The 53,835-nt window shown below is 69.8% G+C and carries 59 protein-coding genes and 1 tRNA gene (2 of these 60 only partly in view); 31 read left to right on the forward strand and 29 right to left on the reverse strand.

Annotated elements, in window-relative coordinates; translation table 11 throughout:
• Window positions 1-286: the 3' end of a class I SAM-dependent methyltransferase gene (locus E5F05_RS06410; RefSeq protein WP_129117801.1), read on the forward strand. 512 nt of this gene lie to the left of the window's left edge; only the last 286 of its 798 coding nucleotides appear in the window; the start codon falls outside the window, past its left edge; its stop codon occupies window positions 284-286.
• Here the strand turns inward: E5F05_RS06410 and truA are convergent.
• Entirely contained in the window at window positions 252-1,082 is an 831-nt protein-coding gene (truA, locus tag E5F05_RS06415; protein WP_129117802.1) for a tRNA pseudouridine(38-40) synthase TruA, read from the reverse strand. The genes E5F05_RS06410 and truA overlap by 35 nt on opposite strands.
• A gap of 68 nt (window positions 1,083-1,150) precedes the next feature.
• On the opposite strand from truA, the gene E5F05_RS06420 reads away from it, so the two are divergent.
• The 4 genes from E5F05_RS06420 (at window position 1,151) to E5F05_RS06435 (ending at window position 3,981) form a co-directional block, all read left to right on the forward strand.
• Window positions 1,151-2,074, forward strand: coding sequence for a peptidoglycan DD-metalloendopeptidase family protein (locus E5F05_RS06420; protein ID WP_241687067.1), 924 nt, complete (start codon window positions 1,151-1,153; stop codon window positions 2,072-2,074).
• Window positions 2,075-2,117: 43 nt separating this feature from the next.
• Window positions 2,118-2,351 (forward strand): hypothetical protein, encoded by a 234-nt coding sequence (locus E5F05_RS06425; protein ID WP_129117804.1) that lies wholly within the window; start codon window positions 2,118-2,120, stop codon window positions 2,349-2,351.
• A 107-nt stretch (window positions 2,352-2,458) separates the two neighbouring features.
• A complete protein-coding gene (locus E5F05_RS06430) occupies window positions 2,459-2,788 on the forward strand; it encodes a PadR family transcriptional regulator (protein WP_129117805.1) in 330 nt (109 codons plus the stop codon).
• Entirely contained in the window at window positions 2,785-3,981 is a 1,197-nt protein-coding gene (locus E5F05_RS06435; RefSeq protein WP_129117806.1) for a permease prefix domain 1-containing protein, read from the forward strand. Before E5F05_RS06430 ends, E5F05_RS06435 begins: the two co-directional genes overlap by 4 nt.
• Here the strand turns inward: E5F05_RS06435 and surE are convergent, their stop codons facing one another.
• Complete coding sequence (surE, locus tag E5F05_RS06440; protein WP_129117807.1) at window positions 3,982-4,767, reverse strand: 5'/3'-nucleotidase SurE; 786 nt, start codon at window positions 4,765-4,767, stop codon at window positions 3,982-3,984.
• A gap of 143 nt (window positions 4,768-4,910) precedes the next feature.
• Between surE and E5F05_RS21270 the strand changes: the two genes are divergently transcribed.
• Entirely contained in the window at window positions 4,911-5,066 is a 156-nt protein-coding gene (locus E5F05_RS21270; RefSeq protein WP_164973372.1) for a hypothetical protein, read from the forward strand.
• Window positions 5,067-5,219: 153 nt separating this feature from the next.
• On the opposite strand, the gene E5F05_RS06445 is transcribed toward E5F05_RS21270, so the two are convergent.
• A complete protein-coding gene (locus E5F05_RS06445; protein WP_129117808.1) occupies window positions 5,220-6,599 on the reverse strand; it encodes a sensor histidine kinase in 1,380 nt (459 codons plus the stop codon).
• 221 nt (window positions 6,600-6,820) lie between these two features.
• Between E5F05_RS06445 and E5F05_RS06450 the strand changes: the two genes are divergently transcribed.
• Entirely contained in the window at window positions 6,821-9,847 is a 3,027-nt protein-coding gene (locus E5F05_RS06450; protein WP_129117809.1) for a CheR family methyltransferase, read from the forward strand.
• A gap of 58 nt (window positions 9,848-9,905) precedes the next feature.
• Here E5F05_RS06450 and E5F05_RS06455 read toward each other — a convergent pair whose 3' ends face one another.
• The 5 genes from E5F05_RS06455 to E5F05_RS06475 form a co-directional block, all read right to left on the reverse strand.
• Complete coding sequence (locus E5F05_RS06455; RefSeq protein WP_129117810.1) at window positions 9,906-10,940, reverse strand: chemotaxis protein CheB; 1,035 nt, start codon at window positions 10,938-10,940, stop codon at window positions 9,906-9,908.
• A 72-nt stretch (window positions 10,941-11,012) separates the two neighbouring features.
• Window positions 11,013-12,098: a chemotaxis protein CheB gene (locus tag E5F05_RS06460; RefSeq protein WP_129117811.1), complete on the reverse strand. Its 1,086-nt coding sequence runs from the start codon at window positions 12,096-12,098 to the stop codon at window positions 11,013-11,015.
• 172 nt (window positions 12,099-12,270) lie between these two features.
• A tRNA-Lys gene (locus E5F05_RS06465) sits at window positions 12,271-12,346 on the reverse strand.
• A 37-nt stretch (window positions 12,347-12,383) separates the two neighbouring features.
• Window positions 12,384-13,544 carry a glutamate ligase domain-containing protein gene (locus E5F05_RS06470; RefSeq protein WP_129117812.1) on the reverse strand — a complete coding sequence of 387 codons (1,161 nt, stop codon included), beginning with the start codon at window positions 13,542-13,544 and terminating at the stop codon, window positions 12,384-12,386.
• Window positions 13,545-13,577: 33 nt separating this feature from the next.
• Window positions 13,578-14,111 carry a creatininase family protein gene (locus E5F05_RS06475; RefSeq protein ID WP_241687068.1) on the reverse strand — a complete coding sequence of 178 codons (534 nt, stop codon included), beginning with the start codon at window positions 14,109-14,111 and terminating at the stop codon, window positions 13,578-13,580.
• A gap of 152 nt (window positions 14,112-14,263) precedes the next feature.
• Between E5F05_RS06475 and purE the strand changes: the two genes are divergently transcribed.
• The 3 genes from purE to E5F05_RS06490 all read left to right on the forward strand — a co-directional run bounded on the left by purE (window position 14,264) and on the right by E5F05_RS06490 (window position 16,559).
• Window positions 14,264-14,797 carry a 5-(carboxyamino)imidazole ribonucleotide mutase gene (gene purE, locus E5F05_RS06480; protein WP_129117813.1) on the forward strand — a complete coding sequence of 178 codons (534 nt, stop codon included), beginning with the start codon at window positions 14,264-14,266 and terminating at the stop codon, window positions 14,795-14,797.
• Entirely contained in the window at window positions 14,794-15,912 is a 1,119-nt protein-coding gene (gene purK / locus E5F05_RS06485; protein WP_129117814.1) for a 5-(carboxyamino)imidazole ribonucleotide synthase, read from the forward strand. The genes purE and purK overlap by 4 nt, the downstream gene beginning before the upstream one ends.
• 65 nt (window positions 15,913-15,977) lie before the next feature.
• Complete coding sequence (locus E5F05_RS06490; RefSeq protein ID WP_129117815.1) at window positions 15,978-16,559, forward strand: GNAT family N-acetyltransferase; 582 nt, start codon at window positions 15,978-15,980, stop codon at window positions 16,557-16,559.
• Between the two features lie 18 nt (window positions 16,560-16,577).
• On the opposite strand, the gene argB is transcribed toward E5F05_RS06490, so the two are convergent.
• Both argB and E5F05_RS06500 read right to left on the reverse strand, forming a co-directional pair.
• Window positions 16,578-17,327: an acetylglutamate kinase gene (argB, locus tag E5F05_RS06495; protein ID WP_129117816.1), complete on the reverse strand. Its 750-nt coding sequence runs from the start codon at window positions 17,325-17,327 to the stop codon at window positions 16,578-16,580.
• Between the two features lie 108 nt (window positions 17,328-17,435).
• Window positions 17,436-17,942 carry a GNAT family N-acetyltransferase gene (locus E5F05_RS06500; RefSeq protein ID WP_129117817.1) on the reverse strand — a complete coding sequence of 169 codons (507 nt, stop codon included), beginning with the start codon at window positions 17,940-17,942 and terminating at the stop codon, window positions 17,436-17,438.
• Window positions 17,943-18,090: 148 nt separating this feature from the next.
• Between E5F05_RS06500 and E5F05_RS06505 the strand changes: the two genes are divergently transcribed.
• Window positions 18,091-19,095, forward strand: coding sequence for a tRNA dihydrouridine synthase (locus E5F05_RS06505; protein ID WP_129117818.1), 1,005 nt, complete (start codon window positions 18,091-18,093; stop codon window positions 19,093-19,095).
• A gap of 45 nt (window positions 19,096-19,140) precedes the next feature.
• Window positions 19,141-19,695 carry a DinB family protein gene (locus E5F05_RS06510; RefSeq protein ID WP_129117819.1) on the forward strand — a complete coding sequence of 185 codons (555 nt, stop codon included), beginning with the start codon at window positions 19,141-19,143 and terminating at the stop codon, window positions 19,693-19,695.
• A 268-nt stretch (window positions 19,696-19,963) separates the two neighbouring features.
• On the opposite strand, the gene E5F05_RS06515 is transcribed toward E5F05_RS06510, so the two are convergent.
• Window positions 19,964-21,259 (reverse strand): hemolysin family protein, encoded by a 1,296-nt coding sequence (locus E5F05_RS06515; RefSeq protein ID WP_129117820.1) that lies wholly within the window; start codon window positions 21,257-21,259, stop codon window positions 19,964-19,966.
• Window positions 21,260-21,363: 104 nt separating this feature from the next.
• Between E5F05_RS06515 and hemC the strand changes: the two genes are divergently transcribed.
• Genes hemC through E5F05_RS06530 form a run of 3 tightly spaced genes read left to right on the forward strand, consistent with a single transcriptional unit; the run spans window position 21,364 to window position 23,448 of the window.
• The gene (gene hemC / locus E5F05_RS06520; protein WP_129117821.1) at window positions 21,364-22,293 is read left to right on the forward strand and encodes a hydroxymethylbilane synthase; all 930 of its coding nucleotides are present in this window, start codon (window positions 21,364-21,366) and stop codon (window positions 22,291-22,293) included.
• A complete protein-coding gene (locus tag E5F05_RS06525; protein WP_129117822.1) occupies window positions 22,290-22,475 on the forward strand; it encodes a hypothetical protein in 186 nt (61 codons plus the stop codon). The genes hemC and E5F05_RS06525 overlap by 4 nt, the downstream gene beginning before the upstream one ends.
• Window positions 22,476-22,482: 7 nt before the next feature.
• The gene (locus E5F05_RS06530; RefSeq protein WP_129117823.1) at window positions 22,483-23,448 is read left to right on the forward strand and encodes an asparaginase; all 966 of its coding nucleotides are present in this window, start codon (window positions 22,483-22,485) and stop codon (window positions 23,446-23,448) included.
• A gap of 70 nt (window positions 23,449-23,518) precedes the next feature.
• On the opposite strand, the gene E5F05_RS06535 is transcribed toward E5F05_RS06530, so the two are convergent.
• Entirely contained in the window at window positions 23,519-24,130 is a 612-nt protein-coding gene (locus E5F05_RS06535) for a DedA family protein (RefSeq protein ID WP_129117824.1), read from the reverse strand.
• Between the two features lie 77 nt (window positions 24,131-24,207).
• Between E5F05_RS06535 and E5F05_RS06540 the strand changes: the two genes are divergently transcribed.
• Window positions 24,208-24,876 carry an HAD family hydrolase gene (locus tag E5F05_RS06540; RefSeq protein WP_129117825.1) on the forward strand — a complete coding sequence of 223 codons (669 nt, stop codon included), beginning with the start codon at window positions 24,208-24,210 and terminating at the stop codon, window positions 24,874-24,876.
• 52 nt (window positions 24,877-24,928) lie between these two features.
• Here E5F05_RS06540 and E5F05_RS06545 read toward each other — a convergent pair whose 3' ends face one another.
• Window positions 24,929-25,876 (reverse strand): ferritin-like domain-containing protein, encoded by a 948-nt coding sequence (locus tag E5F05_RS06545; protein WP_129117826.1) that lies wholly within the window; start codon window positions 25,874-25,876, stop codon window positions 24,929-24,931.
• A 235-nt stretch (window positions 25,877-26,111) separates the two neighbouring features.
• Window positions 26,112-26,789 carry an SDR family oxidoreductase gene (locus E5F05_RS06550; RefSeq protein ID WP_129117827.1) on the reverse strand — a complete coding sequence of 226 codons (678 nt, stop codon included), beginning with the start codon at window positions 26,787-26,789 and terminating at the stop codon, window positions 26,112-26,114.
• Between the two features lie 516 nt (window positions 26,790-27,305).
• Here E5F05_RS06550 and E5F05_RS21885 point away from each other — a divergent pair.
• Both E5F05_RS21885 and E5F05_RS06555 read left to right on the forward strand, forming a co-directional pair.
• A complete protein-coding gene (locus E5F05_RS21885) occupies window positions 27,306-27,434 on the forward strand; it encodes a hypothetical protein (protein ID WP_260177132.1) in 129 nt (42 codons plus the stop codon).
• A 93-nt stretch (window positions 27,435-27,527) separates the two neighbouring features.
• A complete protein-coding gene (locus E5F05_RS06555) occupies window positions 27,528-27,794 on the forward strand; it encodes a hypothetical protein (protein WP_129117828.1) in 267 nt (88 codons plus the stop codon).
• Between the two features lie 18 nt (window positions 27,795-27,812).
• On the opposite strand, the gene E5F05_RS06560 is transcribed toward E5F05_RS06555, so the two are convergent.
• A complete protein-coding gene (locus E5F05_RS06560) occupies window positions 27,813-29,057 on the reverse strand; it encodes a M24 family metallopeptidase (protein WP_164973384.1) in 1,245 nt (414 codons plus the stop codon).
• Between the two features lie 107 nt (window positions 29,058-29,164).
• Between E5F05_RS06560 and E5F05_RS06565 the strand changes: the two genes are divergently transcribed.
• The 4 genes from E5F05_RS06565 (at window position 29,165) to E5F05_RS06580 (ending at window position 33,877) form a co-directional block, all read left to right on the forward strand.
• Entirely contained in the window at window positions 29,165-29,623 is a 459-nt protein-coding gene (locus E5F05_RS06565) for a peroxiredoxin (protein ID WP_129117829.1), read from the forward strand.
• Complete coding sequence (locus E5F05_RS06570; protein ID WP_129117830.1) at window positions 29,620-30,048, forward strand: HIT family protein; 429 nt, start codon at window positions 29,620-29,622, stop codon at window positions 30,046-30,048. Before E5F05_RS06565 ends, E5F05_RS06570 begins: the two co-directional genes overlap by 4 nt.
• A gap of 120 nt (window positions 30,049-30,168) precedes the next feature.
• Complete coding sequence (locus E5F05_RS06575) at window positions 30,169-31,953, forward strand: ABC transporter ATP-binding protein (RefSeq protein WP_129117831.1); 1,785 nt, start codon at window positions 30,169-30,171, stop codon at window positions 31,951-31,953.
• Between the two features lie 109 nt (window positions 31,954-32,062).
• Window positions 32,063-33,877, forward strand: a complete 1,815-nt coding sequence (locus E5F05_RS06580) for an ABC transporter ATP-binding protein (protein WP_129117832.1) — start codon at window positions 32,063-32,065, stop codon at window positions 33,875-33,877.
• 144 nt (window positions 33,878-34,021) lie between these two features.
• Here the strand turns inward: E5F05_RS06580 and E5F05_RS06585 are convergent, their stop codons facing one another.
• The gene (locus tag E5F05_RS06585) at window positions 34,022-34,453 is read right to left on the reverse strand and encodes a hypothetical protein (protein WP_129117833.1); all 432 of its coding nucleotides are present in this window, start codon (window positions 34,451-34,453) and stop codon (window positions 34,022-34,024) included.
• Window positions 34,454-34,616: 163 nt separating this feature from the next.
• Here E5F05_RS06585 and E5F05_RS06590 point away from each other — a divergent pair, with 163 nt between their 5' ends.
• From E5F05_RS06590 to E5F05_RS06600, 3 genes are read left to right on the forward strand one after another with little or no spacing between them, the layout of a single operon-like run.
• Window positions 34,617-35,507, forward strand: coding sequence for a heme/hemin ABC transporter substrate-binding protein (locus tag E5F05_RS06590; protein ID WP_129117834.1), 891 nt, complete (start codon window positions 34,617-34,619; stop codon window positions 35,505-35,507).
• Entirely contained in the window at window positions 35,504-36,574 is a 1,071-nt protein-coding gene (locus tag E5F05_RS06595; RefSeq protein ID WP_129117835.1) for a FecCD family ABC transporter permease, read from the forward strand. The genes E5F05_RS06590 and E5F05_RS06595 overlap by 4 nt, the downstream gene beginning before the upstream one ends.
• Window positions 36,571-37,401, forward strand: a complete 831-nt coding sequence (locus tag E5F05_RS06600; RefSeq protein ID WP_241687069.1) for a heme ABC transporter ATP-binding protein — start codon at window positions 36,571-36,573, stop codon at window positions 37,399-37,401. The genes E5F05_RS06595 and E5F05_RS06600 overlap by 4 nt, the downstream gene beginning before the upstream one ends.
• Window positions 37,402-37,477: 76 nt before the next feature.
• Here E5F05_RS06600 and E5F05_RS06605 read toward each other — a convergent pair whose 3' ends face one another.
• Together E5F05_RS06605 and phoU are read right to left on the reverse strand one after the other, a co-directional pair.
• Complete coding sequence (locus E5F05_RS06605; protein ID WP_129117836.1) at window positions 37,478-37,798, reverse strand: MafI2 family immunity protein; 321 nt, start codon at window positions 37,796-37,798, stop codon at window positions 37,478-37,480.
• Between the two features lie 11 nt (window positions 37,799-37,809).
• Window positions 37,810-38,454 carry a phosphate signaling complex protein PhoU gene (gene phoU, locus E5F05_RS06610; protein WP_129117837.1) on the reverse strand — a complete coding sequence of 215 codons (645 nt, stop codon included), beginning with the start codon at window positions 38,452-38,454 and terminating at the stop codon, window positions 37,810-37,812.
• Between the two features lie 378 nt (window positions 38,455-38,832).
• Between phoU and E5F05_RS06615 the strand changes: the two genes are divergently transcribed.
• Window positions 38,833-39,747 (forward strand): PRC and DUF2382 domain-containing protein, encoded by a 915-nt coding sequence (locus E5F05_RS06615; RefSeq protein ID WP_129117838.1) that lies wholly within the window; start codon window positions 38,833-38,835, stop codon window positions 39,745-39,747.
• A gap of 49 nt (window positions 39,748-39,796) precedes the next feature.
• Window positions 39,797-40,126: a WGxxGxxG-CTERM domain-containing protein gene (locus E5F05_RS06620; protein WP_129117839.1), complete on the forward strand. Its 330-nt coding sequence runs from the start codon at window positions 39,797-39,799 to the stop codon at window positions 40,124-40,126.
• Between the two features lie 95 nt (window positions 40,127-40,221).
• On the opposite strand, the gene E5F05_RS06625 is transcribed toward E5F05_RS06620, so the two are convergent.
• From E5F05_RS06625 to cdaA, 7 genes are all read right to left on the reverse strand, one after another.
• A complete protein-coding gene (locus tag E5F05_RS06625; RefSeq protein ID WP_129117840.1) occupies window positions 40,222-41,202 on the reverse strand; it encodes a sensor histidine kinase in 981 nt (326 codons plus the stop codon).
• Complete coding sequence (locus tag E5F05_RS06630) at window positions 41,199-41,891, reverse strand: winged helix-turn-helix domain-containing protein (protein WP_129117841.1); 693 nt, start codon at window positions 41,889-41,891, stop codon at window positions 41,199-41,201. Before E5F05_RS06630 ends, E5F05_RS06625 begins: the two co-directional genes overlap by 4 nt.
• Before the next feature lie 105 nt (window positions 41,892-41,996).
• Window positions 41,997-42,413 carry a ribosome silencing factor gene (rsfS, locus tag E5F05_RS06635; protein ID WP_241687070.1) on the reverse strand — a complete coding sequence of 139 codons (417 nt, stop codon included), beginning with the start codon at window positions 42,411-42,413 and terminating at the stop codon, window positions 41,997-41,999.
• Entirely contained in the window at window positions 42,410-43,738 is a 1,329-nt protein-coding gene (locus E5F05_RS06640; protein ID WP_129117842.1) for an LCP family protein, read from the reverse strand. Before E5F05_RS06640 ends, rsfS begins: the two co-directional genes overlap by 4 nt.
• Window positions 43,735-44,385: a bis(5'-nucleosyl)-tetraphosphatase (symmetrical) YqeK gene (gene yqeK, locus E5F05_RS06645; RefSeq protein ID WP_129117843.1), complete on the reverse strand. Its 651-nt coding sequence runs from the start codon at window positions 44,383-44,385 to the stop codon at window positions 43,735-43,737. Before yqeK ends, E5F05_RS06640 begins: the two co-directional genes overlap by 4 nt.
• Before the next feature lie 116 nt (window positions 44,386-44,501).
• Window positions 44,502-45,488: a CdaR family protein gene (locus tag E5F05_RS06650; RefSeq protein WP_129117844.1), complete on the reverse strand. Its 987-nt coding sequence runs from the start codon at window positions 45,486-45,488 to the stop codon at window positions 44,502-44,504.
• Window positions 45,485-46,321 (reverse strand): diadenylate cyclase CdaA, encoded by an 837-nt coding sequence (gene cdaA / locus E5F05_RS06655; RefSeq protein WP_129117845.1) that lies wholly within the window; start codon window positions 46,319-46,321, stop codon window positions 45,485-45,487. Before cdaA ends, E5F05_RS06650 begins: the two co-directional genes overlap by 4 nt.
• Window positions 46,322-46,856: 535 nt before the next feature.
• Between cdaA and E5F05_RS06660 the strand changes: the two genes are divergently transcribed.
• Genes E5F05_RS06660 through E5F05_RS06670 form a run of 3 tightly spaced genes read left to right on the forward strand, consistent with a single transcriptional unit; the run spans window position 46,857 to window position 48,895 of the window.
• Window positions 46,857-47,537 carry a metal-dependent hydrolase gene (locus E5F05_RS06660; RefSeq protein ID WP_129117846.1) on the forward strand — a complete coding sequence of 227 codons (681 nt, stop codon included), beginning with the start codon at window positions 46,857-46,859 and terminating at the stop codon, window positions 47,535-47,537.
• A gap of 49 nt (window positions 47,538-47,586) precedes the next feature.
• Window positions 47,587-48,504: a helix-turn-helix transcriptional regulator gene (locus E5F05_RS06665; protein WP_129117847.1), complete on the forward strand. Its 918-nt coding sequence runs from the start codon at window positions 47,587-47,589 to the stop codon at window positions 48,502-48,504.
• Window positions 48,505-48,547: 43 nt separating this feature from the next.
• Window positions 48,548-48,895: a VOC family protein gene (locus E5F05_RS06670; RefSeq protein WP_129117848.1), complete on the forward strand. Its 348-nt coding sequence runs from the start codon at window positions 48,548-48,550 to the stop codon at window positions 48,893-48,895.
• Window positions 48,896-48,922: 27 nt separating this feature from the next.
• Here the strand turns inward: E5F05_RS06670 and E5F05_RS06675 are convergent, their stop codons facing one another.
• Window positions 48,923-49,663: a ribonuclease HI gene (locus tag E5F05_RS06675; protein ID WP_129117849.1), complete on the reverse strand. Its 741-nt coding sequence runs from the start codon at window positions 49,661-49,663 to the stop codon at window positions 48,923-48,925.
• A gap of 110 nt (window positions 49,664-49,773) precedes the next feature.
• Here E5F05_RS06675 and pyrE point away from each other — a divergent pair, with 110 nt between their 5' ends.
• Window positions 49,774-50,334: an orotate phosphoribosyltransferase gene (pyrE, locus tag E5F05_RS06680; RefSeq protein WP_129117850.1), complete on the forward strand. Its 561-nt coding sequence runs from the start codon at window positions 49,774-49,776 to the stop codon at window positions 50,332-50,334.
• A 41-nt stretch (window positions 50,335-50,375) separates the two neighbouring features.
• On the opposite strand, the gene E5F05_RS06685 is transcribed toward pyrE, so the two are convergent.
• The 3 genes from E5F05_RS06685 to E5F05_RS06695 form a co-directional block, all read right to left on the reverse strand.
• A complete protein-coding gene (locus E5F05_RS06685) occupies window positions 50,376-51,023 on the reverse strand; it encodes a DUF2268 domain-containing putative Zn-dependent protease (protein WP_129117851.1) in 648 nt (215 codons plus the stop codon).
• Window positions 51,024-51,204: 181 nt separating this feature from the next.
• Window positions 51,205-52,518: a 2-oxoglutarate dehydrogenase complex dihydrolipoyllysine-residue succinyltransferase gene (gene odhB, locus E5F05_RS06690; protein WP_129117852.1), complete on the reverse strand. Its 1,314-nt coding sequence runs from the start codon at window positions 52,516-52,518 to the stop codon at window positions 51,205-51,207.
• A gap of 121 nt (window positions 52,519-52,639) precedes the next feature.
• Window positions 52,640-53,835: the final stretch of a 2-oxoglutarate dehydrogenase E1 component gene (locus tag E5F05_RS06695; protein ID WP_129117853.1), read on the reverse strand. 1,648 nt of this gene lie beyond the right edge of the window; 1,196 of the gene's 2,844 nt are visible here — the last part of the coding sequence; its start codon lies beyond the right edge, outside the window; the stop codon is at window positions 52,640-52,642.

Below are 53,835 nucleotides of genomic sequence, written 5' to 3' on the forward strand. Positions count from 1 at the left end.
GGCGTACACCTGTGGCGAGTACCTGAACCCGGACCACCGCGCCGGATACTTCACCACCGCGTACTTTCATCACCCGGACGAACTGGAGGCCGAGCTGGCAGCGGTGGGTTTCGGGGACGTGACGCTCTACGCCCTGGAAGGCCCGGCGGGCCTGCTCCGTGACCCCGAGGAAGTCATGCGCGACCCGGAACGCCGGGAGGGGCTGTTCGCCGCCCTGCGCCTGCTGGAATGTGACCGGGCCCTGCTGGGCATCAGCGCGCACCTGCTGGCGGTGGGGCAGGGCTGAACCTCTCGCCATAGCTCGCCCCCGTAAACGTCAGCCCGTACCCCGGGACATTCGCGCCCGCCCGCGCCCGCTCCCGCCCGGCGAGGACCTCAGCCACCTCCTCCGGGCCGAGTTTGCCCTGGCCGACCAGCAGCAGCGTTCCCACCAGCCCGCGCACCATATGGCGCAGGAAGCTCTCGCCCGCCACCCGCACCTCCCAGACGCTTCCGCCGGGGACGGTGGGGCCGGGGTGAACGGCGATCTCCCGCACCTCCCGCACCGTCTGCCGGTCCTCGCGGGTAGCGAAGGCGGCGAAGTCGTGCGTGCCGACAAGTAAGGTGGCGGCGGCGTTCATCGCGGGCACGTCCAGCGGGCCGGGCACATGCAGCGCGCGTCCGGCCCAGAGCGGATGACGCTGCGGCGTGTTCAGCAGGCGGTAGGTATACCTCCGTCCGGTGCAGGAGAAGCGGGCGTGGAATCCGGCGGGGGCAGGCCGGGCCTCCAGCACCGCCACGCTGGGCGGGAGGTGCGCGTTCAGCGCGCGGGCCAGTTGGTCAGGGGGCACGCGGAAGCCCTCCGGCACGTCCACATGCGCGGGCATCGCCTCGGCGTGGACGCCCGTGTCGGTGCGGCCAGCGGCGACGGGACGGGCCACCTGTGCCCCGCCCAGGCGCACCAGCGCGGCGTGCAGCGTTTCCTGGACGCTCGGCGCATTTCGCTGCGCTTGCCACCCGGCAAAGTCCGCCCCGTCCCAGGCCAGCAGCAGGCGTAGGCGCTCGAAGCCGGGCGGTGGGGCGAAGGTCGGCGTGCCAGTCATAGGGGGAGGGTAACGCGAGGACGGCTTCCTCACATACCGGCCACGCTTCTGCCCTTATGCTAAGGAATGTGAACCCCGTTCTCATCCGGCGCTCCGCCGGGCCGCAGGTGCGAGTGGCGGCGGCCCGGCGAGTCCTCGTCACGGCGACGCTGGTGCTGGCCGGTCTGGCGGGCGCGGCGACCCCTTACCGCGTGCGCCCCGGTGACAACCTGACGGTGATCGCGCAGCGTGCCGGGATCAGCGTGGCGGCGCTCAAGGCCGCGAATCCCGGCCTGCGGGACGCCGATCAGGTGCAGGCGGGCAAGACCCTCAGCATCCCCAACCGGCAGCTTCCCGGCCAGTCGCACCGCGTCCGGGACGGCGAAAACCTGACGGTGATCGCGCACGAGCACGGCCTGAGCCTCGCGCAACTGCTGCGCGCCAATCCGCAACTGGACGCGGACCGGCCCCTGCGTGCGGGGATAACGGTACAGATTCCGGGGCGGAAGGCGGCGGCCCGGCTGCCCAGTCCTGGGGGGAGCGCGGTCAGGAGCGCGGCCAGCCGCCGCACGCCCGCCGCGACCGTCCGCACGGCGTCCATCCGCGTCTCGTCGGCGCCCTCGGCCTCGGGGTGGCTGTGGCCGGTGGCGGGGTACCGCTTTATCAGCAGCGGCTTTGGCGAGCGGGAGCTGGACGGCGAACACGAGCAGCATTACGGCGTGGACATCGTGGCGCCGCCGGGAACTGTCGTGCATGCGGCGCGGTCGGGCCGGGTGCTGGAATCGCGGGCCGACTTCGAGCGGGGCTGGGGCTGGACGGTCGTGCTGGAACACCCGGACGGCTGGATCACCCGCTACGCGCACCTCAGCGCCAATCTGGTCAAGGCGGGGGAACAGGTGACGCGCGGCCAGCCGGTGGGCCGGGTCGGCAGCACCGGCCGCAGCACCGGACCGCACCTGCACTTCGGCACCTATCTGCGCTGGGACCCCAAGGACCCGCTGGCGCTGTATTGAGGGGAAGGGTTAGCCTTCAGTCCCCTGGCGCTACCCTGTTCCCATGACAGCGTGGGTGCATTATGCGGAGGCGCGCGGTGAGAGCGCCGAGTGCGACCTGCGGGCCTTCCTGAATACCCTCCCCGGCCTGCCGGGTTTCCTGGGCGCCGAACTGCTCGGCAGTCCCGCCCAGCCGGGGTTGGCCCTGGTCGCGAGCCGCTGGGCAGGCGAGGTGCCGCCCCTGGCCCTCCCGGACGGCGTGCGCGCCTGGGTATTCGAGGTGCTGGAAGACCGCTGAGCATTCTCAGCCTTGCTTTCCAAAGCCCCTCGTTTTACGATGCCGCTACATCGGAAAGCGATGCCTGAGGGCCGCTCGTTCTGCGGGCCGCCAGGGAAAGGACCGGCATGGATGCCCAGCAACTCAAAGGCCATCTCGACCTGCTGCTGCTCGCCACGCTCGAACAGGGGCCGCGCTACGGCGGTCAGATCATCGCGGACGTGCAGGCCGCCACGGACGGGTACTTCACGCTGCGCGAGGGCACACTGTATCCGGCGCTGCACCGGCTGGAAAAGGCCGGGTGGATCAAGGGCGAGTTCCAGCAGCTCCCGCGCGGCGGCAGCCCGGTCAAGGTGTATACCCTGACGCCCGCTGGCCGGGACGAACTGCGCGCCCAGCGCGAACGCTACGAACGCTTTAGTGCCGCCGTGCGCGGCGTGATCGGGGGCCAGGCATGAGGGAGACGGAACAGTACCTGAACCGGGCGACGCGGGGTTTGTGGGGCAAGGCCAGGCGGGAGGCCCGGCTCGAACTGCGCGGCGCCATCGAGGACAAGCTGTACCGATACCGGCTGCTGGGCCTGAGCGAGGACGACGCGACGCACGCGGCCCTGCGCGACCTGGGCGACCCGCAGGCCATCGCGCGTGAGCTGAACCGCGTGCATACGCTGCCGCAGGCGGGCCGGGCGGCGCTCCTCGCTGGCGTCGCGACGCTGCTGGGGATGCAGGCGTTCGCGCAGGTGCCGACGGTACATGCCATCCAGAATTGCCAACCGCTCAGCCCCAGTGCCCTGAAGGGTCTTAGTCCTCAGCAACGTCAGACTTACGAGAGCTTCGTCAGGTCGAAGGGTGGCATCGAGGGTGCCGTGGCGTGGTGCAGGCAGAACGCGGCGAGCAGCCTGTTGAGCCTGGATGATCTGATCGCGGCCCTGAGGACAGCGGGCGTGCAGGTCGACGAGCTTTCCGGCGTCGACGGCTACCTGATCCTGTCTTTTCCAGGGGGAAAGGTCGTGGAGGGGCTGGACCTGAGCCATAGCCTGACCGCCGTGAACGGGCAGAGGTACGTTCAAAAGCTGCCCCTGCTGAATCTGCTCCCCTTGATGCATGGGGTTCCCCTGCAATTGACGGGCCTCGTGAATCCGGTCCTCCAGATCGGCCCCGCGAAACTGCAACTCGGCACGGAGACTGCGCCTGTTCTGGCCACCGATCTCTACGCCTTTCCACTGATTGAGGAGTTGGAGGCTGTCCTCAAACAAAGCGCTCCGTCTGCCAGCCCCATAAAGATTGCCGTCCTACCGGAGTCGAAATTGACCGATCATCCCGGCCTCCGACTTCGTGTATCCGCGCCAGACGATGCCCTGTACGTCACCCTGAGCAACGGCCTGCTGACCACACCGGGAAGTGCCTACGATGCCTTCCTGCTGGCCGTCCGCCGGGTACAGAAGGGTCTCCTCCCAGTCCCAACGGCGCACTCCCCTGTGACCGGGCAGCCGCCGCAGCCCCACATTGTCAACAGCCCAGCTGAACTGCTTCAGGCAACCGAACGCAAGGAAGCGGCGCTCCTCGTGTACCGGCTTGATCCCAGCGACCTCCGCAACCTGAAGCTCACGCCCGTCCCCGCCTCCCAGGTCCACCTCATCACCCAGCCCTGACTACGCCTCCGGCACGTAGTCCGCGATTTCGCCCAGCAGGTCGCGGGCCGTCAGGTCCAGGCGCACCGGGGTCACGCTGATGTATCCGGCCTGGAGCGCGCCGTAATCGGTGCTCTGGTCGTGCGCGTCGGCGGCGCGGCTCTGCCCGGCAACCCAGTGGTACTCGCGGCCCTCGGGGTCCTGGCGGGTCACGATGGTGTCTTCCCAGCGGTGCTCGCCCACCCGGGTCACGCGCACGCCGCGCGGCATCCCCCCCGGGAAGTTCACATTCAGCAGCACGCGCGGCGGCAGGCTCCGGCCGAGCACTTGCCGCGCCAGCCGCGCGGCATAGGCCGCGCCCGCCGTGAAGCTGTACTCACCGCCCGCGCTCCCCTGCTGGCTGAAGGCGATGGCCGGAAGGCCCAGCGCGAGGCCCTCGATGGCCGCCGCGACCGTGCCCGAGTGCGTCAGGTCGTCGCCCAGATTCGGCCCCAGGTTGATGCCGCTGACCACCAAGTCGGGCCTGCCGAGCAGGTGAACGCCCAGCACCACGCAGTCGGCGGGCGTGCCGTCCACCCGGTAGGCGGGCAGGGACCCGAACCCCGCCGAGGCGGTGTGCTTGAAGCGGAGGGGACGGCGGATGGTGATCCCGTGCCCCACCGCCGACTGCTCCACGTCCGGGGCCACCACCACCACGTCTCCCACGTCCGCCAACGCCAGGGCCAGCGCCTTGATGCCGGGGGAGAAGATGCCGTCGTCATTGGCGACCAGAATGCGGGGGCGATCAGAGGTGTGGGTGTCGGTCATACGGGCAGGGTAGCGCGGGGTCATCCGGCCACGTCCGCCAGGCTCGCCAGGGGTCGCCGCGTGCAGGGCAGGGGGCACGCTCCCAGGAAGCTGTCCCCGGTCGCCGCTTGGGCGGTGGTGGCCCGCAGAACGATGTGTTTCTCGTGCAGCAGTTCTCCCTGGTCCGGTTCCGCCTCACGCCCGCTGGACAGGAGCTGCCCCCGGTCATCGGCGCCCCGGAAACCGGACGGCTCAACCCGGGGCTGCTGCTGGGGTGGCCCCCGGGGGAGCTTCTGTCATACCCCGGGGCGGACGTGTGAACGGTCTGACCACCCTGATGATGTTAGGTCTGGGCAAAAGCACGACGTAGCAGCGGGAAGGCCTTCCTGGTCTTCCCCGCAACCGGGCCGTCAATGAACTGGAAGCCCTTTTCCAGCGGGGGAAGTGCATCCCTGAACGCCTCCGCCAGAAGATCAGCGCTCGACCTTCACGTGTCCCCTGGGTTCCGTGTCTTCGGAGAAGGGCACCCGCTTGGGCAGGCTGAACCAGAAGGTGGCGCCCTGACCGGGTTTGCCCTCCGCCCACACGCGCCCGCCGTGCCGCAGCACGATGCGCCGCACCTGCGCCAGCCCCACGCCCGTGCCCTCGAAGTCCCGCTCGCTGTGCAGGCGCTGGAACAGGCCGAACAGCCGCCCCTTCTGGCGCATGTTGAAGCCCACGCCATTGTCCTCCACGGAGACGATGTACTCCCGCTCGGTTTCCTGCGCGCAGACGTGAATGTGGGCGGGATCGCGGCCGCGCGTGAACTTCAGCGCGTTGGCAAGCAGGTTCAGGAACACCAGTTGCAGGGTGCCGCTGTCCCCGGTCACCGTGGGCAGGGGCTCGGCGGCGAACTTCACCTCCCGGCCCACCAGGTCCCCTTGCAGGTCCTTGAGCACCTCTTTCAGCACCCGGTTCAGATCCACCGTCGCGAATTTCACGCGCTGGCGGCTGAGGCGGAAAAAGCCCAGCATGGCGTTCAGGAGGTGTTCCATCCGGTCCACCGAGTTCCGAACATGCTGGGCGTAATGGGTTTGATCGGCGTCCCCCGCTGCGTGTACCTGGATCAGCCGGTCGGTGAAGGCGCGGATGTGCCGCAGCGGCGTTTGCAGGTCGTGCGTGACCGAGTACACGAACGTCTCCAGTTCCTCGCTCAGCTCCCGGATGTGCGTGGTGCGCTGCTCGACCCGCTCCTCCAGCGTGGTGTTCAGGCGCAGCACCTCCTCCTGCGCCTCGCGCTGGGCGGTGATGTCGATGATCGCCACGCGGCACTGGCTCTGCTGCCCGCCCTCATCCCCCGCAGCCAGACCTTCGAGTTGCACGTAAAAGTGGTTGCCTGCGGCGCTGCGAAGACGCACCTCCACGGTGCGCTTGATGGGCGCCTCGAACACGCGCCGCAGAAAGAGCGCGAAGGAACTGACGTGCGCCGGGTCCACGAAGGCGGACAGACGTTTGCGTGTCAGGGTTTCCCGCGACGCACCGAGCTGTTCCATGGCGGTGAGGTTGGTGCGCTGGATCATGCCGCTCCGGTCGAGGGTCAGGTACCCGATGGGCGCGAAATCGAAGAGGTCCGCGAACTCGGCCCGTGTCCGCTCCAGCTCCATGTTTGTGTGGACGAGCTGCTCCATCTGGAGTTGGAGTTCGACCTGGTGGACCTGGAGCTCGTGCTGCTGGCGCTGAAGTTCAAGGATCAGCGCCTGCGGGTCGGCCCGGTACTCGCTGGCGCTCCCCTCTTCCCCGGGCTGCTCGTCCAGGACACGCTCCGCCTGGCGCCGCAACTCGTCAAGGGTGTCTGGTTGATCATCAGTGCTCATCAGGTCAGGTCCTCGTGGGAAAGCGCCTGGGGCGCTTTACGGATGGGCGGGACTGGGCAGGTGTCGTTCGGCCAGGATACCGCTTCAGACCTGGGGGAGGCGAGGGCATGAGCGTGGCCCTGTTCGGACACCTTTGGTCATCCGGCTGGCGTTAGAATGGCTTTCCAGCGGAAAACACGGACCAGGTTCTGCCCCGTCCGGTGTCCCATGGAGGCCGAACCATGCCCGATCACTCCCCCACCCCAGGCCCACCCCACACACCCGGCCCGGCCCCCGCCGACCAGGAGCCTGCCCCGCAGGACCAGGCAGGGACGGCGCCCCGGCCACCTCTCGCGGTGGTCGGCATCGGCGGCTCGGCGGGGGCGCTCGACGGGTACGAGCGATTCTTCGTGAGCTTTCCAGACAGCAGTGGGGCCGCCCTGGTGGTGGTGCCGCACCTCGACCCGCACCACAAGGGGCTGATGCCGGACCTGTTGCAGCGTTGCACGGCCCTGCCGGTGGTGGAGATCGAGGACGGCCTGCAACTCCAGGCCGATCACGTGTACGTGGTTCCGCCCGGCCGCAGCCTGAGCCTGATGGACGGCATGCTGCTGCTGGGGGAGCGTGGGGACCTGCCCAGCATGCCCATCGACGCCTTTTTCGAGAGCCTCGCGGCGGACCAGGGGGAGCGCGCCGTCGCCGTGGTCCTGTCGGGCGCGGGGACGGACGGCACCCAGGGCGTGGGGGCCATCAAGGAGAACTTCGGGCGGGTGTTCGTGCAGGACCCCAAAACCGCCGAGTACCCCTCCATGCCGCAAAGCGCCGCCGCGACCCGCCTGGCCGACGCCGTGCTGCCCCCCGAGGAGCTGGCCGACCAGCTGTACACGGCCCTGACGCAGACCTCCGCCCACAGCGACCTGGAGGGGGAGAATGGCAGGCCGGACCCGGCGCTGCAAAAGATCCTGCTGCTGATCCGCTCGCGCACCGGGCAGGACTTCACCGGTTACAAGAAGAGCACCCTGGTCCGGCGCATCGACCGCCGCATGAAGAGCCACCGCATCGACCGGGTGGCGCAGTATGTGCGTTACCTCCAGGAGAACCCGCGCGAGGTCGAGGCCCTGATCAGCGACCTGACGATCAACGTGACGGCCTTCTTCCGCGACCCGGAGGCCTTCGAGCAACTCGCCGAGCACCTGCGGAGCTACATCGTGATGAACAAGGCGGAGGTGGACACCTTCCGCGTGTGGGTGGCGGGCTGCTCCACCGGGGAGGAGGCCTACTCGGTGGCGATCCTGCTGCACGAGCTTTTGCAGGATCTGGGCAGCAACCACGCCCTCAAGGTGCAGGTGTTCGCCACCGACATCGACAAGGACGCCATTGACGTGGCCCGACTGGGCCTCTACCCCGCCAAGATCGCCTACACTGTCTCCCCGGAGCGGCTGGAGCGGTACTTCGTGCCCAAGGACGGCGGGTATCAGGTGCGGGCGGAGATTCGCGACACGGTGATTTTCGCGCTGCACAACACCTTCGGCGACCCGCCCTTTACCCGGCTGGACCTGCTGTGCTGCCGCAACCTCCTGATCTACCTGAACACCGAGCTGCAAAAGCGCGTGCTGTCTCTTTTCCACTACGCGCTGCGCCCCGGCGGCCTGCTGTTCCTGGGGGCCAGCGAGACGGTCGGGAACGAGGGGGACCGCCACCGCTTCACGGCGCTGAATGTCCGCTGGCGCATCTACCGGCGGGGCGAGGGGGCCGCCAGCCCGCTGCCCCTCGCGCCGCCGCTGACCGGGCAGGCACCGGGAGGCGGCGGGGACGGCACCCGGCCGCCCCTGCCCCGGCAGCGGGTGGACGTGCCGCAGCTCGCGCAGAACCTGCTGCTGAGTGACTACGCGCCGCCCGCCGTGGTGGTCAACGAACAGGGGGACATCCTGTTCGTGAACGGCCGCACCGCCCGCTACCTGGAACTGCAACCCGGCCAGGCCAGCATGAACGTCCTGGAGATGGCGCGGGACGGGCTGCGTTACGAGCTTCCCGCCGCCCTGCGCGAGGCGAGCGCCCAGCGCCGGGAAGTGACCTTGCAGGGCCTGCATGTGGTGGCGGACGGCACGAACGTGCTGCTCGACGTGACCGTCCGTCCCCTGTCCGCCGGGGAGCAGCAGTTGCTGCTCGTCCTGTTTGGCGAGCGCCCCGGCGAGCCGCAGGCGGCCACGCCCGGAAGCCCACCCGTGACGGACCACGCCCGTGTCCTGGAGCGGGAACTCAAGCACACCCGGGAATCGCTCCAGGCGACCATCGAGGAGATGGCCGTCTCGATGGAGGAGCTGCGCTCCACGAACGAGGAATTGCAGGCCGCCAACGAGGAACTCCAGAGCGCCAACGAGGAACTGATCTCCTCCAAGGAAGAGTTGCAGTCGCTGAACGAGGAACTGATCACCGTCAACGCCGAACACGAGCGGGTGATCCACGATCTGGCGCAGGCGAACGACGACATGAAGAACCTGCTCGACAGCGCCGGAATCGCCACGGTCTTCCTCGACAACGACCTGCACATCAAGCGCTTCACGCCGAGGATCACGGGCGTCATCAATCTGATCAGCGCCGATATCGCCCGGCCCATCACCGATATCAGCCTCAACCTGCGTTACGGGCGCGAAACCTTTACCGGGGATATCCGCCGGGTCCTGAACACCCTGGTGCCGTTCGAGACGCAGGTGCAGGCCCACGACGACGCCTGGTACCTGATGCGCATCTCCCCCTACCGCACGTCCGACAACTTCATCGACGGAGTGGTGATGACCTTCACGAACATCGGTGTGGTCAAGGAACTTGAGCGGCGGGTCGAGCAGACCCAGGCGTATGCGGAAGCCGCCCTGAACGCCCTGCATGAACCGGTCGCCGTGATCGACGGCGAGCAGCGCCTGGTGACGGGCAACCACGCCCTGTACGGGTTGCTGGGCGCCGAGCCTGCGGAGGTGCAGGGCCAGCGCCTGTACAACGTGGGGAACTTCGTGCTGGACACGTTGGAACTCCAGCAGCTCCTGCGGGACGCGCTGGCCACCGAGGAACCGGTGATCGACCACATCATCGACCTGCCTGTCCCGGGCCGGGGCAGCCGCAAGATGAAGATGGAGGTGCAGCCCATCATCAGCGAGGACGGGCAGACGGCCGTGTTCCTGCTGATGCTGGAGGACGTGACGGGCCTGGTGGAGCACGCCGTGCGGGAAGGCGAGGACGTGACCGGGGACGTGTCACAGGAGGGGGACGGGTAGGAGCTTCACGGCATGGGCTGGCCCCGACCTGGAAAAGCTCCAGCAATCGGGGCCAGCGTCAGTCGGAACTGGGCAGCACATCGTCCAGCCGGGACTGCACCGCCTGCTGGGTCAGCCGCTGGAGCAGCTCGCTCTGACGCTCCACCTGCCGCACCTTTTCCAGCAGGTGGGCGGCGTTTCCGGTGTCGCCTGCCTGCACGGCCTGTTCCCCCATGCGGCGCAGGAGCATCACCCCTTCTTCCATCGCACGCAGCGTCTGGTACAGCTTCCCCTCGATGTCCTCACTGACCTCCGTCAGCAGGGCTTCCATGCTGTACGCATGCCCGGTGTGGCAGCGGAAGCGCGTCACGGTGCCGTCCTTCAGGGTGTACAGCACCCCCTGGCACTCCGGGCAGGAGAAGGGCGAGGGCTGCCCCAGGTCCGTCAGCCCCAGCCTCAGCGCGTGCCCACCCGCCGCGATCTGCACCTCCACCTCCAGTTGCCTGTTCTCTTCCTCACTCATGGGAACCTCCGCCTCAGGGGACGGCCCCGCGCCCACCAGGCCCGCGAGCAGCCCACCGATCTCGGCGGCGGGCAGCGAGTAGTCCACGTCCACATACTCCAGGGCACTGACGGGCATGGAGTCAAACTGCGCGTCCGCCGGGTCCTGCACCACGGTGAGGCCGCCCCGGCGCTTGACCGTCCACAGACCCGACGCCCCGTCATCCAGCACGCCGGACAGCACCACGCCGATCACGCCCGCGCCGCAGGTGTAGGCCGCCGAGCGGAACAGGGCGTCCACCGAGGGCCGGAAGCGGTTTTCCTTGGGGCCGTTCTTCACCCCCACCTGATTCCCCTCGACCAGCAGGTGGTGGTCGGGGGGCGCCACGTAGATGTGGCCCGGCAGGACAGGTTCCCCGTCCTCGGGATGGAGCGCCGGAAGGGGCCCGGCCTGGCTGAGGATGTGCGGCAGGTGACTGGGGCTGTACGGCGGAATGTGCAGCACGACGAACACCGCTCCCGGAAAGTCCGGCGGCAGGGCGGCCACCACCTCCTTGAGAGGCTCGACCCCCCCGGCGGAAGCGCCGACGACCACGACGGGAAACTGCGGCATCCCCTGTATTCTGCCTCAACCACGGCCCAGCCGTCGGGGGTTCCGGCCCTCATGGGCGGCCTTTCGCCGGGGTCAGCCCGCTTGCTCCTCCATCTCATCCTTCAGCTCAGCGCCCCGGGCGGCCCGGAGCAGTTCCTCCTGGTGTTCACCGGCTTGCAGGGCCACACCGCGCACAGTGCGCGAGCGTTCCCTCGCCTGCGCGGCCTCGCGGCGGAAGACCTCCCCCTGAATGGGTTCCCCGGCCTCGGCGAAATGTTTGGCGAGGTGTTCGAGCAGCATCACGTTCTCGTCGAGGGCGCGCACCGAGCTCCACAGGGTTGCCTCGACCGACTCGCGCAGCTCGGAGAGCAGGGCGGCTGACGTGAAGGCGTGCCCGGTGTGGCAGCGGAAGCGGAGCGTGCGGCCTTCCTGGATTTTGACCATCGCCCCGTGGCACTCGGGGCAGGTGAAGGTGGACATCGGCCCCGGGTTCAGGACGCCGCCCTCAAAGGCGTTGTCCTCGGAGGCCACGCCCAGTTCCACTTCCAGCCGGTGCCGATCCTGTTCGTTCATGGCCTTTCTCTCCCTGTGCCCGCCCGTTCCCTGCGCGGCGGCCCGGCCCACCTGCTGGGCGAGCCGCGGGCCGATCTCGCGTGCGGGCAGGATGTCGTCGACCTCCACGCGCTGCACGGCGCTCAGGGGCATGGAGGGGAACTCGGCTTCCTCCGGGTGCTGCACGATGGCGTAGCCGCCGAGGTGCTTGATCGCCCACAGCCCCGAGGTGCCGTCGTCCAGCATGCCGCTGAGCAGCACGCCCGTGACGCCCGGGCCAGAGGCGTAGGCCGCCGAGCGGAACAGCACGTCGATGGAGGGCCGGGCGCGGTTCTCCCGGGGGCCGCGGGAAACCCGCAGCTTTCCCCGCTGGAGGAGCAGGTGATGGTCCGGCGGTGCCACATAGATGCGGCCCGGCTCGGCAGCTTCCCCGCTCTGCGCGTTCCGGGCTTCCAGCGGCCCGGCGTCGTTCAGGAGGCGCGGGAGGCGGCTGGGGTAGTCCGGCGAGAGGTGAATCACGACGAGCACCGCGGCGGGAAAGTCGAGCGGCAGATGCCGGACGATGTCGAGCAGGCCACGCAGCGCACCGGCCGAACCGCCTATGACCACCACGTGTGGCGCTTCCATTCGTTCACCTTAACCCCGGGAAAGGCGCGGTGGGCTTGAGGAGTGTGGGCAAGTGTTCATGCAGCCCTGCCCCCACCGGGGCCGAGCTGGCCTTTGGACTTGCCCCAGCAGGTGGCAGTAGGGGGAACAGGCACTTTAAATGGAAATCCCCCGTCTGGGACGGGGGGTTCTCTGGTGGGTCGTGTAGGAATCGAACCTACAACCCGCTGATTAAGAGTCAGCTGCTCTGCCAATTGAGCTAACGACCCAGAGCGAAGCGGAGTATACGGGCGCCTCCACCCCCTGTCAAGGGGCCGTCAGCAGGCCGCGTACCGTTCCCGCGAGGTAGAGGCTCCCGGCCACCAGCAGCGTTCCGCCGGGCGGCGTGAGGGCGAGGGCGTGGGCCAGCGCCTCCTGCGGGTAGGGGACGCTCTGCCCGCCATGCCGGGCGGCGAGTTCGGCTGGGGACGTGGCGAGGTCACCGGGCGCGGTGAACACCCGCACGGGCGCCACGGCCAGCAGGGGCGCGAGGGTTGCGGCAGTGTCCTTGCGGGCCAGGTTCCCGAACAGCAGCACGTCCGCGTGCGGCACGCTGGCGGCCAGGGCGCGCGTGGCGTGCGGGTTGTGGGCGCCGTCGAGCAGAATGGTTTTGCCTTCCACCTCGAAGCGTTCCAGGCGAGCGGGGTGGGTGGCGCTCAGGGCGGCCTCCACCCCGCTTCCATAGCCCAGCGTGCGGAGGGTGGCGGCGGCCAGCGCCGCGTTCGCCTGCTGGTGTGCGCCTGCCAGCGCGGGCGGGTGGGGGAGGGCGAACAGGGCCGGGTGGCTGTCCGGCGTGAAGAGGGGCGCCTGGACCTCCGCCGCCACCTCGCGCACCACCGCCAGCGCCTCGCCGGTCGCGGTGGTCAGCAGGGGCACGCCGGGCCGGGCGGCGCGCGCCTTGTCGCGGGCGATGTCGCGCAGGGTCGGCCCCAGGGTGGCGACATGGTCGAGGTCCACATTGGTCAGGGCGACCGCCTGGACGTTGTTCAGCGCCTGGGTCGCGTCCGAGACGCCGCCCACCCCGGCTTCCATCACCGCGACCTTCACGCCGTCTTCCGCAAACACCCGGCAGGCCAGGGCGAGGGTGAGGTCGAAAAAGGCCGCGTCCGGCGCATGGACCCGCGCCCAGTCGACAAAGGCGGCGGTGCGGGCCGGGCCGAGGTCCTGGCCGTTCACCCGGATGCGTTCCTCGTAGTGCTGGAGGTGGGGGCTGGTAAAACGGCCCGTCCGCACCCCCGAGGCGAGCAGTCCGGCTTCCAGCATCGCGCAGGTGCTGCCCTTGCCGTTGGTGCCAATCACACGGATGCAGGAAAACCGCGCGTCCGGTGAACCGAGGTGGTCCAGCAACGCGCGCGCCCCCTCCGGCCCCCGCTCGCGTCCCGCCCGGGTGCGCGAGTACAGCCAGTCGTAGTCCGGGCCAGCGGTCATGGGCTGAGAGTAGCGCAGGCGGTTCGGGACAGATCAGGACGCCCAGCCGCGTTCCAGCAGCTCCCGGGTTTCCGCTACGGCCTCCTGCCAGATGCGCCGCATGTCCTCGTCGGGCCGGACGTGCAGGCCGCCGTAGTTGCCGTCGCCCAGCACCTCGCGCACCCGCTGCGGGGGCAGTTGCCTCAGCCGGGCGAGGTCCACCAGCGGCTTGCGTTCCTGCGGGGCGGGGACCTTCTCCAGCCGTGTCCACGGAAAGTTCTCCATCCAGCTCGCGTGGCTGGCGAGGGGGTCTATGGCCTGCACGGCGGCCCAGGCGTGGGGCGCGTTCCACCAGTTGTGCCACTGCACCCGCGCGTCCGGGTGGCCGGAAAGCCACTCGCCCAGCCAGCCCTGCCCCGGCGCATTTCCGCCGTAGCCGTTCACCACCAGGACGCGGCGGAAGCCCTGCGCGTACAGCCCGCCCAGCAGGTCGTCCAGCAGGGCGAGGTAGGTGTCCACCCGCAGGCTGACGGTGCCGGGGTAGGCCGTGAAGGCGGGCGTGATGCCGTAGGACAGCACGGGAAACACCGGAATACCCAGCGGCGCCGCCGCCTCTGCCGCGGGCCCGCTCCGCGAGCAGGCTGTCGGCGGCGAGGCTCAACGTCGCGTGTTGTTCGGTGCGGCCCAGCGGCAGCACGCAGCGGTGCTCAACCTACCCTCCCCGGTCCCGACCCGCTAGGATGCAGGCCGTGACGGACGGACAAGGGGCGCCCCGGGTGGGCGTGGTGATGGGCAGCCGCAGCGATTTCGACACGATGCAGGGCGCGCTGGACGTGCTGCGGGACCTGGGCGTGCCCTACGAGGTGCGGGTGCTCTCGGCCCACCGCACGCCGCACCTGCTCGCCAGCTACGCCGAGCGGGCCGAACGCCTGAACCTGAGCTGCATCATCGCCGGGGCGGGCGGCGCGGCCCACCTGCCGGGCATGCTCGCGGCCTTCACGCGCGTGCCGGTGCTGGGCGTGCCCGTCCAGTCCCGCGCCCTCAGCGGCCAGGACAGCCTGCTGAGCATCGTGCAGATGCCCGCCGGAATCCCGGTGGCGACCTTCGCCATCGGACCGGCAGGGGCGAAAAACGCTGGCCTCTTCGCCGCCGCCCTGCTCGCTGGCACCGACGAGGCCGTGCGCGAGAGGCTGAACGCCTTCCGCGCACGCCAGACCCAGGCCGTACTGGACGACCCCTTCTTCGAGGGGCACCCGGAAGCGGGGGCGGAATGACTTCCACCCTTCCACAGGGCACCCTCGGCATCCTCGGCGGCGGCCAGCTCGCCCAGATGCTTGCCCTCGCCGCCCTGCCGCTGGGCGTGAAGGTCGTGGTGCTGGAACCCGACCCCCAGGCCCCCGCGCGGCTGTGTGCCGAACATCTCCAGGCCCCCTACACCGACCCCGCCGGGCTGGACCGCCTGGCGGGATGCGACGTGGTGACGCTGGAGTTCGAGAACGTGCCGGTCGAAGCTCTGGCCGCGCTGGAAGGCCGGGTTCCCGTGCGTCCCGGCGGCGCCCTGCTGGCCCGCAGCAAGCACCGGGCACGCGAGAAGGAAGCTCTCCAGACGGCGGGAGCAGCGACCGCCCCCTTCGTGTCCATCGAACACGAGGCCGACCTGACGGGGGCACTGTCGGCCGTCGGTGGGCGCGGCCTCCTGAAGACCAGCGAACTCGGCTATGACGGCAAGGGCCAGGCGCGGGTGAACAGCGACGCGGAATTGCGCGCGGCCTGGGACGCCCTGGGCCGTGCCCCCTGCGTGCTGGAAGGCCTGGTGCCCTTCGAGCGCGAGGTGAGCCTGGCGGTCGCCCGGAACGCGGCGGGCGAGCTGGCCTTCGGGCCGCTGATCGAGAACACGCACCGGCAGGGCATCCTCCGCACCAGCGTTTTTCCCGCCGCCGCGCCCGCCGGGACGGAGGCCCGCGCCCGTGAGGTGGCCCGCGCCGTCGCGGAGGGCTGGGGGCTGGAGGGCCTGCTCACGCTGGAGTTCTTCCAGTTGCCGGACGGCACCCTATTGGTGAACGAGGTCGCGCCGCGTGTCCACAACAGCGGGCATCTCACCCAGGACGGCGGGGGAATCAGCCAGTTCGAGGCGCAGGTGCGCGCGGTGCTGGGGCTGCCTCTGCGCGACTGGGCGCCGCTGCACCCCGCCGCGATGGTCAACATCATCGGGACGGCGGACGGTCGGGAACCCGACTGGGCCGGAATCGACGCGCTGCCCGGCACCCGGTTGCACCTCTACCACAAGGCCCCGCGCCCGGGGCGCAAGCTGGGGCACGTGAACCTGGTGGCGCCGGACCTGGAGACGCTGCGGGCGCGGCTGGACGGGCTGGAGGCGCTGATTCCCTGAGGGGAGGCCACAGAAGCCCCGGCCAACGCTGTTTGGCCCTCGGCCCTATGCACTACAGTCCTCCCATGACGGCCCGCCCCCTCCCCGACGTTCCCACCGAGGTCCGCACGCCCCGCCTCCTCCTGCGTGCTCCCCGTCCCGGGGACGCGCCCGCCCTGCACGCCGCGATTCACGCCTCGCTGCCGGAGTTGCGGCGGTGGATGGTGTGGGCGCAGGCGCCGCTGGACCTGCCCGGCACCGTGGAGAACCTGCGGGAGGCGGCCCAACGCTTCGAGCAGCGCGAGAACCTGCGTTACCACGTCTGGAATGCGGACGGCACCGAGCTGATCGGCAGCAGCGGCTACCACGCCCTCGACTGGCGCGTGCCCAAGGCCGAGATCGGCTACTGGATAGCCACCGCCCACACCGGCCAGGGCTACGCGACCGAGGTGGCGCGGGCATTGACGGACCTGGGCCTGCGCTTCCCCGGGGAAGGGGGCCTGGGCTTCCGCCGCATCGAGATTCGCTGCGACCGCGACAACGAACGCAGCGCCCGCATTCCCCCGGCCCTGGGCTACACGCTGGACGCCACGCTGGTCAACGACAGCGTGGCCGCGCATGATCCGTCCCAACTGCGCGACACACTGCTCTTCAGCATCACGCGGTAGGGGAGGCCGGACCACGTCTCAGGGCGTCAGCCTCGTCCCCGCTTCCCCCCGCGCGGCGGCCGCCAGCACCCCTTCCCGCATGCCGCTGGCGATCACGGCGAAGGGTGCCCCAGCGTCCAGGGCGTCCAGCGCGGCGCGGACCTTGGGAATCATGCCCCCGGCGATCCAGCCCCCCCGGATGCCCGCCTCGGCCTCGGCGCGGGTGAGGTGGGGGGCCAGACTGTCCGGGTCGGGGTAGGCGCGGTAGACGCCGTCCACATCGGTCAGGAACACGATGCCTTCCCCAAGGGCTCCGGCCACGGCGGCGGCGGCGGTGTCGGCGTTGACGTTCAGCGCCTCCCCGTCCGGGCCGACCGCCACGCAGCCCACCACTGGCGTGATCCCCGCACCGAGCAGCGTCCGCAGCAGATCAGCATTCACCTCCGTCACGCGGCCCACCCGGCCCAGCGCGGGGTCCAGCACCTCGGCCACCAGCAACCGGCTGTCGCGGCCCAGCAGGCCCACCGCCGCACCCACGTCCTGGCTGAGCTGTTTGTTGAGCTGGGCCAGCGCCATCTCGACGACGTTCATCGCGTCGGGGCTGGTCACGCGCAGGCCGCCCCGGAACTCGCTCGCGATCCCGCGCGCCGCGAGTTCGCGCTCGATCACCGGCCCGCCCCCATGCACCACCACGACCGGCACCCCGGCCCGCAGCGCCGCGATCTCCCCGGCGACGGCCCGCCGCAACTCGGCGCTCTTCATGGCGTTCCCGCCGTATTTCACGATCACGGGGGAAGTCTAAAGGTCTAACGGTCTGACCGTCTAACCGCCGAATGGCTCAGAGAGCCTGGCCGTTAGACCGTTTGAAGGTTGGACTGTTGGACGGCGCGCCCGCGCCTAATCGCTGGCGACGGTGAGCGTGTTGCCGCCCGCAGGCAGCGGCGGCGCGGTGAGGGGTTTGGCGTACCAGGTCATGACCGGGCGCGCGTCGAGGGCGAAGGTATAGCCCAGGCGTTCCCAGAAGCGGGCGCCGCGCGGATTGTCGCCCAGCACGCTGGCCAGGATGCGGGCGGTGCCGGGCGGCACGTGGGCTTCCAGGTCGCGCACGGCCTGCTTGCCGAGGCCCTGCGACTGCCGGTCCTCACGGATCAGCAGCAGGTTGATGGTGAGGTCGCCGGGTCCCGGGTAGTCATGCTTGCAATCCAGACTGCCGATCAGGTCGCCTGCGTCGTCGAACAGCAGTTTCAGGCGGCGGCGGGGGTCGAGCAGCGCGATCTCCACATCGCGCTCGACCTCACTCAGACTGGGCACGCGGGTGCCGAGCAGCGCGAAGTATCCGGGCGCGGCGGCGTACAGCGTGTGGAGCAGCGGCGCGTGGTGGAGCGCCAGCGGCGTGACGTTCAAGGTCCAAGCCTCCCGTCCGGCGGGCGGAATGAGGGGTTGATGGATGCCGGACTGAGTGCAGCATACCTCGCTCCCCCGGCGCGGGTGACCCCCCGGACTTGAGGCTCGCTTCACCCGCCGGGGGTAGGGCGTGCGCTACCCTGACGGGATGACCAGCGGTTCCGGCTTCTATGCGCGCCGCCTCGCGCAACCGGGGGCAGTCCTCGCCCCGATGGCGGGCTACAGTGACGCGCCGATGCGCCAGCTCGCCGCCGAGCAGGGCGCGCTGTGGACCGTCAGCGAGATGATCAGTGCGCGCGGACTGGTGCTGGGCGGCGAGTCGGAAAAGCTCACGCTGGGCCGCCCCTACCCCGGCGAGACGCGGCGCGTGGTGCAACTGTTCGGCGCCGAACCGGACATCCTGGCCCAGGCGGTCACGCGGGCCGAGGCCTGGTTCGCCCCCGCCGCCCTGGACCTCAACATGGGCTGCCCGGTCCCGAAGGTCCGGGGCCGGGGCGGCGCGTGCCTACTCCAGACGCCCGAAGTGGCCTACGCGCTGGTGCAGGCGATGCGCGGGGCGACCGGGCTCGACGTGAGCGCCAAGATTCGCCTGGGCTGGGACACCGACCGCAGCGTGGAGATCGCGCAGGGCCTGGCGGCGGCGGGGGCGGCCCTGATCACCGTCCACGGGCGCACCAGCGCGCAGCGGTATGCGGGCGAGGCCGACTGGGAAGCGATTGCCCGCGTCGCGGCCAGCGTGGCGGTGCCGGTGATCGGCAGCGGCGACGTCAGGAGTGCCGAGCAGGCCCGCGCCCGCTTGCAGGCCGGGGTGGCCGCCGTGATGATCGGGCGCGGCGCGGTCGGGAACCCCTGGGTCTTCCGCGCGCTCTCCACCGGCGATGAGGCGGCCCCCGGCGTGCGGGAACGCGCCCGCACCGCCCTGCGGCACGCCCGGCTCCACGCGGCCTTCTACGGCCCGGACCGCTCCGGCCTGCCCAGCATGCGCCCGCTGCGCAAGGTGCTGCCGCAGTACCTGCCCGAGCAGCCTGAACTGCGGGACACTCTGGTGCAGGTGAACACCGTGGAGGATGTGGAGCGGGCACTCGCGCCGTTCCTTGCGCCGGAACCCTGGGCGGGGGAGCATGAAGAAGCGGTGGCGGCAAGCGCAATGTAGCCTTCAAAATTCCGGCGCAGGGGCAGGGTATGCTGTGAGTTACTCATGAACGTCCGCGAGTACTACGCTTACCTTTCTGCCGCTCGCGAGCAGCTCTGGAACTTTCTGCGGGCGCTGCCTGCCGCCGACCTGGACCGGCCGCTGCTGGAGGGCGACCGCTTCCACAACATCAAGGACCTGCTGCTGCACATCGTGGACGTGGAGGACCACTGGGTGCAGACTGTCGCGCTGGGCGACGGCGTGGCCTCCCGCTACCCCCATGACTGGGTGCGCCCACAGGCCGAGCAGTATGACCTGGGCTGGATCACCCGCTACGGCCAGGAGGTGAGCGCCAAGACCCGCGCCTTCCTGGCCACCGACCCTGACCTCTCCCGCCCGGTCAAGCTGGTCCAGGACGACCCGGCCAGCGACACCGTGACGCTGGACCAACTGCTGTGGCACGTCATGACCCATGAGGTGCGCCACACGGCGCAGATCGTGACGCTGATCCGGCAACTGGGGCACACGCCCCCCTGGCTGGACTACCTGCGTTTCGTGCGCCCCCAGCCTGTCCCCGTGGCCGCCTCCGCCAACGAGGCCGAAGCCGACGAGGAGTTGTAGCCCGGGGAAGCGGCCCGACTGGAAGCGGGATGCTGGCCCCGCCATCTTGTGCTACTCGGCTCCCCGAACCCTGCGCTTCGACGGGCAGGATATTCTCTGAAGTACGCCACCCTGAACGAGGTGTGCCTCGCCGCCTATCAGGAAGTTCATGCGGCGCTAGGCCAGCCAGGGTCACGCCCTATAGCTGGCTGGACCGAAGCACAGGGCTACATCTTTGCGGAGCCGAGTGGGCGCACCGACGTTCTCTGACCGGTCGCCTGAACGGAGGTCAATTCTCCGCGTCCGCCAGCACGAAGTCGCGTGGCGGGCGGATCAGCAGGCGGTCCACCCGGGGGCCGTCCACGTCCACGACCTCGATCTCCCAGCCGTCCACCTCGGCCAGCGCGCCGACCTGGGGAAACTCGCCCAGCACGTCCAGCACGTACCCGGCCAGGGTGCTGAACTCCTCGCGCGGCAGGCGGGGGAGGGGCAGCGTCTGGCGCAGATCGTGCATGGGCAGGCTGCCGCCGACCAGAAAAGAGCCGTCGTCACGGCGCACGATCCGGTCCTCGTCGCCCTGGGCCTCCACGCCTGCCAGCTCCACCAGCAGGTCGCTGATCGACAGCACGCCGCTGAAGTCACCGTACTCGTCCACGACCACCGCCAGCCGCTGCTGCCCTTCCCGTTCCAGCCGGGCCAGGGCGTCCTCGGCCCAGGCCGCCTCGGGGATGAAGACGGCGGGCCGGACGAAGTCCGCCAGCGGTTCCCCGGTGTACAGGGCGCGCAGCACGTCGCTGACGGCCACCTGCCCCACCACCTCGCCGCCCGGGTCCCGCACGACGTAGCGGTCGTGTTCGTCTGCCAGCACCGTCTCCACCAGCGTCTGGGTGGGGGCGTCCAGGTCCAGCGTGACGGCCTCGGTGCGGGGGGTCATCAGGTCGCGCACGCGGCGGTCGTTGAAGCGCAGCACTGAGGCGATGCGCTCCGTTTCCGTCTCCTCCAGGCTGCCGCTCTCGGCGGCTTGCAGCACGACGGCCCGCACGTCCTCCTCGGTGATCACCTCGCGCGCCTCCTCACGCATCCCCAGCAGCTTCAGCAGCCCGCTCGCCGTCATGTCCAGCAGCCAGACCAGGGGCCGCGCCACCCGGGACAGCACCGTGAAGAAGGGCGCCACGCGCGTGGCGAGCGCCTCGGGGTTCCGCAAGGCGATGCCCTTGGGGGCGAGTTCACCCAGCACCAGCGACAGGAAGGTGACCAGCAGCACCACCGCGACGCTCGCGGCCGACCGCGCCGCCGCACCGAACAGGGGACGCAGCAGCGGTTCCAGGTAGCCAGTGAGGCTGCCGCCCGCGAAGACCGCGCTGATGGTGCCGATCAGGGTGATGCCGATCTGCACGGTCGCCAGGAACGTGCCGGGCTGCTCGGTGAGCCGGACCGCCGCCGCCGCACCCCGGTCCCCCCGCGCCGCCGCCGCCTCCAGCCGTGACCGCTTGGCCGACACCACGCCCAGCTCCGAGCCGGAGAAAAAGCCGTTGATGATCAGCAGCAGCACCAGGATGCCGAATTCCAGCCAGGGATTGCGCACGGAGGGCAGTGTACGGGCCGGAGCGCGTGAGGATGGTCCTGAGCTTCCCTTTATGTGACCGGGCCAGCCCGCGACTCCCGGCCACCGTTTATACTGCTCAGGTTATGCGGACGGTGACGGTTGGAACGCGCGGCTCGGCGCTCGCGCTCGCGCAGACCCGGTGGGTCGTGGCCCGCCTGAAGGAGGAATGGCCGGACACGGACTTCCGTATCCAGACGATCAGCACCAAGGGCGACCGCGACCGCGCGGCCCTGCAATCGCTGGCCCAGAAGGGTGACAAGGGCTTCTGGGTGAAGGAGATCGAGGACGCCCTCCTCACGAAGCGCGTCGATATCGCGGTGCATTCCCTCAAGGACCTGCCGACCGAGCAGCCCCAGGGGCTGGAGATTGCCTCCATTCCCAAGCGGGTGGACGCCCGGGACGTGTTGATCGGCAAGGAGGGCATGAAGCGTCTGGAGGAGTTGCCGCCGGGCGCCCGCGTGGGCACCAGCAGCGTGCGCCGCAAAGCCTTCCTGCGCGCCTACCGCCCTGACCTCCAGATCATCGATCTGCGCGGCAACATCGACACGCGCCTCGCGGCGCTGGGCACGCCCGACTACGACGCGATCATCCTGGCGGCGGCGGGCCTGATCCGCACCGAGATGCGCCACCGCATCGACGAGTTTCTGGACCCCGACATCCTGTTGCCCGCCCCCGGTCAGGGCGCCCTGGCCCTCGAAACCCGCGCGGACGACGACCTCAGCATCGAGGTGGTCTACGCGATCCACGACCACGCCACCGACGACCGCGTGACCGCCGAGCGCGAATTCCTGGCCGGTCTGGGGGCCGGGTGCATGGCCCCGGTGGGCGCCCACGCGACGGTGAAGGGCGGCGTGCTGACGCTGGAAGGCTGGGTGGGCGCGCTGGACGGCAGCCAGGTGATCCGCGCGACCACCTCGGGCGATCCCGCCGAGTGCGCCGACCTGGGGGCCGAACTGGCCGCCGACATGCTGGGCCAGGGCGCGCAGAACCTGATCGAAGCGGCGCACGGGTGAGGCCCTTCTCGGCGCCCGTCCTGCTGACGGCGGCCCTCGCGGCGCTGCTGTGGCTGGGCATCGGGACGGTGCAGCGCACGCGGGCCGGGGCCGACCTGGGCGGGGCGCTGGTCGCGGAGCTGCCGCTCACGCTCCTGGTCTTCGTGCTGGCCGTGGTGCTGGCGGCCCTGCGCCGTCGCTGACCGCCCCATGAAACGCCTCGCGGTTATCCACACCGGCGGCACCATCGCCAGCCGCCCCAATCCGGACGGGCCGGGCGTCACGCCGCAGGCGGCCCCCAGCGTGCCGGGGCTGCCGGGCGTGATCGTCCACGACTACCAGCCCTTCAACCTTCCCAGCCCGCATGTCACGCCCGCACACATGCTGGCGCTGGCGCACCTGATCGAACAGCTCGCGCCCGGGCATGACGGGATCGTGGTCACCCACGGCACCGACACGCTGGAGGAGACTGCCTTTTTCCTGCACCTCACGCTCGCCACCCAGACGCCCGTCGTGCTGACCGGCAGCATGCGGCACGCCGAGGAAGCGTCCTGGGATGGCCCCGGCAACCTGCTCGACGCGGCCCAGGTGGCCCTGCATCCCCAGTCCCGGGGACGCGGGCCGCTCGCGGTGTTCGGCGGGGACATCTACGACGCGCGCACGGTGACGAAGGTCCACACGACGGCGGTGGACGCCTTCGGGGGCTATCCCGGCCCGATAGGACGGATTGACCGGGTAGGCGATTCGGCCCACCTGCGTTACTTCGCCATGCCGGAAGCGCGGCCCGTCTACGCGCCGCCCGCCCTCCCCGCCCACGTCGAGATTCTGTACGCCTACGCGGGCTGGCAGGGCGAGGGCTACGCCGAGGCCGACGCCCGCTCAGATGGGCTGGTCATCGCGGCCCTGGGCACCGGCAACCTCCCTGCCGAGCTGTTGCCGCTGATCGCCCGCACCACCACCTCGGGCAAACCCGTCGTGATCGCCACGCGCACCCATGCCGGGCCGGTCATCCCGATCTACGGCTACCCGGGCGGCGGCGCGACGCTGGTCGAGGCCGGAGCGATTCCCGCCAGCTTCCTGAACGCCCACAAGGCCCGGCTGCTGCTGCTGGTGCTGCTCAGCCTGGGGCGGGACCTGGGGGAGATTCGGCAGGTGTTCGAGGCGGGGGCGTTTTAGGGGAGCGATCAGCTTTCAGCCATCCGCCGTCAGCAGAAATCTTCCTGACGGCGGACGGCTGAAAGCCCCCTCATGCCTTCGCTGCCTGCTCGCGCCTCCGCTTCAGGAACCACACCGCCGCCGCAACGAGCACTGCCGCGACGATGACCTTGGACGCTGGCCCCAGATACTGCTCCACCTGATCGTAGTTCTCGCCCAGCAGGTACCCGGCCCCGGCCAGGGCGCTGGCCCACAGGCCCGAGCCGAGGGCGCTGTAGAGCAGGAACTTGGGCAGGGGCATCTCACTCATGCCCGCCGGGAGGCTCAGCAGGCTGCGGACGCCGGGCACCAGGCGGCCGAACAGGAACGCGCCCGCGCCGTGCCGGTCGAACCAGTCGTCCGCCCGGCGGATGTCCTGACCACTGAGGGTAAGCCACCGGCCGTAACGGTCGGCCCACTTCACCAGCCGCTCCTCTCCGAAGGCCCGGCCGATGTAGTAAAGCGGCAGGGTCCCCAGCACACTGCCCAGCGTCCCCACGGCGATCACGGCCAGCAGGTTCAGGTCCCCGCGCGACGCGGCGAAGCCCGCTGAGGGCATGATCAGCTCGCTGGGAAGCGGCGGGAAGAGGTTCTCCACGATCATCAGCAACAGGATGCCGAGATACCCCAGGCTGTCCATCAGGTTCTGCACCCAGTCTGCCACCCGCCCAGGCTAGCGGCTGGGGTGGGGGCGAAGCGTCCCCCGAAAGTTGGCGGAGGCCAGCACCCTACACTGCCCCCATGACCCGACCCGTCCCCCTGCGCGCCCTGATCTTCGACTTCGACGGCACCATCCTCGACACCGAGACGCGCGAGTTTCACCACTGGCAGGTCCTCTACCGGACGCATGGCCGCGAACTGGCCCTCAGCGACTGGCAACGCGGCGTCGGTACCTGGGACGCCTTCGACCCCTGGGCGGGACTGCCCGAACACGTGCAGGCCGACCGTGAGCGCGTCCGCGCGGGGCTGCATGAACGCATCCTGGCCGACATCGCCGAACAGGACCTGCGGCCCGGCGTGCGGGCGGTGCTGGAGGAGGTGCGGGCCGCCGGGCTGCGCCTGGCCCTGGCGACCAGCAGCGACCGTGCCTGGGTCACGCGCTGGATGGCCCAGCACGACCTTCTGGACTTGTTCGAGGTGCTGGCGACCCGCGACGACGTGCGCCGCGTCAAGCCCGACCCCGAACTCTACGTGCTGGCTGCTGGCCGCCTGGGCCTGCGCCCGGAGGAATGCCTCGCCGTCGAGGACAGCCTGAACGGGGCGACGGCCGCCCTGGCCGCTGGCCTGCGGGTGGTGGTCGTGCCGAACGACGTGACCCGCACGCAGCCTTTTCCACCCGAGTGGCCGCGTCTGGAAAATGGGTTCGGGGGCGGGCTGGCGGAAGTGCTGCGGGTGGCGGGGGAGGAATGAAGGAAACGCGCGCCTGGACGGCTTGCCGGGCGCGCGTTCTCTTGGAAAGGGATTACTTGATAGCGAGCAGCTTGCCGAGGTTGCCGTCGTCGGTCAGGCCGTTGGGGAAGAACCCGCCCTTGGTGGCCGCGCCGGTCTTGTCGAGCAGCACGATGTTGGCGACCTGGCGCGGGGTGCGGCTGAAGGCGATACCGTTGCTGTCGGCCAGAACGATGTTGGCGCTCATGCCCATGTTGCTAATGCCCTGGTCGTCGTCGCTGGGGCCGTCCACCGCGTCACGCAGGTCGCTGATGGCCTGCACGACCTGTTCGACCGTCAGACCCGCGGCGGCCTGCTCACCCCGGCGGCGGTAGAGCTGGGTGCGGATCGACCCGGAGTGGTAGGCCTCCACGGCCAGGATGCCCGCCGCGTTTTCCAGGTTGCCGCCCGCGCTCTGGTCGTCGATGAAGCGCGCAGCACCCTTGTACGCCGTAACCCCCACGTCCTCGAAGATGAAGGCGCCGTGCAGGAAGAACAGCTCGTTGGCGAAGGGGTTGAAGTTGGTGATCTTTCCGCCCGAGGCGAGGCTGCCCGCCGCCATGAAGGAGCCGCTCAGGTCCAGCACCGGCTGGGCCACGGCCGCACTCTTGAGCACCGAGCGGATCACCTTGACGTGCGCCTTCTCATCGTCGGCAATTTCGTTGGCCATCGCCAGCATGTCGCCGGTCAGGCCCTGCACCGGGGTGCTGCCGTTGAAGCCGCTCGGCAGCATCACCTTGCTCGCGTCGCCGCCCACCGCCGTCAGCTCGCTCAGACGGCCCACGGCGGCCAGGTAGAAGGCCGCTTCCAGGTACTCCAGGTTCAGCGCGAAGTTGAAGATGGCGGCGTCGAGGCCATTGTCCTGGCTGGGCTGCGTGGCGATGACGCTCGTGCAGCCGGACAGCACGGCGCCCGCGCCCATCATGCCTGCCATGCCCAGGAACTTGCGCCGCGTGCTGATGCCCTGCGTGTCGTTGCTCATACGGAAACCTCCAGAAACGAGAAGGAAGGAACGGGACGGACGGGTGAAAGCTCCAGAACCCTGTGCCGGATCCTGGCCCGGAGGGGCCTGGGGCCACCTCGGCGTCGCTTCACCCTGTCTCTATGCAGTTCCCGCCAGATCGGATCAGAAGATTTTTGCTGCTGAGCTGAGGATTAACTCTCTGTGAAGTGCGGTGTCCTCCCGCGCCCCCGCTCTGCCCTGGGCCTCACCGTGCCTAGGCGTCCGGGTAGATCTTCAGCTCGGTCAGGTGGGCACGGTCGGGACGGGTCAGCGCGTGGGCGACACTCTTGGCGAGGCCGCGCGGGTCGATCAGGCGGTCCCAGTCCAGGCCCGCGTCACGGTTCCTGGGCGTGTCGATGGCGCCCATCGGGTACAGCACGCAGCCGCGCACGCCCTTGGCCTTGAGTTCGTCGTGCAGGCTGAGGATGTATGCGGCGACGGCGGCCTTGCTGGCGGTGTAGAGCGCGGCTTTCGGGCCACTCATCCGGGCCGCGGACCCCGAGCTGACGCCCATGATCAGACCGTCCTTCTGGCGGAGCATATGGGGGAGCACGCCCTGCACCGCATGAAAGAGGGTCAGCATGTTCTCGTCGAACATCGCGCGCAGGTCCTCGTCGGTGGCCTTCTGCACGTCCTGCGCGGCGTAGGCCCCCACGGTATGCACCAGCGCGTCCACCTTCACTTTCCGCAGCGCGTCCACGCTGGCGGGGTCCCGCAGATCCAGGTCGAGCACCTCGGTCGCGGGAAAGCGGTCAGCGGCGCGCTCCAGGGCCTCGCCGCGGCCCACCAACACGAGCTGCGCGCCCGCGTCTTCCAGTTCCTGGGCGACGGCGGTCGCCAGCGCGCCGCCTGCCCCGGTCAGCATGATTGTCGAGGAGCTGAGGTTCGCCATGCCCACAGCCTAACGGCCCGTCGTGTTCAGGCAACCTTAAGGGGCAGGTTTGCCCTGTTGGGCAGTTGAGTTAGAAGGCATTCCCCCCACCCCCCAGCCCCCTCCCCCCGCGGGGGGGCAGGGGGAGCTTTCCGCTGCGCTCGGCCAAGGGAGACTCATTCTGCGGCGGAGGTGTGGAGGGCAGTGACGGTTCCTGCCTGGAACGTGTTGCGTTCCACCGGGCGGCTGCGGGCCTGCGGCCCGAAAGCTCCTCTGCTCTGCCTGCCCATTGGGAAGGTGGGGATCGGCCGTCGCCTCCAGAATTTTGAAAAGACAAAAGACAGGGGGGCTTCAGCTTGGGGGAGTGGCGGAGGCCCATTTTCAAACAGACCCGTAGAGGCTTTGGTGGGGGCGTAGAGAGCCCTCCCGCTGGGCCCCGGCTCCTATGGCTTCACGTCTTCTTGAGGCTGAGCGGTTGTGGGGTGGCTACCGGAGCAAGCGGACTATCCTGAAGATTGTCTTTCCATGGGAGGTGGCATGGCCCGCGTTGTCGTGTTCGATCTCGGTGCGCTTGGTCCGCTCTTCACGGACCTCTTCGGTGAGCCTTCGGCCCGGCAGGCGTGGTTCGAGCAGGGGCTGCAAACACGGCGCAAGCCTGGGACGTGACCGGCGAGAACCTGCGCGCGGTGGCGGGGGGCAGCCTCGCCGTGGAGGCGCTGGCCTGAGGGGGGCGGCCCCGCCGGGCTCAAGGAGGGAAAGATGTCGTCAAGTCTGCGGACGAAGCGTGCGTTGGAGGTCTTTTCCGTCATCCTGATCGGTGACGGTCTGATCTCGGTGGTGCGGCCGGTCGGGCACAGCCTGATGTGGTGGGTGCCGGTCCCCGGCGTGCGTCAACTGATGGAGTGGTGCGCCGAGCGCCCGAACGTCACGCGCCTGCTGGGCCTCGCGCAGATCGGCGTCGGCCTCTGGCTGGATGCGCGGCTGTATGCGTCGCCACCGACGCGGGAGGCGGGCGCACCACACTAGCGGCAGGACAGCGCCTGCTCAGGCCGAGGCGCCAGCACGCCTCGCTTCCCCGTACCCCGCCGCCCGCACGGCCTCCCAGTCGCCCGTGCCCAGCACGAACGGCTGCTGCTGGAGGTCGGTGGTGACCTGTGGTCCTTCCGGCGCGAGGAACACGTCCACCTCTGTCCGGATGCCGAAGCCCCGAGCGCGCGGATAGGTGCCAGGTTCCACCGTCACGCACAGACCGGGGGTGAGGGTCCGGGTGTCATGGGTTTCGTAATCGTCGAGGTTCGCGCCGGAGCCGTGAATCTGCACGCCCAGGTCGTGCCCGGTGCGGTGGAGGAAGAACTCTCCCCACGGCTCGCCCATCGCGTCCCGGGCCGCGCGGTCGGCCTCCCAGCCCTGCAAGCGGCCCCAACCTTCCCGCGCGTACCGCTCGCGGAGGAGCGCCAGCGCCGCGTCCCGCGCACCGCGCACCGCCTCCCACGCTTCCAGGTACTCGCTCGAAGGCTCGCCCGCGTGGCCTACCCAGGTCACGTCCGCGAAGGGGCGGCCCTCCTCCTGTGCCCACAGGTCGATCAGCACGCACTCCCCGGGGCGCAGCGTCGCGTTCTTCTCGCCTTCGGGCTGGTAGTGCGGGTCGGCGGCGTTTGCGCCGAAGCTCACGTTGACCGGGTGGCCGCTCTCCATCCCGGCTTCCGAGATCGCGCGCTCGATCACGGCCTGCACGTCCAGCTCTGTGACGGCCTCGCCTGCTTTCAGCCGCTCGTGGATCAGGCGGAAGGCGTCGTCCTTCGCGCGCATCAGCACCGCTGCCGCCCTACGGTGCGCCGCCAGGTCTTCCGGCGACCACACCAGGAAGGACTGGAGCAGGTCCGCGCTGCTGACGATGTCCGCCCCGGCCGCCCGCACCCGTTCCAGCGTGCCCCCGTCCACCCGGCTCACGTAGGGCACAGCCCCGTGCGGGCTGTACTCCATCGCCACCGTCTTTCCGGCGACCACCTCGCGCAGCGCCGCGTCCAGCTCCGCGTGCGACCCGAAGGCCCGGCGCGACACGTCCCACCCGGCCGTCAGCGTGGCCCAGGTGCCGCCCTCGATATGGTTGTGCAGCAGCGTGGCCTGGCCCTCGCGCGGCACCCACACGAAAAACCGCCGCGTCAGGTGGGCGCCTGCGGGCAGCCCCAGGACCCGGCGCGCGTGGGGGTTGAGGCCCTGGAAGTCGTAGATCAGCCAGCCGTCCACGTCGCCGGGCAGCGCCGCCGTGTGCCGCAGGGCGGCGCGCATCCGTTTGAGAGGGCTGTCCGGAAGGGAAGTGGAAGTCATGGGGGCAGCGTAACAGGCTGGGGGCCACTGGCGCCTTTTCTCTCCCAGGGGCCGCTAGACTCAGCGCCATGAGCCTTCTCGGTCAGCCCGCGCCGGACTTCACGCTGCCCTCCACGCTGGGGGAGCCGGTGACCCTCAGCAGTTACCGGGGGCAGAAGCATGTGGTGCTGGTGTTCTATCCGCTGGACTTCAGCCCGGTCTGCTCGATGCAACTGCCCGAATACTCCGGGCGGCAGGACGACTTCGCGGAGGCCGGGGCCGTCATCCTGGGCGTGAACCGCGACAGCGTGTACGCGCACAAGGCCTGGGCGGCCGAGTACGGCATCGAGGTGCCCCTGCTGGCCGACATGACTCTGGAAGTCGCCCGCCAGTACGGCGTCGCCATCGACGAGCGCGGCATCAGCGCCCGCGCCGTGTTCCTGATCGACAAAGGCGGCGTGGTGCGCTTCGAGCACGTGGAGGCGAAGACGGGCGACTACACGGTGCGGCCGGAGGTGGTGCTGGCGAAGATTCGGGAGCTGGCGTGAAGGACTGCATCTTCTGTGCCATCGTCGCCTGGGAGGCCGAGGCGAGCCGGGTGGCGGAGAATGATCTCTGCCTCGCCTTCCTCACGATTGGCCCCTTCAATACCGGGCACACCCTGGTCGTTCCGAAGCGCCACGCCGCCACCTTCACCGACCTGACCCCACAGGAAGCGGGCGCTCTGGCCGAGTTGGGCCAGCAGGTCGCGCGGGCCATCCAGGCCAGTGGCCTTCCTTGTGACGGTCTGAACCTCTGGATGGCGAACGGTGAGGTCGCCGGTCAGGACGTGTTCCACGCGCATCTCCACGTCATCCCGCGGGCGAGTGGAGATCGCCTGAACATGCAGGTGCAGTGGACGCATCCGCCCCGCGCCGTTCTGGACGGGGTGGCCGGGGAACTGCGCGCCGCTATGGAGCAAGGGTCCAGATGACGGCCTGGGGAACTGCCCCTGGATGACCCTGACAAGGAGAGGCGCCCTGTTCGGCCCCCCTCCCTCCACTGCGCCACTCGGCGGATGCAGCCTCACCCGCCGCTGCCCTAGGCTGGAGGAATGCCGGACGCTTCCTCTCCATCTTCCCCGCCGCGTTCGGGAACGCTGAATGTGCTGCGTGCCTACCTGGGACCGCTGAAGTGGCAGGTGGTGCTGCTCGCCGCGCTGCTGTTGACCGGCACCGGCCTGAACCTGCTGCTGCCGCAACTGCTGCGGCGCTTCGTGGACAATGCCAAGCTGGGGGGTGGCGCAGACGTGGGTCTGCTGGCGCGGCTGGCGGGCCTGTACATCCTGCTGGCGGTGGGCGTGCAACTGCTGACTGCCGGGGCGACCTACGTGGGCGCGCGGGTGGGCTGGACCGCCACCAACCGATTGCGCGCGGACCTGATGCGGCACCTGCTCTCGCTCGACATGCGCGAACACAAGGAACGCACGCCCGGCGAGATGATCGAGCGCATCGACGGCGACGTGACGGCCCTCAGCAACTTCTTCTCGCAGTTCGCCGTGCGCGTCTTCGGCGCGGCGCTGCTGCTGACGGGCGCGGTGGTGATGTTCTACCTGACCGACTGGCGGGTGGGCGTCGGGATCACGCTCTTCGTCCTCGTCACCCTGTACGCGATGAACCGGGTGCGCCAGAAGGGCGTGGAACCCACCCGCCAGGAACGCGAGAGCAGCGCGCGGCTCTTCGGCTACATCGAGGAACGGCTCTCGGGCCTGGACGACGTGCGCTCGCTGGGGGCGGGGGAATACCATCTGCGCGGCTTTCTGCGGGTGCAGCGCGAGTTCTTCCGGCGCAGCACCTACTCCTGGCGGCGGCGCAGCCTGGTGTGGCAGCTCAGCATGGTGCTGTTCGCCGTCGGCTACGTGGGCATTCTGGGCGCGGCGGTCGGCCTGTACGCGGCGGGTGCGATCAGCCTGGGCACCGCCTTTTTGCTCTACCAGTACATGAACATGGTGGAGGAACCCATCGACCAGCTCACGCAGCAGCTTCAGGACCTCCAGAAAGCGGGAGCCAGCCTGGGCCGCGTCGGGGAACTGCTGGCGCTGCGCTCGGGGCTGCCGGAGGGGACGCGCGATCTCCCGGAGGGGCCGCTGGACCTGCGCTTCGAGCACGTCGGCTTCAGCTACGCCCCCGAAGACCCCAGCGTGCGCGGCGTGCTGCACGACGTTTCCTTCTGCCTCCCCGCCGGGCAGACGGTCGGCCTGCTGGGGCGCACCGGCAGCGGCAAGACCACCCTGACGCGGCTGGTGTCGCGGCTGTACGACCCGAGCACGGGCAGCGTGAAGCTGGGCGGCGTGGACACCCGTGACGTGCGCCTCGCCAGTCTCAGAACGCGCGTGGCGGTCGTGACGCAGGACGTGCAACTCTTCCAGGCCAGCGTGCGCGACAACCTCTCCTTCTTCGACGAGTCGGTGACGGACGCCCAGGTGGAAGCCGCGCTGACGGAAGTCGGCCTGGGCGGCTGGCTCTCCCGGCTGGAAGAGGGCGTGCGGACGCCGCTCCCCACCGGCAGCCTCAGCGCGGGGCAGGCGCAGCTCCTCGCCTTCGCCCGCGTGCTGCTGCGCGACCCCGCCGTGATCATCCTCGACGAACCCAGCAGCCGCCTCGACCCCGCCACCGAGGCCCAGCTCACCCAGGCCATGACCCGCCTGCTGGCCGGGCGCACCGCCATCGTGATCGCGCACCGCCTCGACACGGTGGCCCGCGCCGACCGCATCCTGGTCCTGGGTGACGGCCGGGTGCTGGAGGACGGCCCCCGCGCCCAGCTCGCCCGCGACCCCCGCAGCCACTACGCCGAGCTGCTGCGGGCCGGGCGACTGGAGGCAGAGGGGGTGCTGGCGTGAGGCTTGTGGCCTGTGGCTTGTCGCTTGTAGATGAGCGAAAGCTTCAGCTTCCAGCCTTAGCCTCCACAAGCCACGAGCCACGCGCCACAAGCCTCCCCCGGAGCCACCCATGACCACCACCTCCCCCCCTCCCGACCGCACCTTCGCCCTCTCCCGGCGGCTCTTTGCCTACAAGCCCTGGCTGTTCGCCTTCAACCTGCTGATGTGGGGCATGGTGCACGCCGCGCCCGCGCTGCTGACGCTGGCCGTGAGCAGCGTGTTCGGGCGGCTGGAGGAGGCGGACCGGCTGCGGCTGGCCGGGCAGCCGGTGGACCCGCTGATCGCCGCCGCCTGGGTGTCGGTGGGCTGGTTCGCGTTCGTGCGGGTGAGCCGCTTCGGCATCTTCTATGGCGCGTTCCGGGCGTGGATCGAGCTGTGGTACACGCTGGACGCGCTGGTGCGGCGCAACCTGCTGGGCTACCTGCTGACCGCGCGAGGCTCACGCCGCCTGCCCGACACCCCCGCCGAGGCCGTCAGCCGCTTCCGCGACGACGTGGACGACGTGGCCGGGTACACCGAGGTCTGGGTGGACGGCGCGGGGTTCGTCGTGTACTGCATTCTGGCCATTGGGATGATGGCGCGGGTGGACCCGGTCATCACGCTGCTGGTGTGCGCGCCACTCCTCCTGATGGTGGTGTTCGTGCAGCGCCTCTCGCCCCGGATTCGGACCTACCGCCGCCGCATGCGTGAGGCGACCGCCCGCGTGACCGACTTCATCGGGGAGACGTTCGGGGCCGTGAGCGCCGTGAAGCTCGCCGCGCGGGAGGGGCAGATGGTCGCGCACCTGGAAAAACTGGGCGAAACCCGGCGTCAGTCGGCCCTGCGCGACGTGCTGCTGACCGAGCTGATCCGGGGCGTGAACACCAACATGGTGAACCTCGCCGTGGGGCTGGTGCTGCTGCTGGGGGCCAACCGGGTGCGCGGCGGGCAGATGGACGTGGCCGACTTCGTGCTGTTCATCGGCCTGCTGCCGCGCCTGACCGGGAGCATGGGCTTTTTCGGGGACGCGATTGCCCGCCACCGCCGCACCGGGGTCAGCTATGACCGCATGGAACGGCTCTTGCAGGACGCGCCGCAGGGCACGGTCGTCGCCCACCAGCCCGTCCACCTGTATGACGAGCCGCCCGCCGCCCCGGCCGTGCCCCGGGCCGAGCCGCTGGAAGAGCTGCGCGTGGAGGGCCTGACCGCCCATTACCCCGGCGGCGCGGGCATCACCGACATCAGCTTCCGTCTGCGCCGGGGCGAGTTCGTGGTGGTGACCGGGCGCATCGGCAGTGGCAAGACCACGCTGCTGCGCGCGCTGCTGGGGCTGATGCCGCGTGACAGTATGGACGGGAAGGGGGGGCACGTCTTCTGGAACGGTGCGGAGGTCACCGACCCCGCCGCCTTCCTGGTCCCGCCCCGCAGCGCGTACACCGCTCAGCTTCCCAGCCTCTTCTCCGACACCTTGCGCGAGAACGTGCTGAGTGGCAGCGACCCCGAGCGCCTGAACCGCGCCGTGCGTCTCGCGGTGCTGGAACCCGACCTCGCGCAGCTCTCGGCGGGGCTGGACACGCCGGTCGGGGCGCGCGGCGTGAAGCTCTCGGGCGGGCAGGTGCAGCGCGCGGCCGTCGCCCGGATGCTCGCCCGTGACGCGGACCTGCTGGTCTTCGACGACGTGTCCAGCGCCCTGGACGCCCGCACCGAGGCCCTGCTCTGGGACGGCCTCTTCCGCGAGACGGACGCCACCTGCCTGGTCGTCTCCCACCGCCGCGCCGCCCTGACCCGCGCCGACCGCATCCTGCTGCTGGAAGACGGGCACCTCACGGGCGAGGGCACGCTGGAGGAGCTGCTCTCGGGCAGCGCGGAAATGCGGGCGCTGTGGGCGGAGGACGTGGGGGAGTAGGTCATACGGGATTGCTCCGATTCCCGAACATCCAGGAAAGCGCCGGATGTTCTTCCGTCGCCGCCAGCCGGTAGTTTCTTCTTCTCTGCTTCGCAGCTTTGCAAGTCCGCTCGCCCCTCGTCTTCGACTCGCCTGAAGTTGGCATCAGTTGGAGGGGACAGCCGTGAACGTTCCGGCATCTGACCAGCCGCTGGCGCTGATGTTGGTCCACGTTCCCGTGAGTTTGCCCCCCGCCAGCGTGCCGGAGAGGGTCACGCTCCCGGCGTAGTCACCCGACCCGTAGGCGGTGAAGTTGAACTGGTTGCCGCTGACGGTGCCGCTGACCCGCCCAAAGGGTTCGTAGGTGTACGGGGGCGGGCCCACGCTGGGGTCGGGGACGATCCCGGCCTGACCGCTGACGGCATTGCCCCGCTGCGTGAGGTTGAACTGGAAGATCTGGAGCGGCAGAAGCGTGCCGTTCAGCGTCGCCACCCAGGTGCCCGTCACATCGATGGTGGGCGCGGCCAGCGGAGGCGCGCTGCCCCCGCACGCTGAGAGGCCGAGGACCAGCGCCGGAAGCAGCAGGAGCTTTTTCATACCCCAGCGTAGCGTCCCCGCTGCTCCGGTCAGGCACCCGGATTACTTTCAAACTTGACTTAAACGCTCGGATTAAGCAGGATAAGCGCGACAGTCGATGACCGTCCGGCCGAAGGCGGCCAGGACAGCGTTCTCTTTTGCCCTTTCTCCCCCTGGAGCTTCCATGTACAAGAACTTCAAGACTGCCCTCGTCCTCAGCCTCGCCCTGCTGCCCGCCGCTTCCGCCGCCAGCGTGCAGGGAGCCGACGGCGTGACGGTGAATGTCACGAACCCGAAGCGCGTGGTGGCCCTTAACGGCACCACCGTGGAACTGATCTACCGGCTGGGCAAGCAGAACACGGTCGTCGGGACGGACGTGACCGGCACCTACCCCGCCAACAAGATTCCCAGCGTGGGCCACTGGGCGCAGCTTCCGGCCGAGGGCATCATCTCGCTGAAGCCAGACCTGGTCATCGGGACGGCGGACAACTTCGCCACGCCGAAGAACGCCACGCTGGTGCAGCAGCTTCGCGGGGCAGGTGTGAAGGTTCTCGTGTTGCCCGCCACCGACACGGGCGGTCTGGACGGCGTGAAGACCCGGCTGAATCTGCTCTCGCAGGTGTACGGCGTGCCCAGCGCGGCGAATGCCCTCACCAGGAGCTTCGACACCACCCTCGCCGCCGTGAAGGCCAACCGGCCCAAAGTCGCGCCCAGGGTCATCTTCCTGTACGCGCACAGCCCCAGCGACGCCAGCATCTACGGCACCGAGGGCGGCGCGAACGAACTGATCGAGCTGGCGGGCGGCAGGAACGTCGCGCCCTTCAAGGACGTGAAGCCGCTGACGCCCGAAGCCCTCGTCGCCATGAACCCCGACGCCATCATCATGCTGGACCGGGGGCTGGCGTCGGTGGGTGGTCTGGAAGGGGCGCTGAAGATGCCGGGTGTGGCCCAGACGAACGCCGGGAAGAATAAGCGCATCTACACCGTGGACAACTCCATTCGCTGGATCGGCCCGCGCCTGCCCGAGTTCGCCCTGAAGCTCGCCCGCGAGTGGAAGAAGGACTTCGCGCGGTGACGGTGAGCCCCACCTCCCTCCCGGCCCCGGCGGTCAGCCGTCAGCGCGTCCGGGCACGCTGGGCGCTGGTGGCGCTGCCGCTGGTGCTGCTGGCGGCGGTGGTCTTCGCGGTGGGCACGGGGGCGGTCCACATCTCCCCGGCGCAGGTGGTGTCCATCCTGCTCGCGCCGCTGGGGGTGCCCGCCCTGGCCGCGTACGAGGAACAGCAGGCCGCCGTGCTGCACGCCATCCGGTTGCCGCGCGTGGTCCTGGGCCTGCTGGTGGGCGCGGGGCTGGCGGTGGCGGGGACCGCCATGCAGGGCCTCTTCCGCAACCCGCTGGCGGACCCCGGGCTGCTGGGCATCTCCAGCGGCGCGGGTCTGGCCGCCGCGATGAGCGTGGTGCTGGGCATTCACCTCTTCGGGACGTACACGCTGCCGGTGATGGCCTTTCTGGGGAGCGTCGTCTCTACCGCCGTCATCTACGCGCTGGCGCAGGAGCGGGGGCAGATGAACGTCGCCACCATGCTGCTGGCGGGCATCGCCGTGAACGCCCTGTGCGGGGCGGGCACCGGCCTGATGACCTACCTCGCCACCGACGAGCAGCTCCGCTCCATCACCTTCTGGCAGCTCGGCTCGCTGGGCGGCGCGACGTGGCCCGCCGTGCTGAGCGCCGCGCCGCTGCTGCTGGTGGGCGTGCTGGGGCTGCCGCTGCTGGCCCGCGCGCTGAACGCCCTCACGCTGGGGGAGAGCAACGCCGCGCACCTGGGCATTCCCGTCACCGCCGTGAAGTGGGCGGTGGTGGGGCTGGTGGCGCTGAGCGTGGGGGCGGGGGTGGCGGTCGCCGGGACCATCGGTTTCGTCGGCCTGGTCGTGCCGCACCTGATGCGGCTCCTGACCGGCCCGAACCACGCCACGCTGCTGCCCGCCTCCGCGCTGGCGGGGGCCACGCTGCTGGTGCTGGCGGACCTGCTGGCCCGCACCATCGTGATGCCGTCCGAGTTGCCCATCGGCATCGTGACGGCGTTGCTGGGCGCGCCCTTCTTCCTGTACCTGCTGCGGCAGGGGCGCAAGGGAGGGCGGCTGTGAGGGGCTTTGCGCGCAAGGAAATCCCCACGCCCCCGCCGGGCGCCCCGCTGGTAGAGGTGGCCGACCTGAACTACAGCGTCTCCGGGCGCGAGCTGCTGCGGAACATCTCCTTCGGGCTGACCGGGGGGGAGATGCTCGCGGTGCTGGGCCGCAACGGGGCGGGCAAAAGCACGCTGCTGAAGCACCTGACCGGCGAGCTGGGCAAGGACGGGGTGCGGATGTTCGGGCAGACGCTCCGCGAACACGCCCCCGCCGACCTCGCCCGCCGCCGCGCCGCGCTGCCGCAGCAGACGCCGATGACCTTCGCCTACGAGGTGCTGGACGTGGTGCTGCTGGGCCGCATCCCCCACGGGCGCCGCGAGACGGAGGAAGACCGCGCCGTGGCCCGCGCCGCGCTCGAACAGGTGGGCCTGGCGGGGTTTGAACACCGCAACATCCTCACGCTGTCGGGCGGTGAGCAGCAACGGGTCCACCTCGCCCGCGTGCTGGCGCAACTGTGGCCGAACCCGGCGACTGACAGGCCCGAGCGGGTGCTGCTGCTGGACGAACCCACCAGCAGCCTCGACCTCGCGCACCAGCACGCCACGCTGCGCCTTGCCCGTGCCCTCTGCGCGGAGGGCGTGGGCGTGATCGCCGTGCTGCACGACCTGAACCTCGCCGCCCAGTACGCGGACCGGGTGCTGATCGTCTCGGGCGGGCGCGTCACCGCCCTCGGCACCCCGGAAGAAGTGCTGACCCCCGCCGTCATCGAGGAGGCGTTCGGCCACCGCGTCGCCGTCACGCCGCACCCCTGCCTGAAGTGTCCGTTGATTGTGAGTGCCCAGTAGGGAGCGGGCCGCCACGCCTCGAGGCGGACAAACTCGCGTCAAGTAAAGAGGGCTGCTGGAGGAGGCGGCCTTATTTTTATTTTTTTGGCACTTCTTTCCGGGCGTAGACCCAAACCGCTTCAATCTCGATGGAAGCAGGAGCATCTATCCGCACCAGTTGGGCTTCTACGGATACATCAGCAGCAAAGTCGCCCGAGATTTCTCCCTCGACATCGTTCATAGCCTCGCGCAGGCTTGCGCTTGGTGAGCCTTCGTGGACACACAGAACCTGAACGCTTCGCCCATTCAGCGCAAAGCCTACGCGGCGTATCTCCGGCGTAACTGCGCCCAGTAAGGCACGAACAACGCTTAGAGCGACGTTTTCTCTTTTGAGAACACTCTCTGTAAGAGCGTCCATATTCCCTCCCCCTACGCCTCCCGCTGCCCCGTCACCCAGTAGCGCACCCGCTCGGCCACATTCTCCAGATGGTCCCCGACCCTTTCCAGGCTGCGGCCCACGCGCATCAGCATCAGGGCCTTGGAGATGTTGCGGGGGTCTTCGAGCATGTAGGTGACCAGTTCGCGCTGAATCTGCTCGTAGAGGTCGTCCACCTCGTCGTCCATCTGGGCGGTGGCCTCGGCGCGGGTCACGTCGCGGTCGGCGATGGCGGTGCGGAGGTTCTGGCTCATCTCGCCCAGACGCTCCAGCATGCGGGCGAGGTTCACGTAACGCTTCAGCGCGGGCTGCTGCGCGAGTTCGGCGCCGTCCTCCGCGACGTGCACGGTGTAGTCGCCCATTCGCTCGATGTCGCTGAGGCTCTTGAGGATCAGGGCGACCAGCCGCAGGTCACGGGCGACCGGCTGGTGCAGCGCGATGATCCGCAGGCATTCGGCCTCGATCTGGGCCTCCTGCGCGTCCACCTCACGGTCAATCGCCTTGACCTCCTCCAGCCGCTCGGTGCGGCCGTGCAGCAGCACCTCCCCGGCCAGGGGCAGCATCCGCTCGACCGTGCCGAGCATGTTCAGGGCACCGTTGAGCACGGTCCGCAGATCGGTTTCGAGGGCTTCACGCATGGGGACTCCTGTGAGCGAAGGTAGCACCGGGACGGTCCGCTGAGGTCATGGGCCGGTCAGCCCGGGCCGTGGGCAAAACGTCAGCTCGATTTTAGGACGTTTCTGGAAGGGATGAGAAGGCAATGTGCCAGTCTGTTCTCTTTTCGGAAGAAGCTTTCAGAATAGGTCTTCTTCTGACCCTGTTTTGGAGACAGAAAGTGATTTCGGCGTTTGCCGGACGGCTCTTGTCGCCTGAATGCCGCAGGAAAAGAAATGAAGCTCTCTTTAACCTCCTGCCTGGCGCCAGCAATTCTCCAGAAAGTTTTTGTTTTTCTCAGATAAGCGGGCAGGGCAGTGCCCACAATGGCGACGAAGACCGGAACCCAGCAAGGAGGGATCATGACCCATCTTCATAGACTGTCCGACAGGTGGTCCGACGTTTCCAACGCTTACCGCGAGGATTTTCAGGACACCCAGATCTACAGCCCCATCGGTGCACCCGCCTACCTCACCGGGCAGCGGCAGATCGGGACCGTCCGCGACGCCCTAGTCGACGATGACTACGGCAAGATCCGTTACCTCATCGTGGACGATGACGGCGGCAGCCTGAATGGTGCTCTCCTGATCCCCATCGGCTACGCGCGGATCGAGGATGACGGCGTCTACTTCGACGGCCTCACGTCCGCCCAGCTCGATGCGCTGCACCGTTACAGCGACGACGAGGACTACACCTTTGACCTTCAGAGCCAGGACGAGCGGATGCTGCGGGGCAATACCGCCGCCGGGGACATGGGCACCGCCGCGACGGGTGTTGCGGCGACCGGGGCTGCGGCGACCGAGGCTCTGGCGACTGGGGCCTACGACTACCGCGACAACGACGCCAACGACCAGATGTTCAAGACCCCGGAACGCCTCCAGCTCCTCGAAGAACGCCTCAGGGTCGATAAGGAGCGGTATCAGGCCGGGAGCGTGGAGATCGGCAAGCATGTGGAAACCCGCCAGGAAACGGTGAACGTGCCGGTTCAGCGCGAGGAAGTGATCATCGAGCGCCACCCGGTGACCGACGCCCGCCCGGTCGAGGGGGACGTCCTCTCGAACAGCCAGAGCGAGACGGTCCGGGTGGACCTGGAAGCGGAGCGGCCCACAGTCAGCAAGCAGGCGTTCGTGACCGAGGAGGTCGAGGTGGGCAAGCGCACCGTGACCGAAACCCAGACGGTCACCGACACCGTCGGCCGGGAAGTGCTGGATGTCCAGCAGACCGGCGACGTTCAGGTCACGCGCGATCAGGACGACCGCCGCGACAACCGCAGTTGACCGCCGCGCACGCCCCATCCCACGCTCCCTTTCTTTTCAGGAGGACACCATGACGTCGAATCTCAAGAAAGCCCTGATCGCCCTGGCCCTGGTGGCCGTCCCGGTGACCGCTTCCGCCCAGACGAGTGACACTTCCACCACAACCGGCACCACCACCACGGGCACCACCACCGGGACCGATACCAGCAACGTGCAGAACAACGCGGTGACCACGCCCACCGAGAACGACGGCATCCCGGGCAATGAACCCGCGCCCGCGAACCGCGGCTTCCCCTGGGGCCTGCTGGGCCTGATCGGGCTGGCGGGCCTGGCCGGACGGGGCAACCAGCGGACCGAGGTGCGCCTGGGTGGCCCGACGGAAGGACCGCGCCCGAGCTGAAGCCGGAGCGGCCGGGACCGCCTGGCCGAGCAAAGGGGGGAGGGAGAGCAGGCGGGCTCCCTCTCCCTTCTTGTTCCGCGCCGGGCCGGGCCTGCCTAGAGGGTGCCCCCCGCGCCGGGGAGCGTGAAGCAAAAGGCGTTGCGCTCGCCCCGCCGCTCGGTCCAGGCCTGGCCGCCCCAGCCGTGGACGATGCTGCGGACGATATACAGGCCCATGCCGCTGCCCTGCCCGCTGGCGTGCGGGCCTCGCGTGTGGGCCAGGAACAGGCTGTCCGTCTCCCCCAGGGGAGGGCCGTGATCCAGCACCGCCACCTCCACCCAGGTGCCGCGCAGCCGGGTGCCGACCTCGACCGGCTGACCCGGCGGGCCGTACTTCAGGGCGTTCTCGATCAGGTTCAGCAGGACTTGCAGCAGCTTGTCGGGGTCGGCGCGCACCAGATGGTCGGGGCCGAAGGTGAGGGCGGTGTGCCGGGCGGTCAGTTCCGGCGTGAGGAGGCGCTCGGCGCGGGCGAACGCTTCCGCCAGCGGCAGGGTGCGGGCGCGGGTAGGGCGGAAGCCCACCGCCAGGTCTTCGACCAGCCGGGCGAGGCGCTCGACCTCCTGAAGGCCCTGCCGCACGAAGCTCTGCGCGAGGTCGGGCGGCATGTCGTATTCCAGCGCCTCCAGCACACCGCGCAGGCCGGTGACGGGCGTGCGGAACTCGTGCGAGAGGACGGCGGTCGCCTCGCGCAGTTCCGCCTCCCGGCGGCGGTGGTGGGTGAGGTCGTCCACGATCAGGGCGCCCGCCTGCCCTTCTGCGGCGCGGACGGCAGTGCAGCGCAGGGTCCGGCCGCCCGCCTCCAGTTCCAGTTCCCCGCCCCGCTCTGCCAGGGCCTCCAGGGTATGGCGGCGCACGATCTCCAGCAGGGGCCGTCCCGCCGCCCTGGCCTGGGGCACACCCCACAGGCGGACGGCGGCCGCGTTCACCCGCGTCACGGTCAGCGCGTCCGGGCGGCCGCTTCCGGCCTCGAAGAGCAGCACGGCCTGCGGCAGGGCGTCCATCCAGGCGTCGGTGCGGGGGGCGGGCACGGGCGTCATCCGTTCTCGTCCGTCCAGGGGCGCATACGGTAGCCCTTGCCCCGGACGGTTTCCAGAAAGCGGGGGCGGGCCGGATCGTCGTTCAGGTGGGCGCGCAGTTGCGTGACGTGCTGGTCCACCGTGCGCTCGCCGCCCAGGAAATCCGCGCCCCACACGCGGTCGAGCAGTTCGGTGCGCGAATAGACCCGCCCCGCGTGCTGGGTCAGGAACGCCAGCAGGTCGAACTCCCGCCGGGTGAGGTTCAGCCGCGCTCCCGCCAACCGGGCGTCGGCGGCCCCCAGGTCCATCTGGAGCGGCCCGTGGCTGAGCTGCTCGGGCGCGTCGGGCTGGGCGCGGCGCAGCAGGGCACGCACGCGGGCCACCAGTTCCGCCGCGCTGAAGGGCTTGGTCAGATAATCGTCCGCGCCGCTTTCCAGCCCCTCTACGCGCTCGGCCTCGGCCGCGCGGGCGGTCAGCATCAGCACGGGCAGGCGGCGCAGGTCGGGGTCGCTCCGCAGGCGGCGCAGGTAACCCAGACCGCTCTCGCCCGGCAGCATCCAGTCCAGCACCAGGGCGTCGGCGGTGGTCAGGGCCTCGTGCGCGCCCTGCACCGAGTCCAGCGCACTCACCCGCAGCCCGGCCCGCTCCAGGTGAAAGCGCAGCACCTCCCGCACGGTGCTTTCATCCTCGATCACGACCACATGGCTCATCAGGACCCATTGTGCGGCCGGAAGTCAGGCGAATGTCAGGAGCAGCTTTCAGCGGTCAGCCCTCAGCTTTGTGTTGGCTGAAGGCTGACCGCTGACGGCTCTCTCCTACACCGTCCGGTTCGGCGCCTGCTCGGGGAAGGGCAGGACGCGGGCGTCGCTCCACAGCCCTTCCAGGTCGTAGTACTCGCGGGCGTCTTTGGTCATGATGTGGACCACGATACTTCCGCCGAAGGCGAGCAGCAGCCAGCGTTCACTCGGCCCCTCCACGGTGGGGCGGGGGAGGCCCGCCTCCTGCGCCTTCTCGCGGATGTTCTCCTGCACGGCGTTGAGCTGGAGTCCGGCGGTGGCCGTGCAGATCACGAAGTATTCGAGGGTGGAGGACACGTCGGTCAGGTCGAGCACGACCACGTCCTCGGCGCGGCGCTCACGGGCGGCGTCCACGATGGCGCGGAGCTGCTGGTGGATCAGGTCGCTGTGGGGGTTGGCACTGTGGGTGTCTGTGTTGCGGGTGTCTGGGGTCATCGGTTCTCCGGTGGGGTGGGGGCAACTTGAGAGGCGGCGTCCCCATTCAGGGCGCTCAGGGCGGCGAGGCTCTGGCGGGCGTCCCTGCCCAGCAGAATACCCACCTCGCCCGCCTCGACGGGGAAACGTTCGCCTTGCAGGCGGGGCAGCCCCAGCGTGTCGGCGAGCTGGGTGGCGGCCTGCACGTCCTGCTGGGTGAACACCTGGCTGGCCTCCCCGCTGGCGGGCACGCTCTGCACGGTCACGCGGGCATACCCCAGCGTCCGCAGCGCCCGCGCGAGTGCCGGGCCGAGGTTCGCGCCGCTGGCGTCCACGACGCGCACGGTGACGGCGGGAAGGTCGGGTGAAGCCTCCGCGCTGGCGGCCTCGTTCCCCGCCGTTCCCCACACCCGCGCCAGCGCCTCACGGTCCACCGCCAGATTGAAGCTGCCCCGGATCGTGCGGGTGGGGAGCGTGGCGAAGGTGAGCTTGAGGTGCGGCAGCTCCGGCAGCAGCGTGGGCAGCAGGTTCGGGTCCACGTTCGTCTCCACGCCGTTGCCGATGCCGCCCAGGATGGTGGGCAGCGCGCTGAGCCCCTGGGGCGACTTCAGCCGGGCGGCGAGCTGGGTCAGGGCCTGCTTCTGGTGGTCGATGCGCCCGTAGTCGTCCCCAAAGCCCTTGCGGACGCGCAGGAACAGCACCGCCTGCTCACCGTTCAGATGGTGGGGGCCCGCGCCCAGCTTGAGGTTCACCCCCGCCGCCTGGTCCACCCACTCGATGCCGCCTTCCGGGACGGTCACGTCCAGGCCCCCCAGCGCGTCGATCACCCGCGCCACGTAGTCGGCCCGCACGATCACGTAGGCGTCCACCGGTTCCCCGGTGATCGTCTCCACCGCCTGCGTCAGCCCCCGCGGGCCGCCCGACCAGTAGCGGCTGTTGACCTTCTGCGCGGCAGGAGACTGCCGGGGGTCGAAGTCCCCGACGTTGGTGTCGCGCGGGATATTCAGCACGTTGACGTGGGTGCCGTCCACCTTGACCAGCATCAGCGTGTCGGTGTTGGGCGTTTGCAGCAACCCGGTGCGCTGGTCCTGGTTCTTGCAGGGCGTGTGGTAGGCGCAGTACACGATGTCCCGCCCGGCCAGCAGCAGCGTGAAATGCGGCAGGCCCCCCGCGGGCAGGGCCGACGCCGCCGCGTTGCCGGGCGCGCTCAGCACCGCCAGGCCCCCCAGCGTCAGGGCCGCCAGGCTCAGGCCGAACACCTGCACGCCGCGCAGCCGTGCCCGGCGGCGGGACAGGGAGACGGGGTCGGAAGAGGCAGAAGGAGAGGTCGGTGGAGAAACAGTCATGTGGGGGGGTGGGGGTCGGGCGCGGTGGGAGCCAGGGCGCCGCCCGCCGGGGCCGTGACCACCGCGGGCTGACCCCCGCAGGACAGGGCCTGGTAAGCGCGCAGCGTGCGGGGATGCACCTGAATCCCGCGGCCCTGGAGGTAGGTCACCTTGGAGACGATGGCGCAGTTGAGGGCCGCTTCCAGGTCACGCAGCGCCAGCTCGCGGATGTCGTCGTTCACGCCGCGTCCGGGTTCGGACACGTCCGCCACGTACACGCAGGCGGCCACCGGGTTTCCGCCACGCGGGCCGGTGGTGTGGTCCTCGACGGCTTCCAGCACCACCCGGTCCGCGTACCCCCAGCGTTCCAGCAGGGTGCGCGCGGCCCGGCCGTGCAGGGCGAGGGGATGGGCGCTGTCGATGGGGCACTCGGGCGGCGCGAGGCGCAGCAGTTCGGCGTCGGGCAGGTCGCGGGCGATGTCGTGCAGGATTCCGGCCGCGTAGGCGCGGGCCTCGTCCAGGCCGTTGGCGCGGGCGATCCGGCAGGCGAGTTCGGCCACGCGCAGCACATGCTCGAAGCGGCGCGGGCGCACCATCAGCCGCACACGTTCGTCCCAGCCGACCAGTTCGGCCAGCGGGTGCCGGAAGCCGGGCAGCTCGGCGATCATATGGCCAAGTGGGTCATGCGCCACACCATAGCGGGAGTATACGCCCCGCCGCCCCCCAAATCCTGATGTTCACCCCAGTCGTTCCTCCTGGCCGCCTTTCCCGTGGGCCGCCGCGATCAGCGCGGCTCCGTCCCGCTCCCGGTGCCCGGCGTCAGGGAGGTGCGGCGTTCCACCGTCAGGCGCACGTTGACCCGCTCCAGCACCTGGGCACCGGCCGGGACGCGCAGGGTGACCGGGGCCGTGTAGGTGCCCTCGTGGTACGTGACGGTGCCGGGCACCTCGCGCAGGTTGGCCAGCAGTTCCGGTGCGGCGACCACGCGCACGCTGCTCGGCTGCACGCTGGCTGAGACGACCCGCAGTGTGGCGGGCGGACGGTTCAGCACCACGGGCAGGGTCTTGATCGGCAGCTCGCCGGTGTCCAGGCGGCGCACCGTGACGGTGGCGGGCCGGGTGATCACGCCCTGGACCGGCGCGCCCTGGTCGTTCAGGGCGATCAGGGGGGCCTCGTGGTCCTCACCGGGGGCCAGGGACAGCGGGCTGCTGACCAGGCGGCGCACGGTCGTCACCACCCGGCCCGGTCCGCTGACGGACGCCTCGCCGGGCGTCACGACGTAGCGGGGCACGCTGGTTTCGGAGGGCGCGGCGACACTCAGGGTCACCGGGAGCGTGCGGGTGAGCAGGGTATCCACGAAGCCCTGCACCCGCTCGGGCGTCTGCCGCCGCAGCACCGTCCCGGTGGGGGCCTGGACCGTCACCGGCCGGGTGAAGCTGCCCTCCGGCACGCCCGTCACGTCCACGACGGCGTCGATGGCGTCGCCGCTCAGCTCGCGCAGCCGCTCGGGCCGCCCACTGAGGATCACGCGGACGGTGGCGGGCGAGAGGCCGCTCACGGTGCGGGTGCCCACGCCGCGCCCGCCGGTCGTGTCGCTGACCGTGACCGGCACGTCGTAGCCCTGCTCGACGTTGGCGCGGCGGTCGGCGGTCGCCACGAACCACAGGGTCACGGCCACCGCCAGCGCCAGCAGCTTGGCGGGCAGGTTGTGCAGGAACCGCCGCCACAGGTAACGCGGGTTGGCCCAGCGGCCCAGTTGCCCCCCCGTCACGCGCTCCCCCGTTCGGTGGGCGGGCTCTCCACCCCGGCCTCGGGCATGGGGGGCACCGGGGCGGGAGGCAGGTCGCCATTCAGGTCGGCGCGGTCGTACACCAGCGCCCGGAGCTGCTCGCGCAGTTCGCTGCCGTTCAGGTCCGGCCCCAGCCGCCCGGCCAGCGCGATCCGCATGCTGCCCCGCTCCTCACTCACCACCAGCACCACCGCGTCGGTCAGTTCGGACAGGCCGATGGCCGCGCGGTGCCGCGTGCCGTAGCGGCGGTAGGTGCCGTCACTGGACTGGAGGGGAAAGAGGCAGCCCGCCGCGACCACCCGTGACCCCTGGATGATCACGCCGCCGTCGTGCAGGGGCGCGTTGCGCGCGAACAGTGCCTCCAGAAAGGGCGCGCTGACCACCGCGTCGAGGATCACGCCGGTCGCCGCGTACTCTCCCAGCGGCGTGCGGCGTTCCAGGGCGATCAGCGCCCCGGTCTTGCGCTCGGCCAGGCGCTCCATCGCCCGCGCGAGGTCTTGCAGCGCCGCGCCGCTCGCGCGCACGTCGCGCCCCCGCGGGCGGCCCACCCGTTCCAGCGCCGCGCGCAGCTCCGGCTGGAACAGCACCACCAGCGCAAAGAGGCCCACCGTGCCTGCCCGGCCCAGCAGGTAACTCAGGGTGGTCAGGCCCAGGAGCTGCGCCAGCACCCACACACCCGCAAATACCAGAATCCCGCGCAGCACGTTCACGGCGCGGGTGCCCACCACCAGCAGGTAGCCCTGGTAGATCAGGAACGTGACCAGCGCCACGTCCAGCACGTCCCGCAGGCTCAGCAACCCGGGAAACAGGGACATGCGCGGCGCTCCTTCCCGCCGCGTGGGCAACCGTGCGGCACCCGCCCACTATAGGGCCAGCGCCTGACCAGCGGCCCGCACAACCGTGAGAAAACAGGGCCACGCAAAGTCGCAAGGTTCGCACAGCCCTGGTCTAACCCTTCTGCTGCGCGGTTCTGCGAGTCCGGCCCTGCGGGCCACCTCCCCTCAAGACGGCTGATATGCATTACAGGGCTGGCGGGCAGGAAAAGCGGGAGCGTTTTTCTTGTCTGGCACGAGGGTGAGCTTCGCCCGCCACCCCCTCCCCAGCCCTCTGCTTCGCAGCTCTACGAGTCCCCTGCAAGGGGGAGGGAGAAAAAACCCATCCCAGACAGCGAGCTTCTATTGCGCATCAAGAGTTCAAAGGGGGGCAATGATATTGGCTTGCTGGAGGGCAATCAGCAAAGCTGACTGAGGGTTTGACCGGGGCGCGCACTTCCAAAACCGGACGTTGCGGTTGCCCTGCGTGAGGAAAGGCCCAGCGCATCTCTCCCGCGTCCTGTCTACACTGGGGGCTATGCAACTCCGTTTCCTGGGCCAGAGTGCTTTTCTGCTGAGCAGCGGCGACCACCGCGTCCTGATCGACCCCTTTATCGCGGGCAATCCCAAGTCGCCCATCACCGTTGAGGAGGCGCTGGGCTGGAACGTGGACGCCGTGCTGATCAGCCACGCGCACGGCGACCACTGGGGCAACGCGCTGGACTTTGCCAAAGCCGGGGTGCCCATCATCGGTACCGCCGAGATCGGCCATTACGCGGAGAAGAACGGCGCGCAGAACGCCGTCGCCATGAACATCGGCGGCACCTACCGCGCCCCCTGGGGCAGCGTCACGCTGACCCCCGCCTGGCATTCCTCCTCCTTTCCCGACGGCACCTACGGCGGGATGCCCACCGGCCTCATCATCGAGATGGACGGCGTGCGGGTGTACCACGCGGGGGATACGGGCCTCTTTTCCGACATGCGGCTGATCGGTGACACGGGCCTCGACGTCGCCCTGCTGCCCATTGGGGACCACTACACGATGGGGCCGGAGGAGGCCGCCCGCGCGCTGGACCTGCTGCGTCCCCGCATCGCCATCCCCATGCACTACGGCACCTTCCCGGTCCTGACCGGCGACCCACAGGTCTTTGCGCGCGAAGGCCGTGAGCGCGGCGTGGACGTGCGGGTGCTGGCGCCGGGGGAGACGACGGAAGTGTGAGGGGCAATTCCCCGGCGGGGAGAAGCTGCCGGAATCCTAAACTCTCCCCATGAACCGGACGGACCGCCTCTTCGCGTTGCTGCTTGAACTTCGCGGAGAGGGCTGGACGCCCGCCGAAGACCTGGCCCTCACCTTTGGTGTCAGCGTGCGGACCGTTTACCGCGACATGCTGGCTCTGGGCGAGGCAGGTGTGCCGCTGGTCAGCTTGCCGGGCAAGGGCTACCGCCTGCTCGAAGGCTATTTCCTGCCACCGCTTCACCTGACGGTGGAAGAGGCGGTGATGCTGACCCTCGGCGGCGACGCGGTGCGGGGGGCTTTCGATGCCGAGTACGCCCAGGCGTTGACCTCGGCGCTGCGCAAACTGGAGGCGGCTCTCCCCGAGGGCAAGCGTGTGGAAGTGGCCGAATTGCGCCGTCACCTGCGCGTGATTCCACCGGATGAGAGCGGGGACGCCGAGTTGCTGCGGCGGTTACGCGCTGCCGTGCTGGGCCGCCGCGCCGTGACCTTCGCCTATCACAAGCCGGATGCCCCTGTGGAAACGCGAAAGGTCTATCCCCTCTCCCTGATTCACCTGCATGGCGTCTGGCTCCTGGGTGCGTTCGACCCGGCACGCGGCGCGCGGCGGACTTTCCGCCTCACCCGGATGGCCGAAGTGCGCCTGTTGCCGCAGACGTTCGAGCTTGACCCCCGCTGGCGGGCCGGTCTCGCTCCAGAACGCGAGCGGCGGGGAGTGCAGGTCCGCTTGCAGTTTCCCCACGAACTCAGGCGGGCCGTGCGGGAGCGGCCGCATTTCTTCCAGATGGCAGAACAGGATGTGGCGGGCGGTTTTGAAGTAATCCTCCAGATCCGTGACCTGCGTGACGTTCTCGCCTGGGTATTGTCGTGGGGCGCGGGCGTCCGGGTATTGGAGCCACCCGAACTGCGCGAGCAGGTCCGTGAGGAAGCGCGGCGGATGCTCCTGACATAGGGATGTCACTGTCCTCCGGCAAGCTGGATTCAGGAGGTCAGAGATGAAAACCATTCTCGCTTTTGTCACCCTGCATACGCCCGATTACCCGGCGGCCCGCGCCTACTTCACCGAGGTGCTGGGCTTCGAGCCGACCGAGGAGCGCCCCGGCGCGAACGCTTTCGTGCAGGCGAGCGGTGCCGGGCTGGCGATCCGTGAAGACCGTGAGGCCAGACCGCCGCTCGGTGTGGGTGTGACCGCCTATTTCATCGTGCCGGATCTGGAGAACTACCACACGCAACTCGCCCGGCGCGGCGCGGAGATTGTTGAACCGCCGCACGACATGCCCTTTGGCCGTACTTTCACCGTAAAGACCCCTGACGGCCACCGGCTCGGCTTCTACGAGGCCTGAACGGCGGGACCGCTCCCCCCTCCAGGCCTACCCCGTCCCCTGAAACTCCACCTGCACGCCCAGCCCGTCCGCCGTCTGCCGCGCCTGGGCCAGCTCGGCGTGGGCGGCGGGGCGCAGGGCACGCTCGGGCCGTTGCCAGAGCGCCTGCGCGACCTTGCTGGCCCGGCGCACCAGCAGCACCTCACCGGGCCGCGCCAGGGTGACGGCGGCCAGGAGGGCCTGGGCGCTCGGCGGCACGTCCGACAGCGGATCGAGGTTGACCAGTGCCGTGACCCGTTCGCCGTGACGGCGCAGGCTGACGCGCGCCTCGGGCAGGGTGGGCCGCTGCTCGATCAGCACGTCGGCATGGGGTCCGGCTGCGGTGGGTGTGGCCAGCCCGCGCCGCGCGTCATTGGCGAGGTCGTGGGCCGACAGCATGTGCCGCCGGGTGCGCGGCACGTACGCCACCCGCAGCGGCACGCCCCGTGCTCCCGCCTCGTCCTGCACTTCCCGGGCGAGGTCCGCCAGCAGGTGCGGCCCGCGCCCCCGGCCCACCGACGCGATCACGGCCTCGTTGTCCGTGTAGACCGCCAGTGGCTCCCCTTCCGGCGCGTGCCGCACGGCTTCCAGCACCGCGCGTAATTCGGCGGCATTGTTGTCGGGGGCGTCCAGTTGGCCCTGGTAGCGGGCGGGCAGTTCGCCCGGCAGCAGCAGCACCAGCCCCCAGCCGCCCACGCCGTGCCCGTCCGGGCGTTCGTGCCAGCTCGCGTCTACGTAGGCCTGGTTCATGGGCCGTCTCCACCGCTGCGCTGAAGGCTGACTGCTGACCGCTGGCGGCTCTTCCCCATCGGCCTCCCATCATGCACCCCCCGGCACATGCAGAATGCGATACTCGCCGCATGGACGTTCTGGCGCTGTACCGGGAAGCAGGCGCGTACCACGAGGGGCATTTTCTGCTCGCGTCGGGCCGCCACTCGCCCAAGTTCCTGCAATCCACCACTGTGCTGCAATACCCCCACCTCACCGGGCAAATCGGGCAGGCCCTGGCGGAGAAGCTGCGCGAGGAAGGCATCCAGGCCGACCTGCTCGTCGGCCCCGCGATGGGCGGCGTCGTGCTGGCTTATGAGGTGGCGAGGCATTACGGCACCCGCGCCATCTTTGCTGAAAAGGACGGCAAAGGCGGCATGAAGGTCCGCGAGGCGTTCAGCATCCAGCCCGGAGAAACCTTCGTCGCTGTCGAGGACGTGCTGACCACCGGGGGCAGCGTCCTGAAGGCCGTCCGCGCGGTGGAGGCGCTGGGGGGCAGATGCGTCGCTGTCGCCTGCATCGTGGACCGCCGCAAGGAGGAGGGACCGCTGGAAGGGTATCCGCTCGTCAGCCTGACCCGCCTGACCTTCGACACCTACGCCCCGGACGAGGTGCCGGAGTGGCTGGCAGCGCGGCCCTTGCAGGAGATTTGAGGGATGGAGGGTGTGGGTGATGGGCGGTAGGAAAGACAGGGCTACGATTTGCCTTGCTCCCAGACAGCCCGGAAGAGTTCGGCTGGGGCGTCCGCATGGCTCATGGCGTTGCCGCCTTCCACGTTAAGAAAGCGGCGCACGAGTTCGTAGCCGAGCGCGTACCCGGCCCAGCGGGGGAGGTTCGCCGCCTCCGAACCGAAGAACCAGGCGGCGTGGTTGTAGGTAGGCGTGTACAGTTCCGCCCGTGCCCGCTGCCAGAGGGTATCCAAGCTGGAGTCAACGTGAGCGTAAGGCGGCGGCGCCCCCCGTTCCTCTGCCTCGAAATGCTGCGCCAGTCCCTCCGATACCAGGGCTTCCAGCAGCGTCCGCCCGTACCCCGGCCCCCGCCAGCGCCGCGCGTGGTGCAGTTCGTGGGCGAGGGTTGCGGGGACCTCGGTACGCCACCGTGTCATGAAATACGGGTTTTCTGGCGTGAGTGTGACCTGTACCCAATGGGGAAGGGGGGAGTAACCGCCGACGCCTGTTTCCGGCAGCGTCCAGGGCGTCATGTACACCGCCACATCCACCCCGTCCAGCCCCAGCCGCGCCGCGTGCCGCGTGAGGGCCTCCTGCGCCACCTCCCGCACCCCAGCTTCCAGTTCGGGGGAGAGGAGGCCCCCCGCGGTCATCAGGTGCAAGACATTTGCCATGCCCCAACCTACCGGCCCGTCCAGCCCCGGCGCGTCCGCTGAAGCCTGTAGCCCACCGACTGAAAGCGGCCAGCCTCCTCCCCGGAAAGCTGACCGCTGACGGCTGAACGCTGAATAGATCGGCGCGGGGCGGCCCGCGCCTCTTGTGCCTACTCGCTCCGCTCGCCCCTGACGGGTGGCATTAAATCTCCAGCAGCATCCGCGCCGGGTCTTCCAGGGCGTTTTTGATCGCCACCAGGAACAGCACCGCTTCCCGGCCGTCGATGATGCGGTGGTCATAGCTGAGGGCCACATACATCATCGGGCGGATCACGACCTGGCCGTTCTCGGCCACCGGGCGCTCGATGATGTTGTGCATGCCCAGAATCGCGCTCTGCGGTGCGTTGATGATCGGCGTGCTCATCATCGAGCCGAAGGTGCCGCCGTTGGTGATGCTGAAGGTGCCGCCGCTCATGTCCTCCAGCGTCAGCTTGCCAGTCTTGGCCTTCTGCGCGAACTCCGCGATCTGCTTCTCGATGTCGGCCAGGCTCATCTGGTCGGTGTTCCGCAGGATCGGCACGACCAGCCCGCGTTCGGACGCCACCGCGATGCCGATGTCGTAGTAGCCGTGGTAGATGATGTCCTTGCCGTCCACGCTGGCATTCACGACCGGGAACTGCTTGAGGGCCTCGGTCGCCGCGCGCACGAAGAGGCTCATGAAGCCGAGCTTCACGCCGTGCTTGGCAACGAACTGGTCCTGGTACTTCTTGCGGAGGTCCATCGCGGGCTTCATGTTGATCTCGTTGAAGGTGGTCAGGATCGCGGCGGTGTTCTGCACCTCCTTCAGCCGCTCCGCGATGCGCTGGCGAATGCGCGTCATCGGCACGCGCTGCTCGGGCCGGTCCCCCTGCGGTACCTGAATGGCGGGCGCCTGGGGCGCGGGTGCCGGGGCCTGAGCGGGCGCGGCCTGGGTGGTGGTCGCTGCCTGCTGACCGCTCGCCGCCCCCAGCGCGTCCGCCTTGGTGATGTTGCCCTTCGGCCCGGTCGCGGGAATCTGCGCGGGGTTGAGGCCCTGCTCCGCGACGATCTTGCGGACGGCGGGGGAGAGGTCGTCGCGGCGGGTGGCCTCGTTCGCGGCGGGCTGCGGTCCCGTGCTGTCGGCCTGGACGGCGGTGCCGCCCGCGGTCGGCTCGTTCGCCACCGGGCCGCTGACCGTTGCCTCGGCGGGTGCGGTGACGGCCGGAGTGCTGGCAGCTGCGCTGCTGGCGGCGGGGGCGCTGCCCGCCTCACCGATGGTGCCCAGCACTTCCTCGCTCAGCACGGTGTCGCCCTCGTTCTTGGCGACGCTGGTCAGCACGCCGTCCTGCTGGGCGGTGACTTCCAGCACCACCTTGTCCGTCTCGATCTCCGCGATGACCTCGCCGCGCTTGACGGCGTCGCCGGGCTGCTTGTGCCAGGTCAGCAGCGTGCCCTCGCTCACCGACTCGGAAAAGACTGGAACCTTGATTTCGGCCATAACGTGTCCCTTTATACCCCGCAGGGGGCGTGACTCACGCGGTGACGCCAGGAAGTCAAAAGGTCTGACCGTCTAAAGGTCTAAGAAGTTGCCTTTAGACGGTCAGACCGTTAGACCCCCCTCACGCCTGCGGCTTGGCTTCCTCGATCAGCGGCACCTGCGCCTTGACGTCCTTGCGCGTTACCGGCTCGCCCAGCGCGGCGGCGATCACCTGCGCCTGCTCCAGCGCGTGCACGCTGGCGTAGCCCACGGCCGTGCTGGCCGAGCGCGGGCGGCTGGCGTGCGTGAGGGTCTGGCCCGGGGCCAGCGCCTGTTCCAGGTCCTCGCGGATCATCAGCCAGGCGCCCTGGTTTTCCGGCTCCTCCTGCGCCCAGACCACCTGCGCGCCGGGGGACTTGGCGAGTTCGGCCCGCAGCGCCTCGGCGGGGAAGGGGTAGAGCTGCTCCAGGCGGATCAGCGCCGTGCCTGCCCGGCCTTCCTTGTCGGCATCCCGCGCCTCGAAGAGTTCCCAGTGCAGCTTGCCGGAGCTGATGACCACCCGGCTGGCCTCCCGCACCGTGTCGTCCCCGATGACTTCCTGAAAGCGGCCTTCCGCCAGTTCGGACAGCGGACTCATGGCGAGCTTGTTGCGCAGCAGGCTCTTGGGCGTCATCACGATCAGCGGCTTGCGGTAGGGGCGCAGCACCTGGCGGCGCAGCAGGTGGAAGATCTGCGCGGCGCTGCTGGGCACCACCACCTGCATGTTCTTCTGGGCGGACAGTTGCAGGTAGCGCTCCAGGCGGGCGCTGGAGTGTTCCGGCCCGGCCCCCTCGTACCCGTGCGGGAGCAGCATGGTGAGCCCCGAGAGGCGCTGCCACTTGCTCTCGCCCGCGCTGAGGAACTGGTCGATCACCGCCTGCGCGCCGTTGGCGAAGTCCCCGAACTGCGCTTCCCAGGCGACCAGCGCCTTGGGCTCACTGGTGCTGTAGCCGTACTCGAAGGCCAGCACCGCTTCCTCGGAGAGCGTCGAGTCCACGATCTCCACCCGGCCCTGGTCGGGCGAGAGGTGCGCCAGGCTGACGTATTCCTCGTTCTGGGGGTCCTGCGCGCTCTGGTCGTGCAGGACGGCGTGGCGGTGGACGAAGGTCCCGCGCCCGCTGTCCTGGCCGTCGAGGCGCACGTTGAAGCCCTCGACCAGCAGGGTCGCGTAGGCCAGCATCTCGCCCATGCCCCAGTCGAGCGGCTGCTCGCCTTTCGCCATCGCCCGGCGGGCGTCCAGCACCCGCTTCACGCCCCGGTGCGGCTGGAAGCCCTGCGGCACCTCGGCCAGCTTGAGGC

Origin of the sequence: Deinococcus metallilatus (assembly GCF_004758605.1) — a bacterium.
GTDB lineage: Bacteria > Deinococcota > Deinococci > Deinococcales > Deinococcaceae > Deinococcus > Deinococcus metallilatus.

Excerpts from the sequence above, each read along its gene's own strand:
- truA (WP_129117802.1), bottom strand. The coding sequence starts at position 1,082 with ATGACTGGCACGCCGACCTTCGCCCCACCGCCCGGCTTCGAGCGCCTA.
- E5F05_RS06425 (WP_129117804.1), top strand. The coding sequence starts at position 2,118 with ATGACAGCGTGGGTGCATTATGCGGAGGCGCGCGGTGAGAGCGCCGAG.
- E5F05_RS06430 (WP_129117805.1), top strand. The coding sequence starts at position 2,459 with ATGGATGCCCAGCAACTCAAAGGCCATCTCGACCTGCTGCTGCTCGCC.
- E5F05_RS06435 (WP_129117806.1), top strand. The coding sequence starts at position 2,785 with ATGAGGGAGACGGAACAGTACCTGAACCGGGCGACGCGGGGTTTGTGG.
- surE (WP_129117807.1), bottom strand. The coding sequence starts at position 4,767 with ATGACCGACACCCACACCTCTGATCGCCCCCGCATTCTGGTCGCCAAT.
- E5F05_RS06445 (WP_129117808.1), bottom strand. The coding sequence starts at position 6,599 with ATGAGCACTGATGATCAACCAGACACCCTTGACGAGTTGCGGCGCCAG.
- E5F05_RS06450 (WP_129117809.1), top strand. The coding sequence starts at position 6,821 with ATGCCCGATCACTCCCCCACCCCAGGCCCACCCCACACACCCGGCCCG.
- E5F05_RS06455 (WP_129117810.1), bottom strand. The coding sequence starts at position 10,940 with ATGCCGCAGTTTCCCGTCGTGGTCGTCGGCGCTTCCGCCGGGGGGGTC.
- E5F05_RS06460 (WP_129117811.1), bottom strand. The coding sequence starts at position 12,098 with ATGGAAGCGCCACACGTGGTGGTCATAGGCGGTTCGGCCGGTGCGCTG.
- E5F05_RS06470 (WP_129117812.1), bottom strand. The coding sequence starts at position 13,544 with ATGACCGCTGGCCCGGACTACGACTGGCTGTACTCGCGCACCCGGGCG.
- purE (WP_129117813.1), top strand. The coding sequence starts at position 14,264 with ATGCAGGCCGTGACGGACGGACAAGGGGCGCCCCGGGTGGGCGTGGTG.
- purK (WP_129117814.1), top strand. The coding sequence starts at position 14,794 with ATGACTTCCACCCTTCCACAGGGCACCCTCGGCATCCTCGGCGGCGGC.
- E5F05_RS06490 (WP_129117815.1), top strand. The coding sequence starts at position 15,978 with ATGACGGCCCGCCCCCTCCCCGACGTTCCCACCGAGGTCCGCACGCCC.
- E5F05_RS06505 (WP_129117818.1), top strand. The coding sequence starts at position 18,091 with ATGACCAGCGGTTCCGGCTTCTATGCGCGCCGCCTCGCGCAACCGGGG.
- E5F05_RS06510 (WP_129117819.1), top strand. The coding sequence starts at position 19,141 with ATGAACGTCCGCGAGTACTACGCTTACCTTTCTGCCGCTCGCGAGCAG.
- hemC (WP_129117821.1), top strand. The coding sequence starts at position 21,364 with ATGCGGACGGTGACGGTTGGAACGCGCGGCTCGGCGCTCGCGCTCGCG.
- E5F05_RS06530 (WP_129117823.1), top strand. The coding sequence starts at position 22,483 with ATGAAACGCCTCGCGGTTATCCACACCGGCGGCACCATCGCCAGCCGC.
- E5F05_RS06540 (WP_129117825.1), top strand. The coding sequence starts at position 24,208 with ATGACCCGACCCGTCCCCCTGCGCGCCCTGATCTTCGACTTCGACGGC.
- E5F05_RS06545 (WP_129117826.1), bottom strand. The coding sequence starts at position 25,876 with ATGAGCAACGACACGCAGGGCATCAGCACGCGGCGCAAGTTCCTGGGC.
- E5F05_RS06550 (WP_129117827.1), bottom strand. The coding sequence starts at position 26,789 with ATGGCGAACCTCAGCTCCTCGACAATCATGCTGACCGGGGCAGGCGGC.
- E5F05_RS21885 (WP_260177132.1), top strand. The coding sequence starts at position 27,306 with ATGGCCCGCGTTGTCGTGTTCGATCTCGGTGCGCTTGGTCCGCTCTTC.
- E5F05_RS06555 (WP_129117828.1), top strand. The coding sequence starts at position 27,528 with ATGTCGTCAAGTCTGCGGACGAAGCGTGCGTTGGAGGTCTTTTCCGTC.
- E5F05_RS06560 (WP_164973384.1), bottom strand. The coding sequence starts at position 29,057 with ATGCGCGCCGCCCTGCGGCACACGGCGGCGCTGCCCGGCGACGTGGAC.
- E5F05_RS06565 (WP_129117829.1), top strand. The coding sequence starts at position 29,165 with ATGAGCCTTCTCGGTCAGCCCGCGCCGGACTTCACGCTGCCCTCCACG.
- E5F05_RS06575 (WP_129117831.1), top strand. The coding sequence starts at position 30,169 with ATGCCGGACGCTTCCTCTCCATCTTCCCCGCCGCGTTCGGGAACGCTG.
- E5F05_RS06580 (WP_129117832.1), top strand. The coding sequence starts at position 32,063 with ATGACCACCACCTCCCCCCCTCCCGACCGCACCTTCGCCCTCTCCCGG.
- E5F05_RS06585 (WP_129117833.1), bottom strand. The coding sequence starts at position 34,453 with ATGAAAAAGCTCCTGCTGCTTCCGGCGCTGGTCCTCGGCCTCTCAGCG.
- E5F05_RS06590 (WP_129117834.1), top strand. The coding sequence starts at position 34,617 with ATGTACAAGAACTTCAAGACTGCCCTCGTCCTCAGCCTCGCCCTGCTG.
- E5F05_RS06605 (WP_129117836.1), bottom strand. The coding sequence starts at position 37,798 with ATGGACGCTCTTACAGAGAGTGTTCTCAAAAGAGAAAACGTCGCTCTA.
- phoU (WP_129117837.1), bottom strand. The coding sequence starts at position 38,454 with ATGCGTGAAGCCCTCGAAACCGATCTGCGGACCGTGCTCAACGGTGCC.
- E5F05_RS06615 (WP_129117838.1), top strand. The coding sequence starts at position 38,833 with ATGACCCATCTTCATAGACTGTCCGACAGGTGGTCCGACGTTTCCAAC.
- E5F05_RS06620 (WP_129117839.1), top strand. The coding sequence starts at position 39,797 with ATGACGTCGAATCTCAAGAAAGCCCTGATCGCCCTGGCCCTGGTGGCC.
- E5F05_RS06625 (WP_129117840.1), bottom strand. The coding sequence starts at position 41,202 with ATGACGCCCGTGCCCGCCCCCCGCACCGACGCCTGGATGGACGCCCTG.
- E5F05_RS06630 (WP_129117841.1), bottom strand. The coding sequence starts at position 41,891 with ATGAGCCATGTGGTCGTGATCGAGGATGAAAGCACCGTGCGGGAGGTG.
- rsfS (WP_241687070.1), bottom strand. The coding sequence starts at position 42,413 with ATGACCCCAGACACCCGCAACACAGACACCCACAGTGCCAACCCCCAC.
- E5F05_RS06640 (WP_129117842.1), bottom strand. The coding sequence starts at position 43,738 with ATGACTGTTTCTCCACCGACCTCTCCTTCTGCCTCTTCCGACCCCGTC.
- yqeK (WP_129117843.1), bottom strand. The coding sequence starts at position 44,385 with ATGATCGCCGAGCTGCCCGGCTTCCGGCACCCGCTGGCCGAACTGGTC.
- cdaA (WP_129117845.1), bottom strand. The coding sequence starts at position 46,321 with ATGTCCCTGTTTCCCGGGTTGCTGAGCCTGCGGGACGTGCTGGACGTG.
- E5F05_RS06660 (WP_129117846.1), top strand. The coding sequence starts at position 46,857 with ATGCAACTCCGTTTCCTGGGCCAGAGTGCTTTTCTGCTGAGCAGCGGC.
- E5F05_RS06665 (WP_129117847.1), top strand. The coding sequence starts at position 47,587 with ATGAACCGGACGGACCGCCTCTTCGCGTTGCTGCTTGAACTTCGCGGA.
- E5F05_RS06670 (WP_129117848.1), top strand. The coding sequence starts at position 48,548 with ATGAAAACCATTCTCGCTTTTGTCACCCTGCATACGCCCGATTACCCG.
- E5F05_RS06675 (WP_129117849.1), bottom strand. The coding sequence starts at position 49,663 with ATGAACCAGGCCTACGTAGACGCGAGCTGGCACGAACGCCCGGACGGG.
- pyrE (WP_129117850.1), top strand. The coding sequence starts at position 49,774 with ATGGACGTTCTGGCGCTGTACCGGGAAGCAGGCGCGTACCACGAGGGG.
- E5F05_RS06685 (WP_129117851.1), bottom strand. The coding sequence starts at position 51,023 with ATGGCAAATGTCTTGCACCTGATGACCGCGGGGGGCCTCCTCTCCCCC.
- odhB (WP_129117852.1), bottom strand. The coding sequence starts at position 52,518 with ATGGCCGAAATCAAGGTTCCAGTCTTTTCCGAGTCGGTGAGCGAGGGC.